This window comes from Streptomyces sp. NPDC004788 (genome assembly GCF_053601115.1).
The window spans coordinates 1-57,671 of the sequence record NZ_JBSGBF010000028.1 but is presented as its reverse complement, the minus strand read 5'-3'; the positions used below and the strand labels follow the sequence as shown (position 1 = coordinate 57,671).

42 protein-coding genes and 2 pseudogenes (1 of these 44 running past the window's edge) are annotated in these 57,671 nt (G+C 72.4%); 28 read left to right on the top strand and 16 right to left on the bottom strand.

Annotation, left to right across the window (positions count from 1 at the left end; translation table 11 throughout):
• A protein-coding gene (gene exaC, locus ACWEJX_RS15275) for an acetaldehyde dehydrogenase ExaC (RefSeq protein WP_451607912.1) crosses the window boundary here: on the top strand, positions 1 to 606 show its 3' portion. 918 nt of this gene lie to the left of the window's left edge; 606 of the gene's 1,524 nt are visible here — the last part of the coding sequence; the start codon falls outside the window, past its left edge; its stop codon occupies positions 604 to 606.
• Between the two features lie 223 nt (positions 607 to 829).
• Here the strand turns inward: exaC and ACWEJX_RS15270 are convergent, their stop codons facing one another.
• From ACWEJX_RS15270 to ACWEJX_RS15250, 5 genes are read right to left on the bottom strand one after another with little or no spacing between them, the layout of a single operon-like run.
• Positions 830 to 1,987 carry a Kelch repeat-containing protein gene (locus tag ACWEJX_RS15270; RefSeq protein ID WP_451607911.1) on the bottom strand — a complete coding sequence of 386 codons (1,158 nt, stop codon included), beginning with the start codon at positions 1,985 to 1,987 and terminating at the stop codon, positions 830 to 832.
• On the bottom strand, positions 1,984 to 3,171 hold the full coding sequence (locus ACWEJX_RS15265; protein ID WP_451607910.1) for a Kelch repeat-containing protein: 1,188 nt from the start codon (positions 3,169 to 3,171) through the stop codon (positions 1,984 to 1,986). Before ACWEJX_RS15265 ends, ACWEJX_RS15270 begins: the two co-directional genes overlap by 4 nt.
• A gap of 25 nt (positions 3,172 to 3,196) precedes the next feature.
• On the bottom strand, positions 3,197 to 4,558 hold the full coding sequence (locus ACWEJX_RS15260) for a Kelch repeat-containing protein (protein WP_451607909.1): 1,362 nt from the start codon (positions 4,556 to 4,558) through the stop codon (positions 3,197 to 3,199).
• Positions 4,555 to 13,785 carry a Tc toxin subunit A-related protein gene (locus ACWEJX_RS15255; protein ID WP_451607908.1) on the bottom strand — a complete coding sequence of 3,077 codons (9,231 nt, stop codon included), beginning with the start codon at positions 13,783 to 13,785 and terminating at the stop codon, positions 4,555 to 4,557. The genes ACWEJX_RS15260 and ACWEJX_RS15255 overlap by 4 nt, the downstream gene beginning before the upstream one ends.
• 4 nt (positions 13,786 to 13,789) lie before the next feature.
• Positions 13,790 to 20,668 carry a SpvB/TcaC N-terminal domain-containing protein gene (locus ACWEJX_RS15250; protein WP_451607907.1) on the bottom strand — a complete coding sequence of 2,293 codons (6,879 nt, stop codon included), beginning with the start codon at positions 20,666 to 20,668 and terminating at the stop codon, positions 13,790 to 13,792.
• Between the two features lie 781 nt (positions 20,669 to 21,449).
• On the opposite strand from ACWEJX_RS15250, the gene ACWEJX_RS15245 reads away from it, so the two are divergent.
• On the top strand, positions 21,450 to 22,292 hold the full coding sequence (locus tag ACWEJX_RS15245; RefSeq protein WP_451607906.1) for a PP2C family protein-serine/threonine phosphatase: 843 nt from the start codon (positions 21,450 to 21,452) through the stop codon (positions 22,290 to 22,292).
• Between the two features lie 162 nt (positions 22,293 to 22,454).
• Positions 22,455 to 23,489, top strand: coding sequence for an MASE1 domain-containing protein (locus ACWEJX_RS15240; RefSeq protein WP_451607905.1), 1,035 nt, complete (start codon positions 22,455 to 22,457; stop codon positions 23,487 to 23,489).
• A gap of 57 nt (positions 23,490 to 23,546) precedes the next feature.
• On the opposite strand, the gene ACWEJX_RS15235 is transcribed toward ACWEJX_RS15240, so the two are convergent.
• Genes ACWEJX_RS15235 through ACWEJX_RS15220 form a run of 4 tightly spaced genes read right to left on the bottom strand, consistent with a single transcriptional unit; the run spans position 23,547 to position 29,304 of the window.
• The gene (locus tag ACWEJX_RS15235; protein ID WP_451607904.1) at positions 23,547 to 25,520 is read right to left on the bottom strand and encodes an acetoacetate--CoA ligase; all 1,974 of its coding nucleotides are present in this window, start codon (positions 25,518 to 25,520) and stop codon (positions 23,547 to 23,549) included.
• The gene (mhpA, locus tag ACWEJX_RS15230) at positions 25,517 to 27,136 is read right to left on the bottom strand and encodes a bifunctional 3-(3-hydroxy-phenyl)propionate/3-hydroxycinnamic acid hydroxylase MhpA (RefSeq protein ID WP_451607903.1); all 1,620 of its coding nucleotides are present in this window, start codon (positions 27,134 to 27,136) and stop codon (positions 25,517 to 25,519) included. Before mhpA ends, ACWEJX_RS15235 begins: the two co-directional genes overlap by 4 nt.
• The gene (locus ACWEJX_RS15225; protein ID WP_451607902.1) at positions 27,133 to 28,122 is read right to left on the bottom strand and encodes a fumarylacetoacetate hydrolase family protein; all 990 of its coding nucleotides are present in this window, start codon (positions 28,120 to 28,122) and stop codon (positions 27,133 to 27,135) included. The genes mhpA and ACWEJX_RS15225 overlap by 4 nt, the downstream gene beginning before the upstream one ends.
• A 27-nt stretch (positions 28,123 to 28,149) precedes the next feature.
• Positions 28,150 to 29,304, bottom strand: coding sequence for a VOC family protein (locus ACWEJX_RS15220; protein WP_451607901.1), 1,155 nt, complete (start codon positions 29,302 to 29,304; stop codon positions 28,150 to 28,152).
• Positions 29,305 to 29,438: 134 nt separating this feature from the next.
• Between ACWEJX_RS15220 and ACWEJX_RS15215 the strand changes: the two genes are divergently transcribed.
• From ACWEJX_RS15215 to ACWEJX_RS15200, 4 genes are all read left to right on the top strand, one after another.
• Positions 29,439 to 30,074, top strand: a complete 636-nt coding sequence (locus ACWEJX_RS15215; RefSeq protein ID WP_451607900.1) for a TetR/AcrR family transcriptional regulator — start codon at positions 29,439 to 29,441, stop codon at positions 30,072 to 30,074.
• 266 nt (positions 30,075 to 30,340) lie between these two features.
• Positions 30,341 to 30,874, top strand: coding sequence for a 2Fe-2S iron-sulfur cluster-binding protein (locus ACWEJX_RS15210; RefSeq protein ID WP_451607899.1), 534 nt, complete (start codon positions 30,341 to 30,343; stop codon positions 30,872 to 30,874).
• Positions 30,871 to 31,872, top strand: coding sequence for an FAD binding domain-containing protein (locus tag ACWEJX_RS15205; protein WP_451607898.1), 1,002 nt, complete (start codon positions 30,871 to 30,873; stop codon positions 31,870 to 31,872). The genes ACWEJX_RS15210 and ACWEJX_RS15205 overlap by 4 nt, the downstream gene beginning before the upstream one ends.
• 157 nt (positions 31,873 to 32,029) lie before the next feature.
• The gene (locus ACWEJX_RS15200) at positions 32,030 to 34,162 is read left to right on the top strand and encodes a xanthine dehydrogenase family protein molybdopterin-binding subunit (RefSeq protein ID WP_451607897.1); all 2,133 of its coding nucleotides are present in this window, start codon (positions 32,030 to 32,032) and stop codon (positions 34,160 to 34,162) included.
• 292 nt (positions 34,163 to 34,454) lie between these two features.
• On the opposite strand, the gene ACWEJX_RS15195 is transcribed toward ACWEJX_RS15200, so the two are convergent.
• Positions 34,455 to 34,622, bottom strand: a complete 168-nt coding sequence (locus ACWEJX_RS15195; protein ID WP_451607896.1) for a CsbD family protein — start codon at positions 34,620 to 34,622, stop codon at positions 34,455 to 34,457.
• Between the two features lie 80 nt (positions 34,623 to 34,702).
• Entirely contained in the window at positions 34,703 to 34,969 is a 267-nt protein-coding gene (locus ACWEJX_RS15190) for a GlsB/YeaQ/YmgE family stress response membrane protein (RefSeq protein WP_451607934.1), read from the bottom strand.
• A 308-nt stretch (positions 34,970 to 35,277) separates the two neighbouring features.
• Between ACWEJX_RS15190 and ACWEJX_RS15185 the strand changes: the two genes are divergently transcribed.
• The 10 genes and pseudogenes from ACWEJX_RS15185 to ACWEJX_RS15140 all read left to right on the top strand — a co-directional run bounded on the left by ACWEJX_RS15185 (position 35,278) and on the right by ACWEJX_RS15140 (position 41,188).
• Complete coding sequence (locus ACWEJX_RS15185) at positions 35,278 to 35,691, top strand: gas vesicle protein GvpO (RefSeq protein ID WP_451607933.1); 414 nt, start codon at positions 35,278 to 35,280, stop codon at positions 35,689 to 35,691.
• 36 nt (positions 35,692 to 35,727) lie between these two features.
• Positions 35,728 to 36,189, top strand: a complete 462-nt coding sequence (gvpJ, locus tag ACWEJX_RS15180) for a gas vesicle protein GvpJ (RefSeq protein ID WP_451607895.1) — start codon at positions 35,728 to 35,730, stop codon at positions 36,187 to 36,189.
• Positions 36,189 to 36,902, top strand: coding sequence for a GvpL/GvpF family gas vesicle protein (locus ACWEJX_RS15175; protein WP_451607894.1), 714 nt, complete (start codon positions 36,189 to 36,191; stop codon positions 36,900 to 36,902). Before gvpJ ends, ACWEJX_RS15175 begins: the two co-directional genes overlap by 1 nt.
• Before the next feature lie 34 nt (positions 36,903 to 36,936).
• Complete coding sequence (locus ACWEJX_RS15170) at positions 36,937 to 37,191, top strand: gas vesicle protein GvpG (protein WP_451607893.1); 255 nt, start codon at positions 36,937 to 36,939, stop codon at positions 37,189 to 37,191.
• A gap of 71 nt (positions 37,192 to 37,262) precedes the next feature.
• Positions 37,263 to 37,889 (top strand): ABC transporter substrate-binding protein, encoded by a 627-nt coding sequence (locus ACWEJX_RS15165; RefSeq protein WP_451607892.1) that lies wholly within the window; start codon positions 37,263 to 37,265, stop codon positions 37,887 to 37,889.
• A complete protein-coding gene (locus ACWEJX_RS15160; protein ID WP_451607891.1) occupies positions 37,882 to 39,114 on the top strand; it encodes an SRPBCC family protein in 1,233 nt (410 codons plus the stop codon). Before ACWEJX_RS15165 ends, ACWEJX_RS15160 begins: the two co-directional genes overlap by 8 nt.
• Positions 39,115 to 39,141: 27 nt before the next feature.
• The gene (locus ACWEJX_RS15155) at positions 39,142 to 39,666 is read left to right on the top strand and encodes a gas vesicle protein (protein WP_451607890.1); all 525 of its coding nucleotides are present in this window, start codon (positions 39,142 to 39,144) and stop codon (positions 39,664 to 39,666) included.
• 4 nt (positions 39,667 to 39,670) lie between these two features.
• Positions 39,671 to 40,477 carry a GvpL/GvpF family gas vesicle protein gene (locus tag ACWEJX_RS15150; protein WP_451607889.1) on the top strand — a complete coding sequence of 269 codons (807 nt, stop codon included), beginning with the start codon at positions 39,671 to 39,673 and terminating at the stop codon, positions 40,475 to 40,477.
• Positions 40,474 to 40,635: pseudogene (locus tag ACWEJX_RS15145) on the top strand (gas vesicle protein); the annotation flags it as partial. The gene ACWEJX_RS15150 and the pseudogene ACWEJX_RS15145, both read left to right, overlap by 4 nt.
• A 142-nt stretch (positions 40,636 to 40,777) precedes the next feature.
• Positions 40,778 to 41,188, top strand: coding sequence for a gas vesicle protein K (locus tag ACWEJX_RS15140; protein ID WP_451607888.1), 411 nt, complete (start codon positions 40,778 to 40,780; stop codon positions 41,186 to 41,188).
• A gap of 128 nt (positions 41,189 to 41,316) precedes the next feature.
• Here ACWEJX_RS15140 and ACWEJX_RS15135 read toward each other — a convergent pair whose 3' ends face one another.
• Positions 41,317 to 41,952, bottom strand: coding sequence for a DUF2165 domain-containing protein (locus ACWEJX_RS15135; RefSeq protein ID WP_451607887.1), 636 nt, complete (start codon positions 41,950 to 41,952; stop codon positions 41,317 to 41,319).
• Between the two features lie 204 nt (positions 41,953 to 42,156).
• Between ACWEJX_RS15135 and ACWEJX_RS15130 the strand changes: the two genes are divergently transcribed.
• The 5 genes from ACWEJX_RS15130 to ACWEJX_RS15110 all read left to right on the top strand — a co-directional run bounded on the left by ACWEJX_RS15130 (position 42,157) and on the right by ACWEJX_RS15110 (position 45,915).
• Positions 42,157 to 43,020 (top strand): SDR family NAD(P)-dependent oxidoreductase, encoded by an 864-nt coding sequence (locus ACWEJX_RS15130; RefSeq protein ID WP_451607886.1) that lies wholly within the window; start codon positions 42,157 to 42,159, stop codon positions 43,018 to 43,020.
• Between the two features lie 122 nt (positions 43,021 to 43,142).
• Complete coding sequence (locus tag ACWEJX_RS15125; protein WP_451607885.1) at positions 43,143 to 44,072, top strand: hypothetical protein; 930 nt, start codon at positions 43,143 to 43,145, stop codon at positions 44,070 to 44,072.
• A 145-nt stretch (positions 44,073 to 44,217) separates the two neighbouring features.
• Complete coding sequence (locus ACWEJX_RS15120) at positions 44,218 to 44,574, top strand: PRC-barrel domain-containing protein (RefSeq protein ID WP_451607884.1); 357 nt, start codon at positions 44,218 to 44,220, stop codon at positions 44,572 to 44,574.
• 19 nt (positions 44,575 to 44,593) lie between these two features.
• Positions 44,594 to 44,761 carry a hypothetical protein gene (locus tag ACWEJX_RS15115; protein ID WP_451607883.1) on the top strand — a complete coding sequence of 56 codons (168 nt, stop codon included), beginning with the start codon at positions 44,594 to 44,596 and terminating at the stop codon, positions 44,759 to 44,761.
• Between the two features lie 62 nt (positions 44,762 to 44,823).
• Positions 44,824 to 45,915, top strand: coding sequence for a PP2C family protein-serine/threonine phosphatase (locus tag ACWEJX_RS15110; protein WP_451607882.1), 1,092 nt, complete (start codon positions 44,824 to 44,826; stop codon positions 45,913 to 45,915).
• Between the two features lie 95 nt (positions 45,916 to 46,010).
• Here ACWEJX_RS15110 and ACWEJX_RS15105 read toward each other — a convergent pair whose 3' ends face one another.
• Positions 46,011 to 48,425, bottom strand: a complete 2,415-nt coding sequence (locus ACWEJX_RS15105; RefSeq protein WP_451607881.1) for a SpoIIE family protein phosphatase — start codon at positions 48,423 to 48,425, stop codon at positions 46,011 to 46,013.
• Between the two features lie 149 nt (positions 48,426 to 48,574).
• Here ACWEJX_RS15105 and ACWEJX_RS15100 point away from each other — a divergent pair, with 149 nt between their 5' ends.
• The 3 genes from ACWEJX_RS15100 (at position 48,575) to ACWEJX_RS15090 (ending at position 51,677) form a co-directional block, all read left to right on the top strand.
• Complete coding sequence (locus ACWEJX_RS15100) at positions 48,575 to 49,717, top strand: mechanosensitive ion channel family protein (RefSeq protein ID WP_451607880.1); 1,143 nt, start codon at positions 48,575 to 48,577, stop codon at positions 49,715 to 49,717.
• A gap of 230 nt (positions 49,718 to 49,947) precedes the next feature.
• Entirely contained in the window at positions 49,948 to 50,601 is a 654-nt protein-coding gene (locus tag ACWEJX_RS15095; RefSeq protein WP_451607879.1) for an HD domain-containing protein, read from the top strand.
• Positions 50,589 to 51,677, top strand: coding sequence for a GlxA family transcriptional regulator (locus ACWEJX_RS15090; protein ID WP_451607878.1), 1,089 nt, complete (start codon positions 50,589 to 50,591; stop codon positions 51,675 to 51,677). The genes ACWEJX_RS15095 and ACWEJX_RS15090 overlap by 13 nt, the downstream gene beginning before the upstream one ends.
• On the opposite strand, the gene ACWEJX_RS15085 is transcribed toward ACWEJX_RS15090, so the two are convergent.
• Entirely contained in the window at positions 51,634 to 52,218 is a 585-nt protein-coding gene (locus tag ACWEJX_RS15085) for a helix-turn-helix domain-containing protein (protein WP_451607877.1), read from the bottom strand. The genes ACWEJX_RS15090 and ACWEJX_RS15085 overlap by 44 nt on opposite strands.
• 110 nt (positions 52,219 to 52,328) lie before the next feature.
• On the opposite strand from ACWEJX_RS15085, the pseudogene ACWEJX_RS15080 reads away from it, so the two are divergent.
• The 3 genes and pseudogenes from ACWEJX_RS15080 to ACWEJX_RS15070 form a co-directional block, all read left to right on the top strand.
• Positions 52,329 to 52,457: pseudogene (locus ACWEJX_RS15080) on the top strand (EamA family transporter); the annotation flags it as partial.
• A 44-nt stretch (positions 52,458 to 52,501) separates the two neighbouring features.
• A complete protein-coding gene (locus ACWEJX_RS15075; RefSeq protein ID WP_451607876.1) occupies positions 52,502 to 53,209 on the top strand; it encodes a B3/B4 domain-containing protein in 708 nt (235 codons plus the stop codon).
• 55 nt (positions 53,210 to 53,264) lie between these two features.
• Complete coding sequence (locus ACWEJX_RS15070) at positions 53,265 to 54,287, top strand: DNA topoisomerase IB (RefSeq protein WP_451607875.1); 1,023 nt, start codon at positions 53,265 to 53,267, stop codon at positions 54,285 to 54,287.
• Positions 54,288 to 54,317: 30 nt separating this feature from the next.
• Here the strand turns inward: ACWEJX_RS15070 and ACWEJX_RS15065 are convergent, their stop codons facing one another.
• Together ACWEJX_RS15065 and ACWEJX_RS15060 are read right to left on the bottom strand one after the other, a co-directional pair.
• Positions 54,318 to 55,979, bottom strand: coding sequence for a PP2C family protein-serine/threonine phosphatase (locus ACWEJX_RS15065; RefSeq protein WP_451607874.1), 1,662 nt, complete (start codon positions 55,977 to 55,979; stop codon positions 54,318 to 54,320).
• Positions 55,980 to 56,072: 93 nt separating this feature from the next.
• Positions 56,073 to 57,671 (bottom strand): GMC family oxidoreductase (locus tag ACWEJX_RS15060; protein WP_451607873.1); only part of this gene is annotated, 1,599 nt, incomplete at its 5' end.

Genomic DNA, 57,671 nt, shown 5'->3' with positions numbered 1-57,671 from the left:
CGCGCGCTGATCCAGCGCGGCCACTACCACGAGTTCCTGGAGGCGGCGATCGCCCGTACGGAACGCATCGTCCCGGGGCACCCCCTCGACACCGCCACGATGATCGGCGCCCAGGCGTCCGACGACCAGCTGAAGAAGATCCTCGCCTACCTGGAGATCGGCCAGCAGGAGGGCGCCAAGATCCTGACGGGCGGTCAGCGTATCGAGCACGGCGGCGAGTTGGCTGGAGGCTTCTACGTCCAGCCCACCGTCTTCGAGGGCGACAACCGCATGCGGATCTTCCAGGAGGAGATCTTCGGACCGGTCGTCGCCGTCACCTCCTTCGCCGACTTCGACGACGCCGTCCGCACCGCCAACGACACCCTCTACGGCCTCGGCGCCGGCGTCTGGACCCGCGACACCACCACCGCCTACCGCGCGGGCCGCGCGATCCAGGCGGGCCGCGTCTGGACGAACTGCTACCACGCGTATCCGGCGCACGCGGCCTTCGGCGGTTACAAGCAGTCGGGGGTCGGACGGGAGACCCACAAGATGATGCTGGAGCACTACCAGCAGACGAAAAACCTGCTGGTGAGCTACTCGCCGAAGAAACTCGGTTTCTTCTAGAAGCCTGAAAAGAGGCACCTGACCGGGGCTTACACCCGGACAGGCGCCCCTGGCTCGCCCCACCTAGCGAGGGATCGCTTTTGCGCCGGAGCTCCCGATTCATCCCACCGGTGCCCCACCCCTGACCAGCTCTTCCGGACCAGTCACGGACCAACCCCTACGTCTTCCCGCAGAGGGCCGGGCCCATGACAACCAGCGATCGTCGAAGGGCCGTTGGCAAGGTTCAAGAGGCCGGGGTGTACAGCTCGCTCGTGCGCGTGAGCCGATGATGGCCGCCCGTCGGCGTGGACGGGCCCGTGCGGACCGCGCCGCCCGCCACCAGGATCCGCCCGTCGGCCAGTGGCACCGCCGCGAACTCGGTGCGGCCCACCGCCATCCCGGCCGCCGGCGACCAGCTCCGGGTCAGCGGGTCGTACAGCACGGCGCTGCTCAGGCCCGCGTCGTGCAGGGGCTCCGTGCTGCCGCCCACCACCAGGACCTGGCCCGAGGGCAGCGGGAGGGCCCGGTGCAGGGAACGGCCGCAGGGCATGTCCGGCTCGCGGGTCCAGGCGCCGGGGCCGGGGCGGTAGCGCTCGGCGGTGGCCAGGCTGTACGGGTCGACGCGTCCGTCGGGTCCGATGTCCCCGCTCGTGCCGCCCCCGGTGGCCAGCACGGAACCGTCGGGCAGCGGCGTCAGTTGGTGGGCGGTACGGGGCGCGGCGAGGCCGGAGGTGCGGGTCCAGGTGCCGGTGCCCGGGTCGTAGCGCTCGCAGTACGCTAGGGCGGCCCCTCCCGACCCGTCCCGGCGGGTCGCGGTCCAGCCGCCGGCCACCAGGACGCTGCCGTCGGCCAGGGCCACGGCGGGATGGTACGCCCGGGCGTCGGTGAGGTCGCCGGTCGCGGTCCACCGTCCGCCGACCTCGGGGTCGAACACCTCGGCCGAGGTCAGTGAATGCTCGGAGTCCCCCGAGCGGCGGTCGCTGCCGCCCGCCACCAAGACCCGGCCGTCGGCGAGCAGTGTCGCGGAGTGCCCGCAACGGGCCTGCCCCATGGGCGCGGTGTCCGTCCAGCGGCCGGTCTCGGGGTCGTACACCTCGGCCGTGCCGAGTGGGCGCACGGGGAAGGAGAGCGGGCCGGTGTAGCCGCCGGTCACGAGGACCCGGCCGTCGGCGAGGACGGTGGTGGTGTGCATCCGCCGGGCGGTGCGCAGGGGCGCCGTCTCCGACCAGGTGCCCGTGGCCGGGGCGAACAGGGCCGCCTCGGCGGTGGCGCCGAGCAGCGCGTCCGCCCCGCCCGCGAGGAGGACCCGGCCGTCGGGGAGCCGGACCGCGCCGCTCGCCGCGCCGAACAGGTCCCGCTCCCAGGGAAGTGCGCCGACCGGTGCCCAGTGACCGGTGCTCATGGCGTGAACACCTCGGCCTCCCTCGCGGAGGCATCCGCGGCGAAGATCGGGGCGGCGGCCCCGGCGCGGGAGACCCCGCCCGCCGCGAGCACCCGGCCGTCGGCGAGCGAGGTCGCGCCGAACGCCCAGCGTCCGGTCCGCAGTGGCCCGGCAGGGGACCAGCGACGGGCGGCCGGGTCGAAGCGCAGCGCGCTCGGGAAGCCCACGTCCAGGGCGGCGTCGTCCGCGCCGCCGAACACCAGGACCTCGCCCGAGGGCAGGGGCAGCGCCCGGGGGTAGTTGCGGGTCCACGGCAGCGGCTGTTCGTCGTACCAGGTTCCGGTCACCGGGTCGTAGCGTTCCACCCTCGTCGTCCCGTACGGGTCGAAGCGGGCGTCGTCGGAGCGCGACCGTCCACCGCCCATGGCAAGGACCGTGCCGTCGGGCAGCGGGACGGCCTGGTGGCCGTACCGGGCGTCGCGCAGCGCCCCCGTCGCCGCCCAGCTGTCGGTGCGCGGGTCGTAGACCTCGCAGAGGGCGAGCGCGGTCGGCACGACCTGCCCGGTGGCGGCCAGGCCGGCGACCGCGAGGAGGCGTCCGCCCGGCAGCGGGGCCATGATGTGGTGCCAGCGGGCGTCGGCCATCTCGGCGGCGGGCGACCAGGTGCCGGTGTCCGGGTCGAAGAGCTCGGCGGTCGTCAGGGTGACGACGGTCCGTGCGTCGCGGAGCCGGTTGCCGCCCGCCACGAGGACCCGGCCGTCCGTCAGCAGGGTGGCCGAGTGCCCGTACCGGGCACCGGCCATGGGCGCCACGGGCGTCCAGGTCCCGGTCCCGGGGTCGTAGAGCTCGCTACTGGCGACGGTGCTCGGCGGGAAGGCCTGCGAGCCGGTGATGCCGCCCGCGGCAAGGACCCGGCCGTCGCGAAGCACCATCAGCGAGTGGATGCGGCGTGCCTCGTGCAGCCTGCCCGTCGCGGTCCAGGTGCCCGAGGCCGGGTCGAGCACCGCTGTGTCGGCGAGGGCTTCGAGAAGTCGTCCGGCGCCGCCGGCGGCGAGCACCCGGCCGTCGAGGAGGGTGACGGGACCCTCGTACTGACCGTGCCAGTAGACCATCGGGATGGGGAGCGTCCCGGCCGGTGTCCAGTGTCCGGTGACGGTTCCGGCGGGCTGCGGCCGGTCACCGCCGTCCGTCACGAGCGTGCGCATCCTCGTCCTCCTTCCGCTCGCTGCGTCACCGCGTGCTCGCGGGCGTGTAGATCTCGCTGGTGGCGGTGACCTCGTCCTCGCCGAGGACGGGGGCCGCGGGCCCGGACCGGGTCAGTCCGCCGACGGCGAGGACCCGGCCGTCCCGGAGGGCGACCGCGGCCGGTGCCCAACGGCCCTCCACCATGCCGAACTCCGTGGACCACGCGCGCGCGACCGGGTCGTAGAGCATCGCGTTCTGGTAGCCGACGGCGAGCGAGATGTCGTCGGTACCGCCGATGACGAGCACCTGGCCCGAGGCGAGCGGGACCGCCCGGTGGTGGCTACGGCCCCACGGCATGTCGGTGTCGGTGCTCCAGGTGCCGGAGCCGGGGTCGAAGCGCTCCGTCACCCATTGGCTGTACGGGTCGAACGCCCAGTCGTCGGAGCGGAAGCCGCGCATGTCGCCGCCCGTCACCAGCACGCTGCCGTCGGGCAGGAGGGTCGCCTGATGGCCCTTGCGGGCGCCGGCCAGCGTGCCGGTGGGCGCCCAGAGCCCGGTGGCCGGGTCGTACGTCTCGCAGTAGCCGAGCGCCCCGTAGCGACCCCTCCCGACCGCGAGGACCCCGCCGACGAGCAGCACCCGGCCGTCGCCGAGGAGCACGGCCGGGTGGCCGAAGCGCGCGTCGGTCATGGGCCGGGCCGGGGTCCACTGGCCGGTGACGGGGTCGTAGAGCTCGGCGGTCCGCAGGGTGTAAGGAGTGGGGCCGGGGCGTGCGGTGGCGCCGCCCGCCACCAGGACCCGGCCGTCCGGGAGCCGGGTCGCCGAATGGGAGAAGCGGGCCTGGCGCAGCGCGCCGGTGGGTGTCCAGCGCCCGGTGGCGGGGTCGTGGACCTCGGCGGTGGCGAGCCCTTCGGCGGGGCCGTCGGGGGCGTGGCCGATGCCGCCGACGGCCAGCACCCGGCCGTCGGCGAGCGGGGTCACGGTGTGCAGCCTGCGCGGGGTCCACATCGGGGCGGCGGCCGTCCAGGTGCCCGCGCCCGGGTCGTAGAGCGTGGTGGCGTCGGTGGGCGTGCGCCGGCCGTCCTCGCCGCCGGCCAGGAGCACCCGGCCGTCGCCGAGGAGCACGGCGGCGTCGGCGGGCTGGCCCCAGAACCCGGCGAAGGGCAGAGGTCCCGTGGCGGTCCAGGCGCCGGGCGCGGCGTCGACCGTGGCCGCGTTCCGGTGAGCGGTGGCCTGCGCCCGCCGGGCGGGCAGCCCCGGGCCCGCCGCCCCGCCGACGGTCCCCGGTCGGCCGAAGGCGCCCCCTCCGCCCGAAACCCCCGGACCGCCCCGTCCGCCCGAACTCCCCGGACCGCCCGAACTCGCCGGACCGCCCGGACCGCCCGGACCGCCGCTCGGGAGCTTCACCGCTCCACCTTCGCCACGGTGTACCGGACCACGAGCAGCAGGTCGAGCACGGCCTCCGGGTCGAGTCCCGAGCCGTCCCGCAGATCGGCGGCAAGCGCGGCGATCCGATCGGCCGGCACGGTCAGTTCCCACTCCTCCCCCGCCTCCGTGACCAGGCCGCCCGCCCCGTCGACGGCCCCCTTCGGCTGGCCGCCGAGCGAGGGATCGGCGGCCAGGCTGATCTCCGCGGAGTGGCCGCGCCGGGCGACGAGGGTGCCGGCCAACGGCTCCCCGTCGCCGTAGCAGTCCACGTACCGCCGTCGGCCGTCGGGTCGCGGCTCTCCGGACAGGACGAGGACGAGTTCGGGCTGCGACACCGTGATCCGCTCGTCCCGGAAGACGTACGGGAAGCGGTCCTTGGCCACCGTGAAGCGGAGCGTCGCCGCCTCGCCCGGCTGCGGGGAGAGGAAACGGCTCCAGCGGTCGCCGAACTCCCGCCGGGCGCTGAACACCCGGAAGAGGGAGGAGGCGCCGTCCCCGTGCGCCCATTGGGTGAGCGCCGTGCGCAGTTCGGTCACGGCCCGCTCGGCGAGCGCGCTGCCGCCGTCGCGTGCGGTGTAGCGCAGGTGGAGGACGACGTCGCTGATCGACTCGTAGTCGAACTGCCGGAACTCCTCGGGCAGCGACAGCCGCCACTGGCTCACCGCCCCCGCGCCCTCGAACGGCAGGAACCGCTCGTCGCGCAGGCTGGTCTCGAAGAGGCCCGAGTCGTCCTGGCCGGTGCTGGTCACAATGGACTGGCCGGCTCCGGTGCTGTCGCGGAACCGGGTGTCGGAGCGTTGCCGGGCGTACTTCCCGTCGGTCAGCCGCGGGTCGACCCGTACGGTGCTGTCGAGCAGGGTCGCCGTCAGGTTGACGGAGGTGTATGGGCCCGCCACGCACGGCACGGTCACGGCCAGGTTCTTGATCCGGCGCAGGTAGTGCCCGGGGGTGTCCAGGTCGAACAGGGCCTCCGGGAGGGAGACGTACGTGCTGCCGGTCTCCTTCAGCCGGAGCAGGGCGACGGGGTCGATCTGGGCCAGCGAGATCCGCTTGGTCAGCTCGAACTCCCGGGCGTTGGCCTCGTGGTACGCGGCGTCGAGCCGGCCGAGGTCGACGCTCAGCCGCTCGCCGGAGAACAGCCCCTTGTACAGGGTGTCCCAGTAGCCGAACCGGATGTAGTCGGAGTCCTCGACGCCCAGTTCGTGGCGGAAGGACCGCTCGGCGCGCTTGGCCAGGTCGTACGCGAGCTGGTACGCCTGGAAGTAGCTGGTGGCGAGCCGTCCCGCCATCCAGTCGTACAGCTCCTCGCTCGTGTACTTCTCGTACAGGAAGGCGTCCGCCTCGCGGGCGTTGGCCAGCTGGAGGTCGTGGTTCTCCAGCTCCTTCTGGGCCGTCTGGAGGCGGATCTCCGCTGCGGTGATCTGCCGGTCGAGCTGCTGCTGCTCGATACGGCCCTGGGCGGCCTGGAAGTCCCAGTCGTCCCGGCGCCGGTCGTAGCCGGCCATGGTGGCGGCCAGCGCCCCGGCGCCGTTGAGGCTGTTGGCCACCTTCTCGAGAGAACCGGAGAGCCCGTGCAGGGCCTGGCTCAGGTTCTGGCCGCCGAAGGTGAGGCCCATGGTGGTGGGCGTGCCGGTCTTGACGTCGGGAATCAGCCCCATGGCGCTGGCGGTCATGTCCACGCCCGCGGCGACGGCCTGGTGCACGAGGGCCGCGGCCGAGAGCACGGTGTGCGCGATCTCGCCGGTGTTCATGTAGGACCGGGTGGAGTAGTACTCGACCTTGCCGTCGGCGGCATCCCGCTGCTTCCGCGCGGCCTGGAGGGCCGCGTCGGCCTCCAGGACCTGCTGCTCGCGCACCGCCCGCGCCGCCTTGAGCACCTCCGTCTCGTGGCGCGAGCGGAGCCGGGCCAGTGCCTCCGCGTCGCGCTTCTCCAAGGCATTGAGCAGGGCCGCTCCGAACACCTTGACCTCGCCGGTGAGTTCCTTCGCTTTCGTGAGCATGGTGGCGAAGCGGTACGGGGGCAGGGGCGCGCTGATGTCGTCCAGGACGCTCTCGATGCTGATCCCCGCGGCCGCGGCCCGGGCCAGGAGCGCCGGATCGATGGCCGTGCCGAACAGGGCGGCGCGCCGCTGGACGCCGGAGATGTTCTGTCCGGCGCGGATCTTGGACAGCCGGTCGGCCACGGTGTCCCAGTAGCGCAGGAGTTTGTCGTTGCGCGGGATGACGAAGTAGTCGAGCCAGTTCGTGCCCAACCCGGGCGCGATCCGCGGTGCGGCGTGCTCGGTGGTGGTCCGTGCGGGTCCGGCCGGCACCAGGTGCTCGGCCTGGACGACGGCGGCGACGAGCCCGGGCGAGCCCTCGACGACCTGCCGGTAGTTCTTCGGCTCCGGCACGGTCCGGCCGGTCACCTCGTCGGGGCGTCGGCCGAGCAGCTGCGAGGCGAGGATGTAGAGCTGGGTGGCCTGGTTGACGGCCTCCATGGTGTCCTGCCGGAACAGCTGGTCGCCCCACGCGATCAGGTTGTCGAGGTACTTCATCACCACCGCCTTCTGGTAGGCGGTGGTGCGCAGACGTGCCACCACGTCCGGCTGGAAGGGGTGCGTCAGCCACTGGTAGATCTCGGGGGTGTCGCGCCAGCCGCCCTCGGCGAGGCGGCGCAGGATCACCTCGATGCGTTCCTTGGTGTAGTCGTCGGTGAGGTAGAAGGGCTGGGTGCGCCAGAACCGCTGCGGTTCCGGCAGATCGGCGCGGTCGGTCGGGTCGAAGATCCGGTGCAGCCACTGCTGCGCCTCGGCGAACCGCTGGTTGGTGGAGAGACGGTTGGAGCCGAGGAGCGGGGCGTGGAAGAACAGCTCCCAGTTGTAGTCGGCGTAGGCGCCGGCCCGGTCGAAGTCGAGGGTCTCCTTGGGGAGGTCCCCGAGGATGACGTCCGTGTTGGGGCCGTACCAGTCCGTGAAGTCGAACGGCACGCCGAACTTCTCGGGGTCGAGCTGGATGTCGCGGTCGTAGAGCCCGTCCATGCCGTCCTGGGCCAGACGGGAGGCGAATGTCTGGGTGAACGGGTGATAGATCGGCAGGATCTGTACGTGCGCGGTGCCGTACGGCTGCGGCACCAGCAGGAAGGACCGCATGTCGTCCGTGTACGTCTGGAAGAAGCGGGTGGGCGTGTCGTTGCGGTCGTGCGAGCAGCGCAACCGGGGCACTCCGGCGCTCACGGGGCGCCGCATCAGTTCCACATGCGGACGGGTCCAGGGGTTCTGGACGTCGAACATGAAGCTGGAGGCGAACGTGTCGCTGCGCCCCACGAACTCTCCGTAGTACGGCCGTGTCTGCGGAGGCGCGGGCAAAGTCCCGTAGGGCGAGTAGTAGTCGAAGAACGCTCCGTACGTCGTGGCGTCCAGACGTGGAGTGAGGTAGTAGTTGCCGCCGATGTACGTCTCGCCGGCAGCGCCCTGTCTGTTGCCGAAGAGGAAATCCACCATGAGGTCGTGGGAGAATCTCTCTCCGTCCGGACTGGCTGTGGCGAGCGCGTAGAGCTCCGGCTGGAGGACCCCCTCGGCTCCGAACATCACGGCCGGCCGCGCGTACAGGATGTCCTTGGCGACGGTCTTGTGCTGCCACTTGCCGGAGACGTACTGGCTCCAGTTCAGCTTGAACTCGAGGTGCTTCGGGGGTTCCTCCAGGGGGTCGCCGGCCTGCGGCATCTTCAGCTGCTGCTGCTCCGACACCAGCTCGTGCGTCGTCCAGAAGAGGAACAGGCGGTCGTTCCACAGCGCGGGGATCACCGGGTCGCCGTCGACGTCGAGTTCGATCCGCTCCCACGGGGTCCAGTAGCGGCCGTCGACCCTCCGTCGGTAGTAGTGCTCGCGGGGCGTGGCCGCGCTGCGGCCCACCAGATGGAGGTCGCCGTCGCCCTCCTTGTTCTCGTGGCACAGACCGGCGGGCTGCAGCCGGGCGACCTTGTCCAGGCTCTCCAGGTAGCCCTTGACCGCGTCCTCGACGGCGGTGGAGGTCACCTCGCGCTGCATGAGGGCGTTCTCGAAGTCGGTGAAGAACGGCGTCCTGTCCGCGCGCAGTTCGGGCTCGAAGTAGTTCTCGGGGTAGAGGAAGACCTTCTGGTTGGCCTCCCAGAGCCGGTACTGCTTCATCCACTCCCACTGGGCCCACAGGCCGTCGCCGTGCCAGGTGTAGGCGTGCTCCAGGTTGAGCTGGAGGCGCTGGACGAACAGCTGCACCGAGTAGACGGCCTGGGCGAGCCGGGTGGTGAGCTGGGTGGGCCCCATCTCCACGTCGAGCAGGAAGTGGTCGTGCAGGTCGTCGGCGTCCTTCCACCGGGGGCGGCCGTCTCCGTCGAGCAGCGGATGGGCGACCAGGTACGACACGAGCGCGGCCCGCTGCCGTTCCCGCAGGGCGTCCCGCAGCGGGGTGGCGGCGGCCGTCCAGTCGCGGGGCGCGTGCCGGGACTTGGCTGTCAGCCAGGCGGCCTCAGCGGCCTCGGCGGTGAGCTCGGGGCGCTGCCAGGGCCGGGCCCGCTCGGCGGCGACGCCGAGGCGGCGCAGCAGTGCGATGCTGGCGAGGACGGCGCTCAGCGCGGCGACGCCGCCGTACTGGGCGGCCGTGGTGATGCCGTGGTCGTGGGCGACGGCCGTGATGTCGGCGGCGTTCCAGTCGGTGCGGCGGGCGAGTTCGGCGGCGGCCTCGCGTTCCTGGGCGCCCGGGGTGCGGGCCACGTCGAAGACGGCGCGGAGGGTGGGGACGCCGCCGCGGACGGCGGAGCGCAGCCGGGCGAGGTGGAGCAGGGTGCGCAGGGGGGCGATGGGGGCAGCCGGCACGGGGGCCAGGGGCAGTGTGTTCGGGTCGAGCCAGCCGCCCTGGGCCGCGTACCCGAAGACGTACGGGATCTCCTCGGCGGTCACCTGCAGTCGGCCGAGCAGCAGCGTCACCCGGTACAGGAAGGCGAGCATGCGGAACTGCCGGTCGAAGGCGGTCCGGGTCACCGAGACCCCGGGGTCGCTGTCGGTGAACTCCGGTGCCAGGAAGTCCTGGAGGGCGGGGGGCCGGCCCGCGGGGCGCAGCCAGGTGCGCAGCAGGGTGTCGGCGCTCGCGGAGTCCAGGCCGGCGGCCTGGCCGAGCTGCTGGACGACGGCTGTCTCGCTCAGGGTGCGCCGCAGGTAGGGGGCGAGGCGTTCCAGGACGATGTGGAAGCGGTCCGCGGGGGTGATGTCCGCGCCGTCGAAGAGGGTGCCGGCGGCCTGGGCGTCGAGGAAGGCGTTGCCGTCCTCGGGCGGGGCCTGCTGGGCGGTCATGAGGCCGGCGACCGCCCGCAGGATCTCGGCGGGGGTGCCGTCGAGCGTGAGGAGGGCGTGCTCCGCCTCGGTCAGGTAGCCGCGGGAGCGCAGGGCACGCAGGCTGGGGTCGTGGAAGACCTTGGCCGTCAGGGTCGGCGGGATGCGGTATCCGGCGGGCAGGGCGTCCAGGGGGGCCGCGAAGACGGGGATGCGGAGGAGTCTCATGCGGTCGCGGACGAAGGCGCGGGGCGCGTCGTGCAGGGCGTTCACCGCGGTCCGGAAGGGGGTGTCGGTGCTGAGCGCGAGGATACGGTCCAGCTGCGCCCGGGTCATCGGCCCGCCGAAGGTGAGCAGGCCGTCCTCGGGGCGTTCGGCGGGCTCGTGGCGCAGCGGCAGGTCGGGGGGCAGGACGAGTCCCGCGGGCAGCGCGGGCAGGGGGGTGGTGTAGGTGACGGTGCCGAGCAGGGTGGCGACGGCCTGCTGGACGAGGGCGGTGTCCCAGCCGAGCAGGGCCAGGTTCTTGCGGGTGAGTTCGCCCTTGTCGTCGGTGGTGCGGGCGGTCTGCTGGTGGACGGTCTGGACGGCGGCGCGCAGGCTGGTGAGGGTGGCGGCCAGTGACTCGTCGCGGGGCACCGGGCTCTGGTCGCCGGGGCCGGGCGGCACGGCGAGGAGGAGTGCGTCGAGGTCGCCGACGGTGAGTCCGGTCTCGGCGAGGAGTTCGGCGAGGTCCAGGAACTCCTCGGTGTGTGCGATGCCCCGGTCGACGGGCTGCGCGGGCGCGTCGGCCGCGGCCGGGCCGCGGTCGTCGAAGGTCAGGGGGGCGCCGCCGCCGAGTTCGGTCTCGCCGGGGGTGTACGGGGGTCGGGCGGGCAGTCGCACGGGGGCGCCGCCGGCCAGTTCCGTCTCGCCGTCCGCGTCCCGGTCCCGTACGGCCACCGGGGTGGTGATCCAGAGGAAAGGCTGGCAGTAGCGGGCGAGCCGGAGGGTGTCGGGCACGCTCAGGGAGGCGCCCCGGGCGAGGGCGACCCAGGCGACGAGCTTGGTGAGGGCGAGCAGGTCGAGCCGGTCGCCGATGACGGCGTCGGGTCCGGTGGTGAGGGCGGCGAGTTCGTCGTCGGTGACGCGCAGCACGGCCAGCAGGGCGGCCGTGACGGCGGGCCAGCCGGTGAGCGGCCCGACCTCCTGGAGTTCCGTACGGTCCGGGGTGAGCCGGAAAGGGTGGGCCTCGCCGGGCGGGACGGTGACGACGGCCGGATCGAGGAACAGCCGGTCGTACAGCGGCGGCCGGTCGGCGCCGGGGTACGGGTGGGTGTCGAGCGGCTGGGAGAAGGCGAGGACCTGGTCGGTGTCGAAACCCAGCCGGGCGGCGAGGCCCTGGGCGGCGGCGATGGAGCGCAGGGCGGCGACGTCGAGGCGTCCGCCGGAGCCGCTTCCGGCGATGAGCCGGTCGGTCTCCTCGTCCGAGAGGCCGAGCGCACGGCGCAGCCGGACGAAGCGGTGGAACCGTTCGAGAAAGGCAGCATCGACACCGGTCAGGGTCATCCTGGTGGTGTCGTAGGGCAGTTCGGGATCGGTCTGGATGGTGACGGTTCCGCCCGGGTTGACGAACCGGGTGCGCAGGGCGAGGTCGAGCTCCGCGTAGCGCAGGTGGCCGGTGTCCAGGAGGGTGCGCACGCTGGTCATCTCGGTGACCAGCTCGGCGGGTGTGAGGTCGGCGGGCCGCCCGTAGAACTCGGCGAGGGACCGGGCGGGGGTGAGCGGTTCGGCGGCGATGGTCCGGTGCTGGGCCCGGCTGAGGCCGAGCCGTTCGGCGGTGCGGGTGGCGCTGGCCTCCTCGGGGCTCGCACCGGACACGCCGAGGGTGGCGAGGAGCGTGTTCCGGTCGATGCCGAGGTGGTCGAGGCAGGCGCCGGTCTGTACGTGCCAGAGGTCGAAGGGCTGGTCCCAGGGGTAGACGGCGGTGCGCAGCCTGTCGTACGCGCCGGGGTTGACGTGCTGGGGGCGGACCCGGAGTTCGGCGGCGTCGCCGGTGGTCTGGCGCCGCTCGGCGGGGACGGCGGTCTCGGGGGCGACGGCCGATTCGAGGAGTTCGTTGACCAGGTCGACGTAGGGCAGGGCGAGTTCGGTGTTGTCCTTGCCGAGGTGGATCTGCCACAGGTCGGGGCGGCGGGCGAAGAGGACGTCGGCGACGGGCCCGTCTCCGGAGGTGGTGGGCGGCGGGGTGCCGAAGTTCTCCCCGAGGCGGCGCAGGTAGTACAGGAGGTCGACGAGATAGGCGGGCTGGCCGTGGACGGTCTGCCAGTCCTCGACCGACGGGTAGTCGGCCGGGCCGAACAGCTCCTCCCAGTCAGGGATGCGCGGGTCCGCCTGGGCTACGGCGGGCAGCCACGGGACGTCGAAGTGCCCGGCGGTCCGCAGGTCGGCGACGAGGTTGACCGCGCTCGCGTGGATCCGGGTGGCTCGCTCGTGGAGGGCGTGCGCCTCCTCCTCGTCGACCTGGCCCGCCATCCGGCGGGCGAAGCCCGCGCGGTCGATACGGGCGATGGCCTGTGCGGAGTCGAAGCCGTCGGCGCGCAGCGCCTGCAGGGTCTCGAAGCGGGGTGCGATCTTGAACACGCGTTGCACGGGGGCGAGTTCGCGGCGGGCTTCGGCATCCGGCACGGTCGCGCTGTTGACCGGGGTGCCGGCGATGTCGAAGTCGGGGTTCTCTGCCAGGAAGCGGGCGGCGGGGGCGTCGCGGTGTTCGGGCAGGGCCGCGAGCTTGTGCGCCACGTAGGCGGTGGGGTGGGCGGCGGCGACGGCGGCGCGGACCGATTCGGCGTACTCGGGCGCCTCGCGCCCTGGCGGCGGTCCGCCGGCCCGGTCCACCAGATCGGGCCACTCCTCGTCGAGGGTCACCAGGTCTCGAGGTCGGGTGAGTTCGCCCGAGTCGAAGCGGTCGAGGAGGACGGCGACGAGCTCGGGATGGTCGGCTGTGGTCGCGGCCAGGTCCAGGGCGAGGCGCAGCCGGTCGGTGTGCGAGGTGGCCTCGGGTCCGGCGACGGCTTCGGCGTGCCAGCTGCCGTCGTCCGCGCAGTCGAGGTAGGCGTCGTAGAGGCGTGCGCGGGCCGAGGGGTCGGGGACGGCGAGGGTGAAGATCCGGGCCAGCGGGGTCGCGGAGTCCGGCCCACCCGCGAACCGGGCTTCAGCAGTGGTGAGTTGAATCTCGCGCAGCGCGGTGAGGAAGGCGTCGGTGTGCGCCGAGAGGTCCTGGTGGGGCACGGTCCGCCGGGCGGGCTCGGGCCGCACGGCGCGGTCGGGTCGTCCGTCGGTGGGAGGGGCGGGTGGGCCGAGGACGCGCCGTACGTCCTCCGCCCGCAACTGCGCCAGGGCGCCGAGGTCGTCCGGGTGTCCGTGGCGCAGCAGGGCGTAGAAGACCTCGGTGGGCTGGCCGGTGGTCCGGGCGTGCCGGGCGGCGGCGGCCAGGCGGGCGACCCGGTCCCGCTCCTGCCCGGAGGCGCGGGCGAGGAAGTCGACGTCCTCGGCGGTGAGTTCGGCCGGGTCGGTGCCGTCGAGGAGCGGGGCGAGCCCGGCGAGCAGCCGCTCGTAGGCGCTGCGCCGGTCCGCCGGCAGGGTGAGGTCCAGCGGGGTGTCGGGCCGTCCGTCGAGTGCCCGTGCCACCCGGGCCGACGTGCCGTCGAGGCTCGCCTCGACCAGCAGGTCCACGGGCCCGGCTGGTCGCGTGAACTCCACGAGGAAGCAGCCCTCGCCGTCGGTGCGGGTGACGCCCAGCTGTTCACTCGTGCGCAGCTTCCGGGTGCTGACGTGGACGGTCGCTCCGGCGCCGGGTGCGCCGTCGGCGCGCAGGACGCGCCCGCGAAGTCGGCGGAGAGCGTCAGGCTCGCCGGGGGCGGGGACGCTCGGGAGTTCGCTGGTCATTGCCTCACCATCCGAAGAACTTGTTGACGGCGATCACGTGGTTGCGGAAGCCCTCGGACTTCGCCAGGAGCGGGATGCCCACGTGGTCGACGAGCTTGTCGACCGCGAGGTCGACGACGGAGACGACGGTGCCGACGCCTGGTGCGGCGCTGATCAGGTTGACGGCGGCATGCATGTATTCGCCCTTCTTGAGGTCAGCGCCCGCGCCGACGAGGGCGATACCGGCGCCGATGAGCGGGGCGATCTTCACGGCACCCTTGACGTTCTTGGCCAGGGAGGCGGCCTCCGGCGCGGCCTTCGCGGCGCCGGACGCGGCTGTGGCGGCCTGGGTCAGGGCGGCCTCTCCGGTCTTCGCGGCTCCCTTGAACCAGGAGGCAGCGGCCGCGCGGAAGCCCCTGGCGGCCTCGGCCGCCCGGGCCGCGGGCTGTCCCCGTACGCCCAGTTTGATCGTGCCGCGCCCGGCGCCGTAGAGACCGTCCTTGCCAGCGGCCCGGGCGGCCGCGTCCACGGGGTTGGCGACGCCTTGGGCGGCCAGTTCCTCGGCCGTGTGCAGGATCCCGTGCGTCGCGCTGGATACGGCCGCCTTGCCCCGGGCCAGCGCCAGGTTGGCGACGTCGAGGGCCTTGTCCGGCGCCTTCGCGAGGTGGTCGAACATGTGATGGATCTCGATGCCCCTCTCCATGCCCGTCACGTACCTGAAGCGTTGCCCGACCGCCGAGAAGATCGAGCGGGCGTGGTTGATCGCCGTGCCCTTGGCCTTGTTGGAGCCCGGGCCGCCGCGCATCTCCGTGAGCCACTCCACCTCGTCCCGGAAGCGCTGGAGGTTCGTCTTGAGGTCCTTGCCTCCGTAGCGGGCGGACAGCACGTGCTGGACGGACTCCTCCCAGAGCTGCGCCACCTTCCCGGTGAGCACGCCCTCGTGGGTGGAGGCCGGCAGCGACGACTCCAGGCCGTCGGGGTCGTGCAGGGTGACCGGGTTGCCCCGGGCGTAGGCGTAGAGGTTGGGCCCGTCGGCGCCGGGTCCCGCCGGGTCGGGGCTCGTCCAGCGGCCGAGCCAGGGGGCGTAGTGGCGGGCTCCATGGTGGCTGAAGCCGGTCTCGGCGTCGGTCTCCCGGCCGGTGTAGCGGTAGCGCTTGAGGACGACCCGGGCCGCGCCGGCCGCGGACCGGAAGGAGGTCGTGCCGTACGGGTGGTACTCCTCGTACGAGAGCAGTTCGCCGTCCTGGTCGATCTCGACGGTCGCGCTGCCGAGCAGATCGGTGAGCTGGTGGCGCAGGACCGTGCCGTCCGCGGTGCCGCCGCCGGTGGTGGTCTCGGCGAGGGCGATCCGGCCGTGCTCGTCCTCGGCGCGCACGGTGGTGCGGGTCAGGGTCCCGGCGGGGGTGCCCTGCCTGACGTACCGCTCCCAGGATCCGCAGTACAGCCGGGTCTCGGTCAGCGGGCCGTTCTCGACGGTGGCGCGGACCCGTTGGCCGTGTTCGTCGTACTGGTAGTGGGCGGTGCCCCCGCCGCCCAGCTCGGCGCGGGCGAGCCGGTCGTCGGCGTCCCAGCGGAGTGCCGGCAGGTGGGGCATGGAGGTGAGGCAGCCCTCCTCGTCGTAGGTGTAGCGGGCCGAGTGGGTGCCCTCGGGGTCGCCGGGGAGGCTGGAGCCGAGCAGCCGGTCGGAGTCGGCGGCGATCTCGTGGCGCCGGGTCCAGCTGCCGTCGGGGCCCGCGCTGTGGACGAGGGCGAGCAGGTTGCCGCCCGGGTCGTAGGTGTAGCGCTCGGTGTAGCGGCGCATCGCCGAGGCGTCGTTGACGTGGGGCAGCGGGTACGGCGGGGGCCCGTCGGGCTGCGGCATGCCGGGGGCTGTCTGGCCGATGTGCTCGCGGCCGGTGGCGGCGGTCAGCCGGTACGCCGGGTCGTAGGCGTAGTCGCGGGAGGCGGGGACCACGGCGTTGGCGAAGAACAGGGTGTCCTGGGACCGGTCGGCGGTGGCCGTGACGTTCCCCACTGGGTCGTAGGTGTACTCCAGGAGCTGGAGCGGTGTGCCGTCGGCGGCGCGGGTGGTCACGGTGGCCAGGCGGAAGGTGTCCGGCTCGTAGGTGGTCAGGGTGGTGGTTCCGCAGCCGCGTTCGAGCAGGGTGCGGCGGCCGTGTTCGTCGTAGTCGATGTCGCGGACGAGGAAGCGGCGTGCCTCGCCGGGGCGTTCCAGTTCCAGGGTCTCGGGCAGGCCGGCCTCGTTGTACGCGGTGATCAGCCGGCTGCCGTCGGGGTGGGTGACCCGGGTGGGCCGGTTCAGGGCGTCGTACGCGGTGCGGGTGGTGTGCTCCTCGTCCTCCAGGAGCGCGGCGGCGACCCGCAGGGCCTGTTCCGGGTCGGTGTGGTCGGCCAGGGCCGACCAGTCGGGTTCGCCGCGCGGATCGCGGGCGAAGCGGCGCACGGTCTGGAGGATGTTGCCCTTGAAGTCGGCCCCGGTGGTGCGGGTGGCGCCGGCGCCGTCGAGGACCAGGCAGGCCCGGCCGCGCAGATTGACCTCCTCGGGCCGGGGCAGGGACTCGCCGTAGAACCAGCGGGTGCGCAGCCGCTCGGTGCCGCCGGGTGCGGTGGCGTAGGCGTGGGTGGGGCGGCCGGGACCGTCGTGGCGGTGCCGGAAGGCGGTGCCCCGGGCGTCCCAGGCGTACGCCGGGCGGCCGGCCGCGTCGAGCAGGGTGCGGCGTTCGCCCGCGCCCGCGGTGCGGACGTGGGCGGGCCGGCCGAGCATGTCGAAGCGCTGTTCGCGGACGCGGATGCCGCGGGCGTCGAAGGTCGCCGTCTCGTTGCCCTGGGCGTCGAGTTCGACGGTGGTGACGAGGGTCTGCCCGCCGCCGAGGTCGACAACGGTGACGCGGGGACGGCCGAGGGCGTCGAGCCGGACGCGGGTGGGGGTGTCCGCGTGGGCGTCGGCGAGGACGGCGGCCCGGTGCCGGGGGTGGATCTCGGGCAGGGCGAGGCGTTCGCGCTGCCAGCGGCTGCCGCGCACGGCGTCGTTGCGGTCCCAGTCGGTGCGCTCCCAGGTCCCAATCACCGTCCGTTCCTCGGTGCCGTCGGGGTACTCGGTCCGCTCCGGCCTGCCCAGGGGGTCGTAGTGGACGACGGGGGTCACTCCGCGTTCGACCAGCTCCGGCTCGGTGTCGTAGCCGGGGTCGGGGGCGAAGTACGGCTCGTACTTCTTGACCGGGTTGCCGCGGGAGTCGTACACGGTGCGGCCGGTGCCGACCCAGCGGGGTTGCCCGGAGACGGCCTCGGCCCGCGCCTTGACCAGGGCGACGCGGCCGGTGCCGTCGGCGTAGGTCCAGGACTCCCGGTAGGGGGTGCCGGGGTCGCCGTGGCGTTCCCTGGCACGTTCGCGGAAGCGGGCGGGGACGGTGTCCAGGGCGTAGTCGAGCCGGGTGGTGGGGTCGTCCCCGGGGGCGAGTTCCGCCCGGGTCAGGTCGAGGTGGTCGCCTTCCGTCCCGTCGGGCTTGCCGAGGACCGCGGTGGCTACGACGAAGCCGAGGGGGTCGAAGCGGACCCCGAAGCGGTTGCCGTTGGCGTCGGTGAGCAGCCAGGGGCGGCACAGCCGGTAGTTGAGGTCGGCGCGGGTGCGGTTGCCGGCGGGGTCGGTGAGTTCGGTGGCGTGCAGCAGGTGGGGGTCGTAGCCGATGGTCCAGCGAGCCCCGAAGGGGTCGATCTGGGCGACGGGCAGGTAGTTGCGGTCCGGATCGAAGATCTGCCGCGGGGCGGGCGCCCACCAGAGTCCTTCGTCTCGTACGTAGCCGGCTTCGGCGAGGGTGGTGTCGGTGACGCGGTCCCCGTACAGCGCCTGAACCTGCCCGTCGGCGTACGCCTGCCGGTAGACGCCCCAGGGCAGGGCGCGCAGTCCGGTCGAGGGGGCCGGCAGCTCCTCGGTCAGGTCGTCGGAGCAGTAGGTGTACCGGGTGCGGGCGATCAGCCGGCGCTGCGGGTGTGCCCCGGACAGGGGCTGGTGGTACGGGACCTCGTCGCGGGCGGCCTCCTTGAGGAGGTCCGCGAGGGCCTCGGCGGTGAACGGGCCGGTCGGCGTGCCCGGTTCGCCGAGGCCGATCTCGTAGCTGCGGTCCTCGACGGGGGTTCCGATCCGCCAGGGGCCGTCGGCCGTGGTGTCGTGGGCGGGCAGGTGCTCGTCGACGGTCAGCCACAGCCGGGCCTGCTCGGGACCCTCGGGGACGGCCCGGGGGTAGGCGATCCGGGCCGAGCGCCGCACGGTGCCCCAGTCGTCGAAGTCCAGGGTCACCTCGTGGGTGGTCCGCGGGTCGTCGGCCCGGCGTTCGGTGTGCACGGTGAGGGTTTCGCCGGGTACGGCCAGGACCACGCAGTGGGGTCCTTCCCCCTGCGGCTGGAGCAGCCGCAGCCGGTGGTTGGTCTCGGTGACGGCGTACGGCACGCCGAGGGAGCCGTCGCGGTCCTCGGCGAAGATCTCCTCGCGCAGCGGGTGGCCGCGCAGGGCGCGGGCGGCCTGGCGGGCCTCTTCGGGGGTGAGCCCGGGCGGCAGGACGGTGTCGGGGAGGAGTGGGCCGGTGTCGGACGGCTGGGGGCCGGGGTGCCAGTACTCGTGGGCGAAGCGGGTGGAGAGGCGGGGGTCGGTCCAGCCGGTGTGCTGCCAGCGGCGGGTGACGGCGGGCGGTTCGTACGCGCGGTCGTCGCCGTCCGGGTAGGACAGGGCGTCGCGGTGCTCGACGTATCCGAAGCCGCGGAACTCGCGTTCGGTGCCGTCGTAGTGGCCGTGCCGGTAGCGGTAGGTGGAGACCTGGACGGTGCCCGCGACCCGGTCCTCGGTGCGGACCTCGGTGACGACCTGGACGGGGAAGGGGAGCCGGGTGAGCCAGGGGCGTCCGGCGGCCTCGTCGGCGAGCCGCTGGGCGGTGGAGGACGCGTAGCTCAGTGCGGTCTGCAGGCCCATGCCGTTGGCGACGGTGCGCAGCAGATGGGGTTTGCCGTCGGCCATGAGGTCGACGTAGCGGACCTGGGGTTCGGTGTCGGGGCGGGGTTCGGTGAGGACGAGGCAGGCGGTGCCGTGGCCGAGCAGGTCGGTGACGGCGACCGACGTGGCGGCGGGCGTCGCGAGGTGCAGGGTCTCCGGCTGACTCCAGGAGTTGCCGGCCTGGTTGAACCAGACCCGGACACGGTCCGGGCCCGCGTAGACGAGGTCGGCGGGGGCGGAGCCGTCCACGTCGGCGAGGTGGACGCGGCGCGGGTCGAAGCGGTCGGGGTGGTCGAAGCGGGGGGCGCCGGCCATGGTCACCTTGGGGCCGAAGCGGCCGTGGCCGAGGCTGGGCCAGTAGGCGATCTCGCCATTGCGGACACGGACGAGGTCGGTGAGGCCGTCGCCGGTCATGTCGGCGAGGTGGACGGTCTGTTCGGGGTCGGTGAGGAGGAGGCGGGGGCCGCGTTCCTCGGTGCGGGCGGCCGGGGCGGTGAGTCCGTCGCCGAAGCCGTCCGTGCCGAGGGAGGGGTGCCAGGTGAAGCCCTCGTCTCCGTCGAGCAGGACGTCGGCGAGCCCGTCGCCGGTCAGGTCGACCAGGTGGACTCCGGGGGCGTTCCAGTCCAGGGCGGGGAGCCGGGAGAAGGGCGCGAAGGGGGCCCAGCCCCGGTCGTCGGTGCGGCGGTGGTGGCCGGGGGCGGGGCCGGCGAGTTCGGCGAGCGAGAGCCGGCCGTCCCCGGCCAGGTCGAGCAGCCGGCGGCCGCGGGCCAGTCCCCCGCCGGAGGGCAGCGGGTCGACCGGGACCGGGGCTGCGAGCAGCCCGTCGCCCCGGTTGGCACGGTAGTGCCAGGCGCCGTCCGTCTCGGTGAGGAGCCCGGCGATGCCGTCGCCGTCGAGGTCCGTCCATCGGGCGCCGGGCCCCATGGCCGGGGGCGGATCGCCGGGGGCCGCGCGCAGCGGACGCGTCTCGGAGGTGACGGCGCGTTCGGTGTACGTGAAGGTCAGCGGGGGCAGTTCGGCGGTGTCCGGCCCGTCGGAGGCGGGGGCGTGCCCGCGGTGGGTGACCGAGGTCAGTGTGGTGACGGCGGGGTCCTCGTGGTGGGCGAGCCGGGTGGAGCTGACGAGGACGGGGTCCGGGCCGAGTTCGGGAATGTGGTGGAAGAGCAGCACACGGCGGCAGAGGCGGGCGGTGCGCACTTCGAAGCCGGGCCTGCGGGTGGAGAAGGGGTCGGCCCGGTCGGCCCAGGGCCGGACCTCCTCGGGGGTGGGGTCGGTGTCGTCGTGCTCGCCGTAGTCGAAAACCACCTCGAAGCAGAAGCGGTCGTCCGATCCGGGGGTGTTGCCGTACTGGATCCGCTTGAGCAGCCGCTCAGCGGTGACGGGCCCGTCCTCGGCCTTGTAGGTGTACCGGACCAGGTTGCCGCGGTCGTCGGCGGTCTCCTCCAGGAGCCAGCGGAACACACGGGAGGGAGCGGCCGGGTCGGCGACGCGGGCGGCCGGGTCCTGACCGAAGACGCTGGTGACGTTGTCCCGTGAGGTGGTACGCCAGTGGGCGTCGCCGGTACGCCGTTCCCGCCACCGCTCGATCCGCGCGAACAGCCCCTCGGTGCGCGGCCGGTAGCAGGTGATCTCGTACGGCCCGTCCGTGCGGGGCGGCGGAGAGACGGCGGGGACCAGGTCCTCGGCGCCGGACAGCTGAAAGACGTCGCTGTCGTCGAGGTAGCGCGGCAGTCCCTTCTCGGTGGTGCGGGAGACGGAGGCCACGTCGAGCGACCAGCCGAGCCCGAAGGGCCCGTTGCCGGATCCGGAGTCGTACGACAGCGTCAGCTTTGGCTCGATGCCTCCGCGGGCGGCGGTGAGCGCGAGCGGCACCGAGAGCGAGGCCGTGCCGGTCACCGAGGAGGCGCCGAACTTCTCCCCCATGCCGCGAATCGCGCCGCCGGCTTTGGGGAGGGAGAGGGTCGGGGTGGTGGTGGGCGTGGGGGTGGCAGAAGGACCGGGGACACGGGGGTCGGCGGGCACGCTCTCCATCCTGGTGGGCGCGGTGGCCTGGGCATATCCCCTGAACGTGGGAACCGTCCCCCAGTGGACCCGTGCTCCTCGTGCCGGGTCGTGGGAGCGTGGAAGTTCTCCAGCCGGTTGGCCGCCCGCTTGGTGGTCAAGCCGTCGCGCCACTCTCTGTCGTGGCACATCTGATCGAGGAACGCTCCCTGAAGCCCCGTCAGACTTCCCTCGTTCGTGCCCTGGCTCGCCGTGACACGGGCCACTGGTCAGTGGCCCGCTCAGTGCCGACCAAGATCCGGACCGTGCGCGGACCAATTGTCTGCGTCGCCGTCGAACGGTGGCCGTTTCCGCAGGTAAGCGGACATGCGAGGCATACACCACCAGCAGACGAAGAACATCCTTCAGAGTTACTCCCCCAAGAAGCTGGGGTTCTTCTAGCACCCCAGGTCTGCACCAGGTGGCCAGGCGGCCACCCTCACAGGCGTGGTAGCACGATGCAAAAGAGGCGGGGCGCCCGGATCCGGGCCCGGATCTCCTGGCGGCGCCTTCGGGCCGGGGTGCGGGGTCGATGAGATGCGGGCGTCGTGCCCTCCGGGCAGAGTGGGGAAGGACCTGTTCGTACCGAGGTGGTCCCCTGTGGTCCCGTGTGCGGGAGACGGGACAGAGTGATGCGAGGACTGTCGTGACGTCGGAGTGATCGATGTTCCGCAGACGGCCGGCCGACAACAGCGAGGACCTTCTGGTCCGGCTCGCGTCGCTGACCGCCAAGGCTCGGGAGTTGGCCGAGACGCAGCGTTCCCGTGTCGAGCTCGCCGTGGCCCTGCAGCGCGGCATGCTGCCCTCGGACCTGCCCAGTATTCCGGGCGCCCGGCTGGCCGTCCGCTATGAGCCCGCCAACCACGGGCTCAACGTCGGCGGTGACTGGTACGACGCCTTCTCCCTGCCCGGCGGGCGGATCGGCATGTCCATCGGTGACGTGCAGGGGCACAACATCGAGGCCGCCGCCTTCATGGGACAGGTCCGCGTGGCACTGCGCGCGCTGGCCTCCGTCACCGGAGACCCCGGAGAGCTGCTGGGTCGCACCAACGACCTGCTGATCTCTCTGGGCGCCGACCTCTTCGCCACCTGCACCTTCCTGCGGCTCGACCCCGCTGCCGGCACCCTGGAGTGCGCCCGGGCCGGTCACATCCCCCACATCTGGGCCACCACCGACGGCCGCTCCGGCATCGACGACTGCGAGGGCGGGCCTCCGCTCGGTGTGCTCCGCGACGTCGACTACCCGGCCACGCGCCACCGGCTCACGTCCGACGGTGTCTTCGTCCTCCTGACCGACGGGGTGGTGGAGGGGCCCTCGCTCCACGTCGACGAGGGTCTGGACCGGGTGACGCGGCTCGCCGGGATCACCGCCGTCGCCGGGCTGGACGTCGAGGCGCTCGCCACCGCCGTCATGAAGCTGGCGGCCACGGTGGGGCACGAGGACGACGCGGCCGTCCTGGTCGTCGGCCATGACGGCGGTCCGGCCCGGTCGACGGTCGAGGGGTGAAGGGGGCTCGCCCCGGGTCGGCCCGCCCCGGGTCGGGCCAGTCCTCGGGCCGGTCCGGAGTCCACCAGCCGGTCCGTACTCCAGCCGATCGGGACTCGTGCCGTACGGCGGCGCCCGACACGCAGGGGTCTTGCCCGGTCCTGGCGGCCCGGCCGGTGTCTGATGGCTGGCGTGTTGGATATTCGGCAGTTCCGGCCCTTTACCGAGACGGCGCTGATTTCGCTGGCCGTGGCGGTCGGCTACTACGCGGCCGGACGGCTCGGCCTGCTGGGCCGCCTCGTCGTCGAAGGCGTGGTGGCCACCCCCATCTGGCCACCCACCGGCGTCGCCGTAGCCGCCCTGCTGCTGTTCGGCGCGCGGGTCTGGCCCGGGATCGCCCTCGGCTCCTTCCTCGTCATTGCCTCCCTCACCACCCCAGGGCCGACCACGGTGGTCACCGTGGTGAGCAACACCGTCGCGCCGCTCTGCGCCTTCCTGCTGCTCAGACGGGTCGGCTTCCGGCTCGACATGGCGCGGCTGCGGGACGGACTCTCGCTGGTCTTCCTCGGCGGGTTCGGCGCCATGCTGATCAGCGCGACGGCGGGGGTCGGGCTGCAGGTGGTGACAGGCTCCCTGGACGGGAGCGAGTTCTGGACCGTGTGGCTGGCCTGGTGGGCGGGCGACACGATGGGGGTGCTGCTCGTCGCTCCGCTCCTGCTCGTACTCGCGGGGCCGGCCGGACGGTTCCGGGTACGGCGCTGGAAGGAGGCGGCCTTTCTGGGGCTGACGACCCTGGCTCTCGTCCCCCTGGCCGTGCTCAGCCCGATGGGCCTGCTCTTCCTCGTCTTCCCCCTGCTGGTCTGGGCAGCGCTCCGCTTCCAGCTCGCCGGCAGCGTGCTGTGCGCGCTCTTCGCGTCCGTGTTCGCCACCATCGCGGCGACCTCCGACCGCGGCGCGTTCTTCCACCTGTCGGACGTCGAGATCATGGTCAAGCTCCAGACGTTCAACGGTTCCGCCGCCCTGACCGCCCTGCTCCTCGCCTCCGTCATCACCGAGCAGCGTGCGACCCGCCGTTCGGTGCGCCGCGCCTGCGAGGAACTGGCGGAGGTCCTGGAGCACCTCGCGGCGGGCGAGCCCTCGCCGGATCCCCCCGCCGGGCCCCCGCCCGAGCCCCCCGAGAGCCGGGCAGCCCCACCCGGCGGACACCGAGATCCGTGACCCTCCGCGTCCGCGACGGATCCGCTCAACGGACGACGAGGGTGATCTACGCGGCTGTCATGTCGACCGGTCCCGGCGTTCGGCGCCCAGGCGGGCGAAGTAGTCGATGAGGTCGGGGGCGTCCACGGCTGCCGGGTTGACGACCTGCTCGACCGGGGCGCCCTGGAGGAGGCGCTTGACGGGGACTTCGAGTTTCTTGCCGGTGCGGGTGTGCGGGATGCCGGGGACTTCGAGGATCTCGTCGGGGACGTGGCGGGGTGAGGCACCCGTCCGGATCGCCTCCTTGATCTTCTCGCGGAGCGGGTCGTCCAGGGTCGCGTCGGCGGCGAGGACCACGAACAGGGGCATCCAGTAGCCGCCCTCGGGTTCTTCCGCGCCGATGACGAGGGCCTCGGTGATCTCGGGGAGGCGTTCGACGACGTCGTGGATGTCGGCGCTGCCCAGGCGTACGCCGTTGCGGTTCAGGGTGCTGTCGGAGCGGCCGTGGACGATCACGGAGCCGTGTCCGGTGACCGTGATCCAGTCGCCGTGCCGCCAGACGCCGGGGTGGGAGGAGAAGTAGGCGTCGCGGTAGCGGGTGCCGTCGGGGTCGTTCCAGAAGTACAGCGGCATGGACGGCATCGGGCGGGTGACGACCAGCTCCCCGACCTGGTCCACGATCGGGACGCCCTCGGCGTCGTACGCGGCCAGGGCCACGCCCAGGTGGGGCGCCGAGAGCTCTCCCGCCCAGACCGGTGTGTTGGGGGCGCTGCCGGCGAAGCCGGAGACGACGTCCGTGCCGCCGCTGGTGGACGCGAGCAGGACGTGGTCGCCGACGTGGTGGCGGACCCAGGGGTAGGCGGAGGCCGGCAGTGCGGAGCCGGTGCAGCCGACCACGCGGACCGACGACAGGTCGTGCGCCGAGGGGTCGATGCCGTACTTGGCCATGCCCAGCAGGTACTGGGGGCTGGTGCCGAAGACGGTCACCCGGTGGCGCGCGGCCAGCTCCCACAGGACGTCGAGCTTGGCGAAGGGTGCCGGGCTGCCGTCGTAGGTGCACGTGGTGGCGCCGGTGAGCAGCGTGGAGGCGACCAGGTTCCACATCATCCAGTGGGTCGTGGTGTACCACAGGAGGCGGTCGCCGGGCCCGAGGTCGGAGTGCAGGCCGAGGGTCTTCAGGTGCTCCAGCAGGACGCCGCCGTGACCGTGGACGATGCCCTTGGGCAGACCGGTGGTGCCCGAGGAGAACACGACCCACAGGGGGTGGTCGAACGGAACCGGTGTGCAGGTGAGTTCCTCGGTGCGGGTGGAGGCTTCCTCCCACGGCACCACGAGTGACGGGTACGCGTGTGCCGGCCACGGCAGGCCCACGTGGTCCACCAGCAGCGCGGCCTTCAGCGTCGGCAGCTCACCGGCGAGTTCGAGGGTGGCCTCGCGGCGGTCGTGCGTCGTGCCGTTGAAGAGGTAGCCGTCGGCGGAGATCAGGACGGTGGGTTCGAGCTGGGCGAAGCGGTCGGCGGCGGCCTTGGGGGCGTAGTCCTGCCCGCAGACCGACCACACGGCGCCCAGGCTCGCGGCGGCGAGGAAGGCGACGATCGCGTGCGGTGTGTTGGGCAGGTAGCCGACGACCCGATCCCCCGTGCCGACGCCCAGGTCGCGCAGGGTGGCGGCGACGGAGGCGACCTGGGCGCGCAGCCGGTTGCCGGTCACCTCGTGGCTGGAGCCGGTCTCGTCGAGGGCGATGATCGCCACGGTGTCGTCGGTGAGGTTGCGCAGGGCGTGGTGGGTGTAGTTGAGGGTGGCGCCGGGGAACCAGCGGGCGCCCGGCATCCGTTCCTCCGCGAGCACCTGCTCGTACGGGGTGTCCGCGTCGATGTCGAAGTAGTCCCACACCGCGCCCCAGAAGCCTTCCAGGTCGGTGACCGACCAGCGGTGCAGGGTCGCGTAGTCGGTGCCGTCCACGCCGGCGTGGCGGGCGAAGTCCATGATGCGGCTGTCGGCGACGGCCTGCGGATCGGGCGTGGTGAAGGGTTCCGGGCGCGGCCTGGTCATCGTGTGACGCTCCTCAGCAGGCTGTTCTCCACGGTCCGTGGGGAAGGGTCGGGGATGCGCGTGGTGTGCAGGAGAGACGCCCAGGCGGCGGTGTCCGTGAAGTCGTGCCTCCCGGCCGGGACGACGTCCATGACGACGCGGTCGGGGCGCAGCAGGACGGCGTCCGCCCGGCCGGCGCGCAGCCAGGCGGTGAGCGTGCCGTCGTCACGGAGGTCGGTCACGGGGATCGCCCGGACGCCGAGCCCGTGGGCGAGGGCGCACAGCGAGGGCCAGGGTTCGGCGGCGGTCAGGACGGTGAAGCTGTCGCCGAGCAGGTCGTCGAGGCGGCTGCGCCGGCCGTCGAGTCCCACCACCCACGGTTGGGGGCAGTGGGTGCCCACGAGGCTCCTGCGCATACGGCGCCGGACGAGGGGCCCGGCGGTCAGGGGCGGGCTGAAATCGCGGCCCGCCGCCGCGGTGAGGCCGGGTATGCGGCAGGCCGCGGCCAGGACACGACGGCGCAGTGCGGCGGCGGAGTCCTGGCCGCCGGTCATGGCCCAGCCCATGGCGACCGCGAGCCGGATCGCATGCCGTGCGTGCGGCTTGCGCTCGCTCTCGTACGTGTCAAGGAGACGCTCGTCGCCGCCCTGGCCGAGGACGCGGGCCAGCTTCCAGGTGAGGTTGTAGGCATCACGCAGGCCCGAGCACAGTCCCTGCCCGATGAACGGCGGGGTGAGGTGGGCGGCGTCACCGAGGAGGAAGACCCGTCCGCTGCGCCACCGGTCGGCCACCCGCGCCCGGAAGGTGTACTGCGTCTCCCGTACGACGTCGAAGTCCCCGTCGTACGAGGGCGAAAGCCACGGGGTGATCAGTTCGCGAACCGGTTGCCGCCCTTCGTGCAGCCGGAACTCCCAGCGGTAGCGGTCCTCACCGACGCGCATGAACGTCGCCGGCCGGTGCGGGTCGCAGACCTGGTCGACGCCTTCCCAGCAGCGGACGTCGGCCTGCGTGCGGACGTCGATGACGGTCCAGCGTTCCTCGAAGCGCAGGTCCTCCCATGCGGCGCCGATGGCGGCACGGGTGAGGCTGCCCGCGCCGTCGCAGCCGAGGACCGCCTCGGCCCACAGATGATGCTCACCGTCGTCGTCGCGGTAGGTCACGCGCACGGGGCCGGCCGGGTCCGGGCCGACGCCGGTGACCTCGACACCGCCCCGCAGTTCGCACTCCGGGCGCTGGGCGAGGGCGTCGCGCAGCAGTCGCTCCAGCTCGGGCTGGTCGAACATGCTGGTCTGCGGGTAGCCGTGATGGCCGTGCTCGGAGCGCCGGAACTCGGCCATGACCCGGTGCCGGGCGTCCAGCAGCCGAAGTCCGTTCGCGGGGCGGGCGATCTCGGCGAACTCCTCGCCCACGCCCGCGGCCTGGAGGATGCGGCGCACCTCGTCGTCGGTGGCGACGGCGCGCGGGAGCGGGTACACGTCCTGGTGGCGTTCCAGGATGACGGTGCGGATACCGCGCCGGGCGAGGAGGAGGGCGGCGGTCACGCCCACCGGACCGGCGCCGATGATCACGACGGGTGCGGGCTCTGTCGGTGCGGGACCGGGTGCGGTGTCCCGGGGTCCGGCCTTTTCGGCGGTCATGTGCGGCTCACCTCGGGTCCTTCCCCCAAGCTCTTCGAGCAGGGGGTACCCCCGGCGTCCGTGACAGGCGTGCGCTGCTCGCCGAGGTCGATCCGCCCGTCCGCGGTCGAGATCGTCGCCGTGATCACGTCACCCGTGTGCAGGTAGTGCGGGTTACGGGCCTGGCTCTTGAAGAACGCCTTCCACTTCACGGCGGGCGGCAGCAGCGCGCCGATCTTCTCGACCGCCTTGGGCGGGGCCTTGAGGGCCGTGCCGCCGGGGGTCCCGGTGAGCAGCAGGTCGCCGGGGTCGAGGGTCTGGAAGCGGGCCAGCAGGGTCAGCGCCTGTGCCGGGCGGACGATCATGTCGGCGAGGGTGCGGTCCTGGCGCAGCTCGCCGTTGACCGACAGCTTCAGCCGCAGATCGAGGAGATGGGCGAAGTCCTCGGGCTCCAACAGCGCCAGGAAGGGCCCGGTCGGTGTGAAGGTCGGGTACGACTTGCTCTCGTAGAACTGCGTCTTGGTCAGCTGGACGTCGCGTGCGCTGACGTCGTTGGTGACGACGAGCCCGGCGACGTACGACGGCAGGTCACGTTCTTCGACCACGGTGCCGACGGGCAGGGGTGCGCCCATGACGAGCCCGAGCTCGATCTCGTAGTCGAGGAACTTCACGTGCGACGGCCGGACGATCGCCTCGCCCGGGCCGCTCACCGACCCGGACGCCTTGCGGAAGAAGGCGGGCGGGATGTCGCCGGTGAAGCCCGAGTCGCGGGCGTGGCTACGGTAGTTGACCATCTGGGCGACCACTCGGCAGGGAGTGGTGACCGGCGAGAGGACGACCAGGTCGGCGACGGGCGTGCCCGCCTCCCCGGAGAGGGCGGCCTCGCGCACGGCCGCCCGGTCGGCGATCAGTTCGGCGGTGGTGGCGGCCTTGGTGTCGACCGGGACGGCCCGGTCGCCGCGGAGGACCCACCATCCGTCGGCGGTGCGCAGGACATTGGTGCTCATGTCGGTACCTTCGTGAGGGGTCGGGGTTCAGGACGTGGCGGCTTTGAGCAGACCCAGCAGGCGTGCCGGGTCCATCTCGTTGTCGCCTCGCAGGGCTTCGATGACGTCACGGACCCGCCGCGGGGAGGGACTCGCGCCGAGGAAGTCACGGGTGGCTGGAGGTCCCCACTGGGCGAGGCCGGTGGTCGACATGGGTGCCCAGCCGGGCTCCAGGTCGCAGGAGAACAGGTCACCGTCGGCGAAGTGCTCCAGCATGAAGCGGTCGGGGTCGCGCCAGTAGTCGAAGAGCTGGCTGCCCTGGATGTGCCGGCCGATGCCCCAGCTGCGCTGGTAGCCGCGCTCGGCCAGGTACTCGCCGCCTGCGGCGATCGAGTCGAGGTCGGTCACCTGGTAGGCGGAGTGGACGTAGCCGTTGCCCGGGCCCAGGTGCATGGCCAGCGTGTGGTGATCGACGGCCCGGCTGCCCTGGTCACAGCGGATGAACGCCATCGTCGGGCCACGGCCGCGCTGGCCGTCCAGGAACAGGAAGTCGGACACGATCATCCCGAGGGTGTCCAGGTACCAGTCGAGGGCGCGCCCGAACACCCGTGTCTCCAGGACCACATGCCCCAGACGCTGGATGCGGGAGGGTTCACGCGGCGGGCGCTGGGGGACGTTCGTGCGACGGTGGTCGGTGCCGAAGTTGGGCAGAAGCGGCTGCTGCTCGGGCAGCGCCGGCAGTTCCTCCCCGCAGTGCACGACCCGGACCGGGAAGCCGGAGGGGTCGAGCAGGTCGACCACCTTGCCGCCGCCGGGCACGTCCGCGTCCCGTACGGACGTACCCGTGGCGCGGGCCAGCCGGTCCAGGTCGGCCCGCTCGGCGGCGCGGAACGCCGGGCCGATGAAACGGGAGGTCCGGCCGCGCCGGATCACCATGCACGGCGGGCCGGCGAAGGTGCCCCGCAGCCACAGCTCGCCCTCGCTCCGGGCGGCGATACCGAAGCCGAAGTCCCGGGCGAAGACCTCGGCCCGGTCCGGATCGGGCTTCTCGAACTCCAGCCAGGCCAGGTCGGCCACCTTGATCACGGGGTTCCGGGACCGCCCCGGATGTTCGCCGCGCAGGGCGCCCTGCGCGCTGTGGAGATCCTGATGGGCCGTCCTGACGTCCGGGACGCCGACTGTGTTGACGCGGGTTTCGGACATGGTGCCCTCCAAGCAACATCGCCGTAATGAGGAAATCATCAAGTGTGACGGTTCTGTCGTCAAGGTGTCCGCGACAGAAATGATGGATTCATCAGGAATGCGATGATCATCGTCTCCGCGATTAGAATCGGGGCATGGCTACGTCAGCACCGCCCAGCAACCGATTCGAGCGGCGTCGCGCCGAGACCCGCGGCGCTCTCGTCCGAGCGGCCCGCCAGATACTCGCCGAGACCGGGGACACCAGCGTCAGCATCCAGGTGATCGCCGAGCGCGCCGACGTCGGCTTCGGCTCGTTCTACAACCACTTCGAATCGAAGACGGAGCTGTTCGAGGCCGCGGTGCAGGACGCGCTGGAGGAGTTCGGCCAGACCTTCGACGAGCGCCTGGCCGGCATCGACGACCCGGCGGAGCTCGTCGCGACGGGCTTCCGGCTCAGCGCCCGCATGGCCGAGTCGCACCCGGAGCTGATGCAGGTGCTGCGCCGCCGGGGCCTGGGTCACATCCACTCGGACAACGGCCTGTCCCGGCGGGCCCGCCGGGACGTCGAGGTGGGCATGGCCTCCGGCCGCTTCACCGCCGTCGATCCGACAGTGGCCCTGTCCGCGGTGGGTGGAACCCTGCTGTCCCTGGTGGAGCTGAGATTCGCCCGCCCCGATGTGGACGGCGACGACGCCGCGGTGAACCTCGCCGAGATGGTCCTGCGCATGCTGGGCGTCCCGCCGGACGACGCCCACGAGGTCGCCCGGCGCCCCCTCCCCGACCTCGCCTGACCGACCACCACGCCGAGCGCGGCCGATCCGGACACCCGTCAGGGCCGGACGCCTGGCTCGCGGGAGGCGGGGGAGGCGGTCGTCGCATAGCGTCGACGCAGGCGCGTACGGACGGACACGCCGACGGACACGGTCCGCGCCCGCGTGGGGACGGGCCGGCGGGTGTGTCGAGCGGCGACCCGGTCGGTCGGGCCCGCCCACGTACCGCCAGGCGGCGGACGTTCGGGCGCGCGTCGGCGAAGGCCCCGAGGTGAGGAGGAAGACCGGTGGACCAGACCCTGCCGGAGCGCGCGTCCACGGTGGCGCTGCGTGTCAACGGAACGGACCGCTCGCTCACCCTGGACCACCGCACGACCCTCCTTGACGCGCTGCGCGACCACCTCGACCTCACCGGCACCAAGAAGGGCTGCGACCACGGGCAGTGCGGTGCCTGCACCGTCCTCCTCGACGGCCGGCGCGTGAACAGCTGTCTGCTGTTCGCCGTCGCGTGCGCGGGCCGCTCCGTCAGCACCGTCGAGGGGCTCGCGGACGGCGAGCGCCTCCATCCGGTCCAGGAGGCGTTCGTCGCCCGGGACGCCCTGCAGTGCGGCTACTGCACACCGGGCCAGATCTGCTCGGCCGTGGCCCTGCTGGACGAGGCGGCGCGCGGCGAACCGTCGCACGTGACACCGCCGGAACGCCTGCCGGGTGGGCCCGTCGCCCTCACGCCGGACGAGATCCGGGAGCGCATGAGCGGGAACATCTGCCGCTGCGGCGCCTATCCCAACATCGTGGCCGCGATCGAGGAGGCCGCACGGTGAAGCCCTTCGCGTACGTGCGCCCCGAACGCACCGAGGAGGCCGTCGCGCACCTCGCGGCCCACCCCGGCGCCCGCTTCCTGGCGGGCGGCACCAACCTCGTGGACCTGATGAAGCTGGGCGTCACCGACCCGCCGCTGCTCGTCGACCTCGGCGCCCTGCCCCTCGACGGCGTCGCGGAGACCCCCGACGGCGGGCTGCTGATCGGGGCGACCGCGCGCAACAGCGACGTCGCCGCCCACCCCGCCGTACGCGCCCGCTACCCCGTGCTGTCCCAGGCCCTGCTGGCCGGCGCCTCGCCCCAGCTCCGCAACGCGGCCACCACCGGAGGCAACCTCCTCCAGCGCACCCGCTGCCCCTACTTCCAGGACACGTCCACGCCGTGCAACAAGCGTCTGCCCGGTTCCGGCTGTCCCGCCCGGGAGGGTGTCCACCGGGACCTCGCGGTCCTCGGCCACTCCGCCCACTGTGTCGCCACGCACCCGTCGGACATGGCCGTCGCCCTCGCCGCCCTCGACGCGGAGGTCCGGCTGCGCGGGGCGGACGGCGAGCGGACGGTGCCCGTCGCCGCGTTCCACCGGCTGCCCGGCGACCGCCCGGACCTGGACACCGTCATCGCGCCCGGCGAACTCATCACGGGCGTGACGCTCCCCGCGCCGCCGCCCGGCGCGCTCAGCGCCTACCGCAAAGCCCGTGACCGCGCCTCGTACGCCTTCGCGCTCGCCTCCGTAGCCCTCGTCCTGACCGTCGAGGACGGCCAGGTCGGGCACGCCGCCCTCGCTTTCGGCGGTCTCGCCCACAAGCCCTGGCGGGCACGGGCGGCGGAGGAGGTGTTGCGGGGCGCGCCGGCCACCACCGAGACCTTCCGGCGGGCCGCCGACGCCGAACTCGCCGCCGCCGAGCCCCTCCGCGACAACGGCTTCAAGGTGCCGCTGGCCCGCAACCTCGCCGTGAGCCTCCTGGGTGACCTCGCGTCCCGCGCCGCCGCGGCCGCCCCGTGACGACCACGACTCGCCCGCACCCCTGTGCCCCGCCCCCCTGACGTCCTGCCCGGCGTCGCCCCGCTCGCCCGGGATCCGTCTGCCTGGCATCCGTCTGCCCGCCGAACGTCCGACCGCGCACACCCCGCCGTACGCCGACCGGAGGAGGCACCACGCCATGACCCGCCACGAACCCGCGACCGCGCCGCCCCCGGCGGCCGTCCGGCGTGACGCCCGCGAGAAGGTGACGGGCGAGGCCCGCTACGCCGTCGACCGGACGCCGCCCGGCTGCCTCCACGCCTGCGCGGTGCCCGCCGCCGTCGCCCGCGGGCGGGTCACCGCCGTCCACTCCGACGAGATCCTGCAGCGCCCCGGCGTACACGCCGTCCTCACCCACGAGAACGCCCCGCGCCTCGGCGACGCCGACGACCCGACGCTCGCGCTGCTCCAGGAGGACCGGGTCCCCCACCGGGGCTGGCTCGTCGCCGTAGTGGTCGCCGACACGCCCGAGAACGCCCGCGCCGCCGCCGACGTGCTGCGGATCGACTACGCGCCGAGCGAGCACGACGTCCGGCTGAACGCCGACCACCCGCGTCTCTACACGCCCGAGAAGGCCAACGGCGGCCACCCGGCCGTACGCGAGCGGGGCGACTTCGACACCGCCTTCGCCGCGGCCCCGGTCCGCATCGACGCCACCTACACCATGGGCGCCCTGCACAACCACCCGATGGAACCGCACGCCGCCACAGCCTGGTGGGACGAGGACGGCCTGACCGTGTACGACTCCAGCCAGGGCGCGACGACCGTACGGGACGTCCTCGCGCGCCTGTTCCGGCTGCCCCGGCAGAAGGTCACCGTCGTCTCCGCCTACGTGGGCGGCGGCTTCGGCTCCAAGGGCACCCCTCGGCCGCCGGCCGTCCTCGCGGCGATGGCCGCCCGGCACACCGGCCGGCCCGTCCGGCTCGCCCTGCGCCGCCGTGACCTGCCCGCCACCGTGGGGCACCGCGCGCCCACCATCCAGCGCGTCCGCATCGGCGCCGCCGCCGACGGAACGATCGCGGCCCTCGCCCACGACGTGGTCACCCAGACGTCCACGGTCAAGGAGTTCGTCGAACAGGCCGCCGTCCCGGCCCGCACCATGTACACCTCTCCCCACAGCCGCACCACCCACCGGGTGGTGGCCCTGGACGTGCCCACCCCGTCGTGGATGCGCGCCCCCGGCGAGGCGTCCGGGATGTACGCCCTCGAAGCGGCCATGGACGAACTCGCCGAGGCGGTCGGCGTCGACCCGGTGGAGCTCCGGCTGCGCAACGAACCCGACACCGAGCCCGACAGCGGCAAACCGTTCAGCAGCCGGGGCCTCGCCGCCTGCCTGCGGGACGGCGCGCGCCGGTTCCGCTGGGCGGACCGGGACCCGCGCCCCGGCGTCCGGCGGGACGGGGACGTGCTGACCGGTACGGGTGTCGCCGCCGCCACCTACCCCGTACTCCTGAGCCCGTCCCGCGCCTCCGCCCACGCCGCCCCGGACGGCCGCTTCGTCGTCCGCGTCGACGCCACCGACATCGGCACCGGGGCGCGGACCGTCCTCGCCCAGATCGCCGCCGACGCCCTCGGCGCCCCGCTGGACTCCGTAGGCGTCGAACTCGGCAGCAGCCGACTGCCCGACGCCCCCGTCGCCGGCGGCTCCTCCGGGACCGCGTCCTGGGGCTGGGCCGTACACAAGGCCTGCGCCGCACTGCGCGCGACCCTGGCCGCCGACCCCGGTCGTCCGCTGCCGCCCGAGGGCGTCACGGTCGAGGCGGACACGGATGAGGAGGCGGGGCGGACGTCCCCGTACGCCCGCCACGCCTTCGGCGCCCACTTCGCGGAGGTCCGCGTCGACACCGTCACCGGCGAGGTCCGGGTGAGCCGGCTGCTCGGCGTCTATGCCGTGGGCCGGGTCCTCAACGCGCGCACCGCCCGCTCCCAGTTCATCGGCGGCATGACGATGGGGCTCGGGATGGCTCTCACCGAACACAGCACCATGGACCTCGTCTTCGGCGACTTCCGCGAACACGACCTGGCCTCCTACCACGTCCCTGTCTGCGCCGACGTGCCGGACATCGAGGCCCACTGGGTGGACGAGCACGACCCCCACCTCAACCCGATGGGCAGCAAGGGCCTCGGGGAGATCGGCATCGTCGGCACGGCGGCTGCGATCGCCAACGCCGTCCACCACGCATGCGGCGTCCGTCTCCGAGCCCTCCCGCTGACCCCCGACCACCTCCTCCCGCTGCTCACCGCCCGGGCGCCCCTCCCCCAGGTGTATTGACCCGCAGCGTCGTTGACGCGGCTGATGGGGGGTGTCCGCCCAGTGTGGTGTGCCAGCGGTGGTGGTCGCAGGTGGCGCGGACCGGTCTCAGTCCGGCGCACCGCGTCGTGGACGCGCTCACGCCGCCACCTCCCGGTCCCCGGCCGTGGAGGCAGCACCGACCGAGGTCGCCGTTGGGAGAGGGGAGCAGGGCCGGTCAGAGCTCGGCCGCGTCGGAACGGCAGAGCGATCACATGAGCGACCCGGACGCCCCTCACTCCCGTCCGGGCCGGTCTCCATCATGAAGTCGCCGTCACGTTCGGCGACGCAGCTTGCCCTTCGCCTCTTCGATCGTCCCCTTCACGTTCCTCTCGGTCTCACCGACGACCTGCTTCGTCTTGCCTGCCACCCGGTCCCCGGTGCCCTTCGCTTTGCCCTTCGTTTCCTGGGCCTTGCCACGAATCCTCTTGCCCCCAGCCACGCGGATCAGCTCCTCGACCGATTTGCTTCCGAGCCCCTTGAAGGGGTTGCACGGCGGTTACCCACCCATTGTCGACGCAATCACGTCCTTCTTGCTCGGGCCCTGTCCACCAAAGCGATGCCGATCGCGGCCAGTCCGATCTGGATGAGCCATTCGATCCAGTCGACTCCGCTCGTGTCGTCGACTCCGGCCGCATGGGCAATGGCAGAACCGCCCAGCGCCGCAGCGATACCGATGAGGATCATGAGCCAGATCGGAATGTGCTGCCGACCAGGAAGGGCCAATCGGCCGAGCAGGCCGATGACGGTCCCGATCACGAGAGCGCTGAAGATTCCGGAAACTTCCATGGATGCGCCTCCCTCGTACACCTCGTACACCTTGTTCACCCTGCAACTTCCCGAACTTTCCACACACATGCGAGGTAAGCAGCAAGGAGGGATATTGACCATTACCAATCATGGCGGGCGCCAAATAACGCGGATATGGTGGAATTTGGATTGGATACCAAGGATGCAAATGCCAACTTTGGCGGTGAACTGTCACGAGTACCGTCGGAAAGCGCAAGAAGCATGATCCCGACGAGCCCGAGCCCGAGCCGGAGCAGGAGCCCGAGCCGGAGCCGGAGCCGGAGCCGGAGAGCGATCCTGAAGGCGGTATCGACTCAGAGCCGGCCGGTGAAGCAGACGCGGCAACGGAGGACGGGACGGATTCCGAGACGGATGAGCCTGAGCCCGACGAGACCGAGTCCGACGAGACCGAGTCCGAACCTGCCACGAGAGAGTCGGCGGCGAAGTCCGAGCAGGATCGAGTGCCGCCCGCAGACGCCTTGCGGTATGCCGTCGAGCAGCTCACGGAACTTCTGGGGCGGACTCCCGAGTCCGTGTCGTCTCTGAAGCCGACGGATCAGGGGTGGGCGGCAGAGATCGAAGTCGTGGAGCTTGAGCGAATTCCCGAGACGACCAGCATCCTCGCAAGTTATGAGGTTGCGCTGGGGCCGGACGGGCAGTTGCTGGGTTACGAACGCGGCAAACGATACACACGTGCTCAGGTCGACAAGGAAAAGAGCTGAGCGTGATGCCGCCCCTCAGGCCTTAGGGAGGTCGACGTGTCTGTCGTGCAACAGGGTGGCGGGGTGCCCGGACAGGGCGGAGGCACTGGAAATCTCTATGACGTGGTCGAGCTGATCCTGGACCGCGGCCTGGTGATCGATGCCTTCGTCCGCGTGTCTCTCGTCGGAATCGAGATCGCGAAGGTCGACGCCCGCGTGGTCGTGGCCAGCGTCGACACATATCTCCGCTTTGCCGAGGCGTGCAACCGCCTCGACCTGGAGAGCGGCCGCAACGCCCCGGCTCAGTTGACGGACGTCGTGGAGAAGACGACCGAGTCGGGATCCAAGGGCAAGACCAAGGGCGCGCTCACCGGAGCTGTCGAGGCCTTCACGGATTCCCTCACCGGTAATCGCGACGAAGAGCGCGAGAAGGAACCTCGCCACAGCGGGAAACGCGCCGGTGACGGAGGCCACGAGCGCCGCACGGCACGGCGCTCCTCCGAGGACGGCGAACAGTGATGGCTCTCTACGTCTACGCGATTACCAAGTCGTCACATCCGCTCCGCCTCGACGGCCTCAGGGCCGTGGGTGGCGAAGGGACCACCGTGCGCACCGTATGCCAGGGGGACCTGTGCGCTGTCGTCAGTGAGACTCCTGAGGAGATCAGCGCGAATCGCCCGGACGTCGAGGCGCACTACGACGTACAGACGCGCCTGTGGAGCGACGGCGTCACACTGCCTCTGGGCTTCGGCTTCGTCGCAGAGGACGACGACGCTGTTCGCGCGGTACTCGACGAAGGCGCCGAACGGTTCACCCAGCGCCTCGAAGAACTCACCGACCGCGTGGAGTTCAACGTGAAGGGAGTCGAGGAGGAGGAAGCCGCCATACGGCGGATCGCCGAGGAGTCCCAGCGGGTTCGTGAGTTGAACGACGCGACGCGCGACGGCGGCGGTACTTACGAGGAGCGGCTCGAACTGGGCAAGCTCTTGAGCGACGAGATGCTGGCCCGGCAGGGGACTCTCGCTGAATCGGTGCTTGAGGCGCTGAGGCCGCTCGCCACGGCCGAGCGGCTGTCCGAGCCGTCCCAGCAGTACTTCCTCAGTGCGTCGTTCCTCGTCGACCGGGAACGAGCCGAAGAATTCACGAAAGCCAGCGAAGAGGTGCTGGAGGGACTGCCGGAGGGAGTCGAGATCCGGATCCGTGGGCCGCTGCCCCCGTACAGCTTCGCCTGACAGATGCCATGCAGAGGGAGGCACCGTGGGATTGGTGACCGAGATCCTCGCACTGCCCGCCGCCCCCTTCCGAGGGGTCGGATGGGTTCTGGACAAGGTCGTGCAGGCCGCCGAGCAGGAGTACTACGACCCGGGCCCCGTTCAAGAGCAGCTCGCTGAGCTCGAACGAGAGCGAGAGGCCGGTCGCGTGAGCGAGGAGGAGTTCAAGGATCGAGAGGAGTCGCTCCTGCAGCGACTGGAGGAGATCAGGGCGTACCAGCTCCGAAAGGCCGGGGCCGCCGGTACGTAGCGCTGCTGGGGCCTTGCTTCCCCAAAAGCGCGCCAGGGGCCCGGGCCGCGGGCGAGGAGAGAAGCATCGTCATGAACAACGCCAAGATCGGCACTGCCTTGATCGGCGGCTATGTGCTGGGCCGGACGAAGAAGGCCAAACTCGCGCTCGGGCTGGCCATGGCGCTGGCCGGATCGCGTATCAAGCCGGGACAGCTGAAAAAGTCGATCGCGACATCGCCCTTCCTGAGCAACGTGAACCAGCAGGTTCGCGGCGAGCTCATGTCCGTGGGGAAGACGGCGGCCACCACCGTGCTCAACGCCAAGGCCGAGCACTTGGCCGACGCCCTGCACAGGCGAACCGAGGGGCTGCGAGGAGAAGAACACGAGGACGAGGGGGACGGCCGAGAGGCTGACGAGGTCGACGAGGTCGACGAGCACGAGCCTCCCGACGACGGCGCCGGTCACGACGAGCAGCCCGAGGAGGACGCCACCGAGCGAGCGGGGCGAGACGAGGAGACGCGAGACGAGGAGGGCGGGCCGTCCGACGCGGACGAGGAACCCGAGCCCCGTCCGCGGCGTACGACCGCCTCTCGGCGTACGGCCTCGGCGGGCAGGACCGGCAGGACCGCGGAAACGGCGAAGCAACCGGCCCAGAAGGCGTCCGGCGCGTCGAAGGGCACCCGTACACGGAGTACCAGGAGGCGGGACGATGCCTGACGCAAGGGCTTCGGAGCAGGGGACGAAGGGCTCCGCGGGAACCTCCGGCGCGCAGAAGACGCTGAGCCGCTCTCCCGGCGCGAACCGGCTGGCAGAAGAGTTCGAGACCTACATCGAGGCACGCCTGGAGAAGGTGCTGGCCGGCGTGGGCCATCGCATAGGCGACGCGGCAGGCAAGCTGGGCGAGGCGCACATCGGCCCGCGTGCCCTGGCGCGTGGGGCGGGTAAGGGCGGCAGAAGACTGGTCGAGCACGCGCCGGGCAAGGCGGCACTCACTTCTGCGGCCGCGCGGGTCGCGGACACGACCTCCCATGCGAAGGACACCGCGGCTCATACGAAGGACGTCCTCGCGGAGAAGGTGGAGAAGGTGAAGAGCGCCAGGACGCACGAGCCCCGCTCCTCGGCCTCCGACGCGGGACACAAGAGCATGACGGTCATCGAGGACATCGACATCGGCGTCCCCGTGCGCGAGGCGTACAACCAGTGGACCCAGTTCCAGGAGTTCGCGAGCTTCGCCAAGGGCGTCGTGTCCGTCGAGCAGCAGGACGAGACGACGAGCCAGTGGCAGGTGAAGGTCGGAAAGGCGACCCGGGCGTGGAAGGGGACCATCACGGAACAGATTCCCGACGAACGCATCGCGTGGACCTCGGAGGGCGCGAAGGGCACCACGAGAGGCGTGGTCACCTTCCACCCGCTCGGCGAGAACCTGACCAAGGTCCTGCTGGTCATGGAGTACTTCCCCAAGGGCATGGTCGAGAAGGCGGGCAGCCTCGTCCGGGCACAGGGCCGGCGCGCTCGGCTCGACCTCAAGGCCTTCCGCAGGTTCGTCATGATCAAGGGCGAGGCCACGGGCGGCTGGCGCGGCGAGATCCGCGACGGCAAGGTCGTCTCCGGCCCCGACGAGGACGAAGAAGACAGCGAAGCGCGGGACGACGCCTCTGAAGAGGGCCAGGGCTACGCGGACGAAGCCGGGGGCGAGGGCGGCGACGAAGCGGACGAGGGCGAGTACGAGGACGAGGCCCCGGAGGAGGACGAGGACGAGGAGGAGCGCGAGGAAGGACCGGAGGACGAGTACCAGGACGAGTACGAAGACGAAGACGAGTACGAGGACGAAGACGAGGACGAGGACGAGGAGGACGGCGAAGAAGAGGTCGAGGGCGCAGATGAGGCCGGAGGCGAAGACGTGGACGAACGCCCCAGCAGTCGTCGAAGCCGGAAGAGCTGACGCCCAGGGAGCGAGGTCGAATCCATCGTGGACGCATCGGACTCCGAAGGCCCCTCGGTCGCGCGCTCCCTGTCCCCTTACGGTCAGCAGCAGAGTGCGAACCTCGCCGACATCCTGGAACGCGTGCTGGACAAGGGCATCGTCATCGTCGGCGACATCAGGATCAACCTGCTCGACATCGAGCTGCTGACCATCAGGCTTCGGCTCCTGGTCGCCTCGGTCGACAAGGCCAGGGAGATCGGCATCGACTGGTGGGAGCACGATCCGGCACTGTCCTCGCGAGCCGGCCACGGGAAGGAGCTGGAAGAGGAGAACAAGCGCCTTCGTGCCGAGGTCAAGGCGCTTCGCGCCCGCCCCGAACCCCGGTCGGAGCTGCCGGAAGGATCCCGGGGCCGCCGGCGCCGTACGTCCGAGGGTGCGGGTGCTTCTGAGGCGGACGAGCCACGAGGCGCTCCCGAACACAGGACGAGACGACGGGAGTCGACCGGCAAGAAGGCCCGGCCTCGCGACGATTCCGAGAACCCGGCCGAGAACGAGGAGCGGCGGGACTGACGTCATGGACGGGCAGCTGAGCTACGCATACGCCGTCGTGCGCCCGACGGCAGCCCTGGAAGCGGAGGTGCTGCGGGGCGTCGAAGGCGTCGCGTCGGGGACGGTGAGGATCGTCCGGGCGGGCGATGCGGCGGCCGCGGTCAGTTCCGTACCGGAGAGCGACTTCTCCGAAGCGGCGCTCAAGGTCCACCTGGAGGATCTCGCCTGGCTCGAACGCGTGGCGCGGGCTCACCACGGCGTCGTGGAGGTCCTCGCGGCCTGCACCACCGTCCTCCCTTTGCGACTGGCGACGGTCTACCTGGACGACGAGCGGGTGCGCGACGTTCTGCGCCGGGGAGAGACGATCTTCGACCGCATGCTGGACCGATTCGCCGGCCACGTGGAATGGGGGGTCAAGGTCTATGCCGAGGTCCCCCAGGGGGCCGCCCCGCAGGACGACGGGACCGAGGACGTCCCCGACCCCGGGCGGGCTTACCTGCGTCGCCGCAGGCAGCAGCGCGAGGAGAAGGGAGCCGCCTGGACCGCCGCGGCCGAGGCGGTGCGCAGGATCGAGGCCGAGGTGCGCGACGTGGCCGTGGAACGCGCGCGCCACCGGAATCAGCAAGGCCGGCTCGCCATCGGAACAGGGGAGAACGTGGCCAACGATTCCTATCTGGTGCCGCGCACGCGCTCCGGCGAGTTCCGTGAACTCGTCCTGCGCTCAGCACGAGACCTGAAGGGGGTCAGGGTCGAGATCACCGGGCCGTGGGCTCCCTACTCGTTCGCGGTGCTCACGGACCCGGAGGCGCCGGAGGAGGTGCGCCGGCCGTGAGGACACGTGACGAGGAGGCGCTCGCAGAGCGGCAGGTGGCGCTCATCGACCTCCTCGACCGGCTGCTGAGCGGCGGCGTGGTGCTGACCGGCGACCTGGTCCTGTCGATCGCGGACATCGACCTGGTCAAGATCTCCCTGCGTGCGGTCATCGTCGCAGCCCAGGGAGACGATCAGTGGGCCCTGACGTCACTCATGCCGGGCGTGCAGGAGACTCCGCCGGGTGTGCAGGACACTCCGCCGGGCCTGCAGGAGACTCCGCCGCGAGAAGCCGCGGTGCAAGAACTGGAGACACCGCGTCATGACCGGCCCCTCTGAGCGCACCGGCCCTGGTGAGGCCGACCGCCGTCACGAGGTCGCCGCGGCCGCACAGCGTGCCTTTTCCCTGCTGCCGGCGCGCACGGACGATCTGTCGGCGGTGGGAAGAGGGGCGCGGCACGCTGCTCGCCGTGTCCACAGCGACCCCGACACCGTGGAGCGTGACCTCATCAAACTCGTTCTGACCATCGTCGAACTGCTGCGGCAGTTGATGGAGCGTCAGGCTCTGCATCGCGTGGATCAGGGCGACCTGACCGACGAACAGGAAGAAAGGCTCGGCCTCACCCTGATGCTCCTCCACGACCGGATGATCGACCTCTGTGACCGCTACGACCTCACCCTCGAAGACCTGAACCTCGATCTCGGCCCCCTCGGCACGCTCCTGCCGCCCTGACGGCTGTCATACCGAGGGGGGGACGGACGGGGCGCTTGTCCTGGGCGAGGCGACCTGTCCGAGGTGTGCCATCGGGAAACGGACGACTGGTCCGCGAGTCCGCCTTCGGCAGGCCGCCGGCAACGGGGTCAGCCGAAGTTTCCGGCGCCGGGACGCCCGCTCCGCGCCCGAGTACGTTCGGCACCTGGCCGGCGAAAGCCGGGCAGGTGCACCACGAGGAGCGTGAAGGCGGCCAGCGCGACGTTGCGGGCAGCGGCGTCCAGACCGTTCCAGTCGGACGACTGCCACATGGCGAACCACTCGCCGCCGATCGCGAGGAAGCCCATCCCGAAGAGCAGCAGCACCATCACCAGCCCCACCGTGCTTGCCGCACGGGCGCGGTCGTACGCGTCGCGGCGCAGTCCCGTGATCCAGAGCCAGGTGGCGGCGAGGAGGACCGCCGCGGCCAGTGCCTCCCAGACGATGACGGCGACGTAGGCGGCGTTCTGCAGGGCGGGGGATTCGACCGCACGCCACGTCAGGTCAGGGTCCCGGAACGTGGTGTCCATGCTCAGGACGTGCTGGACGAACTGCTGGTTGGTCCCGAAGTCCGTGATGTTCCCGAAGGCGACCAGGGTCATGTGGAGCGCGACGGTCGCCGTCAGCGCGGTCGCCGCGACGGGCGGAGCGCCCAGCCGGAGGAGCCGGCTGCGCCGGGTGGTCGGGGCCGTTCCCGGGGAACGGGCGCCGGAGTCGGTGTCGGTCGGCCGGTCTGCCTGTGCCATGGATGTGTCCTTCCTCGTCGTCCCGCGGACGCGTGGACCGTGGGTCGTACCGTCCCTACCCCTCCCACCGGTACGGCCTTCCAGCCGCCCGCCGCGGCTTCACCCGGCGGTCATGTGGCGCAGGCCTACCGGGCCGCCTTCCGCTCCCCCCTAAGATCACCGGGACGGCGAGACGGCGGGCGGGACGCGGGAGAGGCGTGAGACATGGCGGACGAGCGCGTGTACCTGGTGACCGGGGGCGGAACGGGGATCGGGGCCGCGACCGCGCGGGCCTTGGCCCGGGCGGGACACAAGGTGGCGGTGTCCGGGCGCCGACCCGAGCCGCTGCGGCTGGTCGCGGAGGAGACCGGCGCCCTGCCCGTACCGTCGGACGTCCGGGACCCCGCCGCGGTGGCCTCGCTCGTCGAGACGGTGGTCGGCAGGTACGGACGGCTCGACGGTCTGGTGCTCAACGCCGGCATCGGGCGGGGCGGCGGGGTCGGCGAGGTGACCCTGGAGGACTGGGACGAGGTCATGCGGACCAACCTCACCGGTCCGTTCCTGCTGCTGCGCGCCGCGCTCCCGCACCTGCTCCACGCCCGCGGCGCGGTGGTCGCGGTGGCCTCGGTGTCCGCCTTGCGCAACGGTGTCGGGAACGCCGCCTACGCCACCTCCAAGGCGGCGCTGCTCCAGCTGTGCCGCTCGCTCGCGGTCGACTACGGGGGCGCGGGGCTGCGCGCCAACACCGTGTGCCCGAGTTGGGTGCGCACCGACATGGCGGACCGCCGAATGAACCGGTTCGCCGACGAGGCCGGCCTGGGCGGGAACGGTCTGGACGGGAACGGTCTGGACGGGAACGGTCTGCGCGGGAACGGTCTGGAGGCGGCGTACGACGAGGTGACCCGAGTCCTGCCGGCCGGGCGGCCCGGTGAACCGCAAGAGGTCGCGGAGGCCGTCGCCTGGCTGCTGTCACCCGCCGCCTCGTTCGTGAACGGCGCGGTGCTCACCGTCGACGGCGGCGCGACCGCACTGGACCCGGGCACCCTCGGCTTCGAGTTCCGCCTGGAGCCGCGCGTCCCGCGCGCCTGACCGACGGTCACGGCCGAGGAGGTCGGGATCGGAGGCCGGAGGCAACGCGGGAGCCCGATACGACGTCTGCCTAGCGGAGAACGAACCGGGCGGACCGACCCCCGTGTGAAGGGAGCCTGCTGGTGCTCATAGGACTGCTGACCGCCGTCGCCGCCTCGATCTGCTACGGCACCGGATCGGTACTGCAGGCGCTCGGCTCCCGCAAGTCCGCCCGGCGCGAGGCGGCCGCGGCGGGGCAGCTCACCCAGCACGGCGGGCCGAGTCTGTCGTCGACCGCGAAAGCCGCGATGACCTGGGAGTTCGTCGGAGGCTCGATTCTGGACTTCGTCGGCTTCGGCCTCGGCGCGCTCGCCGCCCGTATGCTCCCGCTCTTCCTCTCGCAGACGGTGATCAGCGCCAACCTGGTCATCACGGCCGTCCTCGGCGTGAGGTTGCTCGGCATTCGGCTGACCCGAGCGGAGTGGACCTCGATCGGAGCGGTCTGCTCGGCCCTGGTGCTGCTGGCGAGCGCGGCGGGCCCGGAAGGCAGCGGGCGCACCCCGATCTCGACCCACTGGTGGCTGCTCGCCGTCTCGCTGCTGCTGATGGCCGGCGGCACGGCCCTGGTACGGGTGCTCGGCGCCCGGGCGGCGATCCTCGCAGGCCTTCTGTCGGGTCTCGGCTTCGGCGCGCTCGGGGTCGGGGTGCGGATCCTGAACGGCATCGCCCCCTTCGCGCCGGGCACCGTGCTGACGGACCCGGCGCTGTACGCGATCGTGGTGGCCGGCGTCGGCGGCATGTACCTGCACACGGTCGCGCTGCAAGTCGGCTCGGTGAACGGGGCGACGGCGGCTCTCGTGGTCGGCGAGACCGTGCTGCCGGGGATGATCGGCGTGTGGTGGCTGGGAGACGCCTCGCGCCCGGGCTTCACCTGGTTGGCCGTCCTCGGCTTCGTCCTGGCGGTCACGGGCGCGGTCGCGGTGGCCTGGTTCGGAGCCCCGGAGAGCCACGCGCCGGAGCCGGGGAGCCTGCCGGAGCCCGTGCGCGTTCCCGAGTCCGTACGCGTTCCGTAGTCCCTGGCGCACAGGGCGGGAGACACGAGGTCCGGTGTCGCGGTGTCGTCCGGAGCGATCCACGGGCGAACTGCGGAGCCATCCACGGGCGAAATGTCGTAGTCAGCCACATGATGGAGTCCGGGCAGCGAAGGGAGGCCGACAGATGATCCAGGTCGCCGATATCCGGGAGTGGCGCGAGCACGACGTCGTCGACGCGGACGGGAAGAAGATCGGCACGCTCGAGTCGGTCTACGTGGACACCGCGACCGACGAACCGTCGTTCGCGACAGTGACCGTCGGTCTTCCCACGCGGCACCGGCTGGTGTTCGTGCCCCTCGACGAAGCCACGGTCGGGCCCGGCTACCTGAAGGTCCCCTTCGGCAAGTCCCTGGTGAAGGACGCACCGGCCATCGACACGGACGGCGTGCTGCCGGCCGAGCGGGAACCGGACGTCTTCGCGCACTACAAACTGGCGTACCAGCCCGGCGCCGGCGGCGAGCGACGTCTGGCCCGGCGCTGATCAGCAGGGAGAAGCCGTGATGGTCTGGGTACTGCTGCTCATCGTGGCCGCGATCGTCCTCGGCATCGTAGGTGCGGTCGCCCACGGACTTTTCTACCTCCTGGTGATCAGCGTGCTGGTGTTCGTCGGCGCGCTGGCCCTGGGGGCCCTCCGGTTCCGACGTACCGGGCGTCGCCCCATGCGATAGCTCGGCTTCCGGGCCCGCTCGTCACGTCGCTGAGCGGGCCCCTCACGGATACGCTGGGATTCATGATCGAGTCCGGACGGCCGCGGCTCCGTCGGAGCTTCGGCCACGGCAGGCTGGTGCGGCTGTCGCCGGTGATTCTGACCGTCGTGATCGCCGGTCTGGCCTACGCCACCCCGCCGGAGATGGCGTTCAGCCGCCTGCTGCCCGCGGCGCCGGCTCTGGCCGCCGCCATGTGGCCGGTCCTCCCGACCGTCCTGCTCGGGACCGTCTGCCTCTTTCTGATGATCGGCCTCAGCCTCGTCTTCCCCGATCTGGGGACGTGGTGGACGGCCGGGGGGATCGTCGCGGTCACCGTGGCCGCCGCGTACGGAAGCCATGTCCGGCTCCAGCGGGAGCGCACCCTCTTTCAGGTGCGGCTCGTCGCCGACGCGGCGCAGCAGGTGGTGCTGCGGCCCCTGCCGCACCGTTTCCGGAACGTCGAGATCGAGTCGCTGTACCTCGCGGCCGCCGCGGAAGCCCGCATCGGCGGGGACTTCTACGAGGTGGTCGACACCCCGTACGGGGTACGGCTGCTCATCGGAGACGTACGGGGCAAGGGCCTGCCGGCAGTGGGGGCGGCCGCGGCGATCGTCAACGCCTTCCGGGAGGCGGCCCACGGCGAGGCCTCCATGGCCGACATCGCCCGCAGGCTCGACGCCAGCTGCGCCCGGCACAACGCCGCCCATCCGCCCGAGGCACCGATGGAACGCTTCGCCACCGCGCTGCTCGTCGAGATCCCGCACCAAGGCAGCCGCATCACCATCGTCAACTGCGGACACCCCCCACCGTTGGTCCACAGCCGGGAGAACGTGCGCGTCCTGGAGCCGTCCGCCCCGTCGCCGCTGCTCAGCCTCGCGGAGTTGATCGGTGACCACTACCGTGCGGACGCCTTCGATTTCGCTCCCGGCGAGCTACTCCTCCTCTATACGGACGGGATCGCCGAAACCCGCGCCCGGGACGGCGAGTTCTTCCCGCTGACGGAATGGATGCGCCGACAGCTCCCCACACCTCCGCGTGATCTGCTCACGGCCCTGCACCACGACCTCCTCCGTCACAGCAGGGGCAGCCTCGACGACGACATCGCCGCCTTGGCCGTACGTCTGCACACGCCGTGAGCCATGCGTACGGAGGGGCCGCACGGCTCACCCCGGCCGGGCCCGGGCGGCCGTGAGCACGCGGTCACCCCGCCCGGGCTCGGCGCGCGCGGCCGTCAGGCCACGGGCAAGGCCTGTTCCGCCCAGATCGTCTTCCCCGCCGGCATGTAGCGCGTCCCCCAGTGCTCGGTGAGCTGGGCGACCATGAACAGTCCGCGTCCCCCCTCCTCCTCGCTGCCGGCGTAACGGGCATGCGGTGACGTGTGCTGCGAGTCGGAGACCTCGCAGATGAGGGAACGGTCCCGGATCAACCGCAGGCCGATCGGGCCGGAGGCGTGGCGGATCGCGTTGGTGACCAGTTCGCTGACCACCAGTTCCGTGGTGAAGACCAGATCGTCCAGTCCCCACCGCCCGAGCTGTTCGGCGGCCATCGAACGTGCGCGTGCGACGAGCGCGGGGTCCGCGGGCAGCTCCCAGCTCGCCACCTGACGTGCCCCCAGCGCGCAGGTGCGCACGACGAGGAGCGTCGCGTCGTCCTGCACCTGGTCCGAAGCCAGCTCCGCGACGATCCGGGCGCACAGTCCGTCGGGCGACGATCCCCGCTGCCCGCCGAGTACGGCCGCCAACCGGTCCAACCCCGCGTCGAGGCCGTCCCCGCGGGCCTCCACGAGACCGTCGGAGAACAGGACGACCAGGCTCCCCTCGGCCAGTTCCACTTCCGCGCCCTCGTACGGCAGCCGTCCCACACCCAGAGGAGCCCCCGGCGGCAGACGGAGGAAGTCGACGGGGCCGTGCGGCTGCACCACGGCCGGCGGCAGGTGTCCCGCCGCCGCCCAGGTGCTCGTCCGGGAAGCCGGATCGTAGATCCCGTAGACGCACGTCGCTCCGAGGGCGCCGCTGCCGTCCGCCTCACCCTTCCCGTCCTGGTCCGACGCGTCCTTGCCGACCTGATCGTTCAGCCGGGCGAGCAGTTCGTCGGGCGCGAGGTCCAGCTCGGCCAGGGTGCGCACCATCGCGCGCAGGCGTCCCATCGTGGCGGCGGCTCCGAGTCCGTGGCCGACGACGTCCCCCAGGACGAGACCGACCCGTGCCCCGGAAAGCGGAATGACGTCGTACCAGTCGCCGCCGGCGCCGAGGTGGCTGTCGGCCGGCAGGTAGCGACTCGCCGCCTCGACCGCGCTCAGCTCGGGCAGCGACCGTGGCAGCAGGCTGCGCTGGAGCATGAACGCGGCCGTGTGCTCCCGGCGGTACTGCCGGGCGTTGTCGATGCATACGGCGGTCCGCGACGCCAGCTCCTCGGCCACCGCTCGATCGCCGTCGTCGAAGGGTTCCGAGTCGTCGCCCCGCACGAAGGTGACGAGGCCCAACGGCGTCCCGCGCACGATCAGCGGGACGTACAGCCGTGTCGGCGCGACCACGGCGTCCGTGGTCGGCCGGCCTCTGGCCAGGCTCTCGGCCTGCGACGATCCGGCGGCGTACGCGACCCGCTCGTACGCGGCCCGCTCGCCCACCCGGGAAGGTTCCCCGTCGGAGTCCGCCACGCGTACGAGGTCCCATGCCGTGACGGGCTTCGGCTCCTCTCCCTCGATCACTTCTGCCGCCACGTCGACGAGCACGGCGTCGGCGTACTGCGGCACGGCGATCGCGGCGAGCTCCGCCGCCGTTCCGGACGGGTCGAGCGTCGCCCCGATCCGGGCCCCCGCCTCGGCGAGGAGCGCGAGGCGCTGCTGCGCACGGTAGTGGTCGGTGACGTCGATGGACTGTTCGCACACGCCCACCGGCTCTCCCCGGCCGTCGAGGAGGCGGAAGTAGGACGAGGACCAGACGTGCTCCCGCCGCGGGTCGGCCGGGGAGCGCCCTCGGAAGTGCACGTCGATGACCGGCTCACCGGTCTCCAGGATCTGTTGGACGAAGTCCTCCGGCGGCGCCGGATGCTGGGTGCTGAGGACGTCACCGGGAAAGAGTTCGGTCATGGAGCGGCCGAGCAATGCCGTGAGGTCGCCGCCGAGCTCCCGGACACTGGAGGCGTTGGCCCACAGGAGGCGTGCGCCGGGACCGTAGATGGTCAGTGTCACCGGTGACTGGGTGACCAGCCCCTGCAGCATCGCCTGCCGGGTCTCCCACCAGCGCAACGCCTCCAGCTCGGCCGCCATGAGGACGCCGGAGGGGGCCCGGTCGGAGGAGGCCCCGTCGGGGGCGGGGGTCAGGGGGTGGAGAGTCACTGCCACCCGTACGGTGTCTCCGCTGCGGTGGCGCACGTCCACGACGGCACTGCGGGTCCCGCCGAGCCGGGGCCGCTGATCGGACCGCGGCTCTTCCGCTCGGTCGCCGCCGGCGTGCGAGGTGGCGATCAGGTCCACCGCCGGGCGTCCGAGCACCTGCGAAGCCGGATACCCCAGGAGTGCCTCGGCCTGAGGACTCCACCCGACGAGCACTCCGTCTGCGGTGATCAGGGCGAAAGCGGCCGGCGGCGGGCTGAGGTGCCCGCCCTCGTCCGCCCCGGCGGGAGGAATGAACGGTAGCCCTTCCATGCTCCCATCATCCTTCCGCGCGGTCGCGACCGCAGTGCGCTCGATCCGGTCCGGGCGGCCCGCCGCGGGGTGGCGGCGGATGTTTTGCGTGCTCGCCGGCGGTGAGGCGTAGGGGGACGAGCCTGTTCGACTCATCGACTGGGGAGCACATGGAGAGCCTTGTCCGGCTGGCGATCTGCGTCGGCGGCTCGGTGCCGGCTGCCTTCGCCGTCTGCCGTGCGGCGGACCTGCTGGCGCGGTTCGCCGACGCGCGGCATCCGGAGACCCCGCTGTGGGGGCTGCTGCGCCGCTGCCGCACGCCGCTGTACGTCGTCGTGCTGGCCGCCCTGCTCAGGTGGACCTACTCGGTGGCGGCGCCGGGTCAGGGGCCGCTCGAAGACCGTGCGGAGGCGGTGAGCCGCGTCCTGCTGTTGTGCCTGATCGGCGGCGGAGCCTGGCTGACCGTACGGTCGGTCGCGGCCGTCGTGGAGTCCTCGTACGCGCGGTACGCCGGACGTTCCCGGGATGCCGCACGGCTCCGCCGCGTCCGTACCCAGGTCACGCTGATCATGCGGGTGGTGTCCGTCGCCGTCGGTGTGCTCGCCGCTGCCGCTGCCCTCGTCACCTTTCCGTCCTTCCGTACGCTCGGCACGTCCCTGCTGGCTTCGGCCGGCATCATCGGCATCGTGGCCGGCGTGGCGGCCCAGTCGACGCTGAGCAACCTCTTCGCCGGCTTCCAGATCGCGTTCGGCGACATGGTCCGCATCGGTGACACCGTGGTGGTGGACGGCGAGTGGGGTGTCGTGGAGGAGGTGACCCTCACCTTCCTCACCGTCCGGACCTGGGACGAGCGTCGCGTCACGCTCCCCGTCTCGTACTTCACCTCGCGGCCGTTCGAGAACTGGTCGCGCGGCGGCGCGGAGATGACGGGGTCCGTGTTCATCCACTGCGACCACTCCACGCCGGTCGCGCTCGTGCGGTCACACCTCCAGGAGTTCCTCACCACGTGCGGCACCTGGGACGGACGGGCCTGGGACCTCGCCGTCACCGACACCTCGCCCACCGGCATCACCGTGCGCGCGATCGTGACCGCCAAGGACGCCGACGACCTGTGGACGACCCGCTGCGCCGTACGGGAGGAACTCGTCGGCTGGCTCGCGCGGGAGCACCCGGGCGCCCTCCCCAAGGTCGTCACCGCTCCCGCGGCCGACGCCTGCGATCGGCCGCGGGACGACGACGGACCGCAGCGGCAGCGACGCCGCCCCCGGCCCGGCCGGAACACGGGCGGGCCGTCGGACGGTCTTCCGGACTGACCGGTTCGCGCGGGTGCGCCACGCCTCGCGCCCGGTCCGGGCGCGGCGGCGGGCCGTCGCGATCCTTGTGAACGGGTCGTCGACCGCAGCCGACAACCCGGTGTCCGTATCTGTGGGTTATCCGGCTCCAGGGACATGGCCGTCCGCGACGTGGCCGAGAAGACTGGGAGCCGCCCGTCCACCGGGGCGGTTTCCAGCGGCGTCCCAGCCGCGATGACAGATGAGGTGCCATGACGATGACGACAGCCGCGAACTCCACGGCCGGGGTGTACGTGCCGGACACCAGGCCGGCCCGTGAGGCGACCGAGTTGGTCCGTGACACCGCCGGTGAACTGATCTACCACCACTCGCGGCGGGTGTACTTCTTCGGGGCCCTGCAGGGCCGCAACCGCGATCTCGGCTTCGATCCCGAACTGCTCTACGTCGCCGCGATGTTCCACGACCTGGGGCTGGGCGAGCGGTTCCGTACGAGCGGCCGCCGCTTCGAGGTCGACGGCGCCGACGAGGCACGCCGTTTCCTGCGGTCGCACGGGATGCCGGACGACAGCGTGCGCCGGGTGTGGACGGCCATCGCCCTGCACACCACGCCGGGGATCCCCGAGTTCATGGAGCCCGAGGTCGCCCTGGTGACCGCCGGCGTCGAGTACGACGTCCTGGGCATCGGTTACGCGGACGTCTCCGCCGCCGAGCGTGAGGAGATCGTGGCCCTGCACCCGCGCCCCGGCTTCAAGAAGCGCATCCTCGACGCGTTCGCCGACGGCGTCCGGCAGAAGCCGGAGACCACCTTCGGCAACGTCAAGGCGGACGTGCTGCAGCACCATGTGCCGGGGTTCGAGCGCGGGGACTTCGTCCGGACGATCCTGGACTCGCCGTGGGCCGAGTAGCCCCTGCGGCGCGGAGCGCGGACCGGGTCGTCGTGATCGTGGCCTTCGACCAGGTCCAGCTCCTGGACGTGAGCGGGCCGCTGGAGGTCTTCACCACGGCCAACCGCTACGGCGCCCGGTACGACGTACGGGTCGTCTCCCCCACCGGTCTCGACGCGCTCACCTCCTGCGGGCTGCGGATCGGGGCGGACGCCCCCGTCGAGCGGCTCCCCCGGCGCGTCGACACGCTGCTGGTGCCGGGCCGCAGGGACTGGCGGGAGGCCGCTGCCGATGACGCCCTGGTCGCGCTCGTCGACGGCCTCGCCGGCCGGGCGCGGCGGGTGACCTCGGTCTGCGCGGGCGCGTTCCTCCTGGCCCGGACGGGAGTGCTCGACGGACGACGGGTCACGACGCACTGGGAGCTGGCGCCCCAGCTCGCCGCCGCCTATCCGGAGGTACGGGTCGATCCGGACCCGGTGTTCGTGCGCGACGGCCGTGTCGTGACCTCCGCCGGGGTCACGGCGGGGATCGACCTGGCCCTCGCCCTGGTCGAGGAGGACTACGGAGCGGATGTGGCCAGGGAGGCGGCCCGCCAGCTCGTCGTCTTCATGGCCCGCCCGGGCGGGCAGTCGCAGTTCAGCATCCGCATGACCCCGCAGCCGTCCCGGCACCCGCTCGTACGCCGCGCCATGGACGAGATCACCATGGATCCGGCCGTCCCGCAGGGCGTCGACGCGCTCGCCGCGGGGCTCGGCGTCAGCACCCGGCACCTGGCCCGCCTCTTCCGTCAGGAGACCGGCATGACGCTGGGGCGGTACGCCGACGCCGTCCGGGTGGAGGCGGCCCAGGTCCTGCTGTCCTCCGGCACCGCCTCCGTCGAGGAGGTGGCGCAGGAGGCCGGGTTCGGGTCGTCGGAGACCATGCGTCGCGTGTTCCAGCAGACCTTCGGTGTCTCCCCCACCGTGTACCGGGCCCGCTTCCGCACCACGTCCGCCCCGGCGACCGCGGTGGCCGCCGCGCCCCTGCCGGCCACCGGCCGACTCGCCGGGCGGGTCAGGCCGCGGGCGCCGGGCCGGGCGGCAGGTGGACCGTCATGATCAGATGACACGCCTCGGTGCCGGCGCCCCGGTAGGTGTGCGCGGCGTCGCCGTCGAAGGTGGCGGTCTGTCCGGCTTCGACGGGGTGCTCGTCGCCGTCGACGACGAGGATCATGCGGCCGGAGGTGACGCTGACGGTCTCCACGACGCCGGCCTGGTGGGGGTGGCTCGGGTACTCCTCGCCCGGCTCCAGCCGCCAGCGCCACACCTCGACCGGGGCCGGGCCCGAGGTCGTCAGCATGAGCCGTGCCTCGCTGCCCCGCTCTCCCTTCCACAGCGGCATCACGGCGTCGGCGGTGACGACGCGGACGCGGGCCTCGCTGGGGCCCTCCATGAGGGCCGAGACGGAGATGCCTAGGGTGTCGGCGAGTCTGACCAGGGTGGCGAAGTTGGGGTTGCCCTGGGCCTTCTCCAGGCCGACCAGGGCGCCCTTGCTGACCTTGGCGCGCTGGCCGAGCTCGTCCAGGGACAGGCCGGCGCGGTTGCGGGCCGCCCGCACGTTGCGCGCGAGTGTGCGCAGGGCTGCCTCTGTCTCGGCCATCCGGTCACCCATCCTCACCAGTGGATCATTCCATTGCACCGTCCGGTCGTTTGGTTGACAAAGGGACGGTCGATCCGTTGTACGGTTTGGTCGTTCCACTGGAATGGTACGTCACCGCTCTGTACCCGGCCGGCACGGTCCTGCTCGCCCGTGGCGTGCTCTCCGAACGCATCCACCGCGGCCGGCTCGTCGGCCTGGGCACGGCGGCCGTGGCCGTCAGCCTCCTCGCCCTCCCCTGACCCGTACAGAACAACGCCCCGTACAGACATACGGAGACCCGCACATGACCGTCTTCCGCCTCGCCCCCGCCGTCACGGAGGCGTTCCCCGACACCCTCGTCGCCCTGGTCACCGCCACCGGCCTGCGCGGTCACGAACCGTGGCCCGCCACCGCCGCCGCCGTGGACGACCTGGAGCGGCGGCTCGCCGACGGCAGCTGGCGGCCCGCCGACGAGACCGACCCGCGCATCGAGGCGTGGCACACCGCCTACCGCTCCTTCGGCACGAACCCCCGTCGCGTCCGCCCGAGCGTCGACGCGCTCGGCCGCCGCTTCGCCAAGAAGGGCACCCTGCCGCGCATCAATTCGGCCGTCGACTCCTACAACTCCGTCTCCGTCCGCCACGGCCTGCCCGCCGGCGCCTTCGACCTCGACCACGTCACCGGTGACGTCGACATCCGCCCCGCCGACGGCAGCGAGGAGTTCACCCCTCTCGGCGAGCCCGGCACGGTCGAGAACCCGCGGCCCGGCGAGATCGTCTACGCCGACGCCCGCATCGTGCTGACCCGCCACTGGAACCACCGCGACGCCCACCAGACCTGCGTCACCGCCGGCTCCACGCGCGTCGCCTTCCTCCTCGAAACCCTCCACGCCACCCGCGACGGCCACCTCCTCAAGACCGCCGCCGTCGAACTGCGGGACCTGCTCGCCCCGCACACCGAGCGGACCGGCATCCACTACCTCAGCTCCGCGCAACCCGAGGCCGCGGCCTGAACGGCCTGCCGGAAGCGCGTCGCGTGGCACGTTCGATCCGGGGAACACGAAAGGCGTGCGACTTCGAACCAGTGATCCCTCCGGACCGGGGTGGCGCCGGCTGCCGCACGGCCGCGGATTTCGCTACCTCGACGCGGAGGGCCTGCCCCTCGGGCCGGCCGACCGGGACCGGGTGCGGGCGCTCGTGATCCCTCCCGCCTGGCGCGACGTCTGGATCTGCCCCTGGCCGAACGGGCACATCCAGGCCGTCGGCACCGATGACGCGGGGCGCAGGCAGTACCTGTACCACAGCGAGTACCGCGCCCGGCAGGAGCGCGCCAAGCACAGCCACGTCCTTGAGGTGGCCGCCGCCCTGCCCGTGCTGCGCGAGGCCGTCCGGCACGACCTCACGCTGCGCGGCCTGTGCCAGGCACGCGTACTGGCCTGCGCGGCCCGTCTGCTCGACCTGGGCTTCTTCCGTGTCGGCGGCGACCGCTACCTGCGCGACAACGAGTCGCACGGCCTGACCACCCTCCTGCGCTCGCAGGTCCACTGCGCGCGCGGCCGGGTCGACTTCGACTACCCCGGCAAGTCGGGCAAGCAGGTGACGGGGAGCCTCGTCGACGACGCGGCCTACCGGGTGGTGCGCTCCCTCCAGCGCCGGGGCGGGGGCGGCCCCCGCCTCTTCGCCTACTGGGAGGGAAGGGCCTGGCACGACGTCCACGCCGACGCCCTCAACGCCTACCTGCGCGACCGCTCGGGCGCCGACATCAGCGCCAAGGACTTCCGCACCTGGCACGCGACCGTCCTCGCGGCCGTCGCCCTCGCGGTGTCCGAGGAAGCCGGGCACGAATCCGCGACGGCACGCCGGAAGGCCGTGCGCCGGGCGGTACGGGAGGTGAGCGAGTACCTGGGCAACACACCGGCGGTCTGCCGGGACTCCTACATCGCGCCCCGTGTCGTGGAGCTCTACGCCGATGGCGTCACGGTCGCGCACGTGCTCGAACGGCTCGGCGAGCACGCCGCGTTCGGCCACCCCGCGACCCAGGGTGCCGTCGAGCGAGCCGTACTCGACCTCCTCGACGAAGGCTCGCGGTGACGGGGACGGGAGGAACCGGGTGCGCGGCTCTCAGAGGCTCATCTGCAGGACGCAGACGTCGTCATGGCGGGTGTCCGGACCGAGGAGGCCGCCCAGGATGTCGTCGAGTGCTCCCGTACCGCCGGCGCACCCCTCCGCGGTGCGGGCCAGCCGGTCCAGGCTGACGTCGATGTCCTCGCCCGGCTTCTCGACCAGTCCGTCGGTGTACAGCAGCAGCTGGTCACCGGGGAGCAGACGCAGCGTGGACGCCTCGAACCGTGCGGACGCCACCGCGCCCAGCAGGACGCCTTCGGGCGCGGGCAGATAGCGGGCGCGGCCCTCGTGCAGGTACAAGGGGGGCGGATGGCCGGCCTGCACCCAGGTGAGCTCGGAGGTGGCGGGGTCGTAGCAGGCCATGATCATGGTGGCCGTGCGGTAGTTCTGCTCCCAGCCGTGCAGGAGGAGGGTGTTCAGCCGGGCGAGGACCTTGGGCAGGGCGGTGCCGGTGATGGCCATGCCTTTGGCCATGAAGCGGAGCTGGGCCATGGTGGCGACCGCCTCCAGCCCGTGCCCGGCGACGTCACCGACGACGAGCAGGGCGCAGCCGTCGGGCAGCTCGATGGCGCTGTACCAGTCGCCGCCGACGTTCAGTCCCGTCTGCAGGGGCTGGTAGGCCACGTTCACGGTGAGGCCGGCCAGATGCAGGGACTGCTCGGGCAGCGGCAGCAGCGCGTGCTGGAGCCGGGCGGCGAGGTCGCGTTCGACGGCCAGCAGGCTGTCCTGGACGAGGGCGGCGCTCCGCTGGTCCAGGAGCTGCTGTTCGGTCCGCTTCGCCGCGGTCAGGTCCTGGAAGAAGCCGTGGACCTGCACGGGGGTGCCCTCGACGTCGGTCTCGGCTTCGGCGATGAACCGCACGTGCCGGAGCTCCCCGCCGGGGGTGATGACGCGGAAGACGAGGTCGACGGGCTTGCCGTCGCCCAGCAGGCGCTTCGTGGCCCGGCTCAGCAGGGGCAGGTCCTCAGGGACGGTGTGGCCGGAGAACTCCTCCAGCCTTATCGGGCCGAGGGACGGTTCCCTGTCGAAGATGGCGTAGACCTCGTCCGACCAGGTGATGACGTTCCTGACCAGGTCCCGGTCCACCCAGCCCATATGGCCGAGCCGCTGCAGCACGGCCAGCCGGTGGCGCTCGCGTTCGCCGCTGTCGAGGCTCGCCCAGGAGACGATCAGCCCCTGCCGGCAGGCCGCCACCCGGACCGCGTACCGGGACAGCCGTGGATGGCCGGAGACGACCTCCTCGTACTCGAACGGCTCCCCCACGTAGCGGCCGCCGGTCTCCAGCACCCGCAGGTACGCCTGCCACAGCTCCGTGCCGGCCACCGACGGGTACGTCTCCAGGATGCTCAGCCCGATGAGTTCCTTGCCCCTGTGCCGCCCGACGTCGTGCGCGTCGGGCGACGCCGCCGCGATCCGGAAGTCCGCCACGGCGCCGTCGGCGTCGAACTCCGGCACGAGGAAGACCGTCGAGCCGGGAAGACCGTCGAGCACCTCCTGAACGGCGGCGACCGGCGGGGGCGAGGTCTGGTCGACCACCGGGCCCGGCCCGTCGCGGCGTGCCGTGAGACGGCTCGCCGAGAAGACGGAAGCACCGGCCTGATCACCGAGGCTGCCGTCCGCCTGCTCGGAGCGCGCCGCACCGTTGCGGTCACCCGTCATAGGACGAGCATGACACAGGGGCCGCCAGGCGGCGGATTTCCGCGATCGCGCGGAGAGGGCCGGCGGCCCGGCCCGCCGCGCGGACGGCGGAGCTCAGGCCCTGGCGGTGAGCGGTCGGCCGGCGCGGGCACCGGCGATCAGCCGGGCGGCGGCCCGGTCGGCGAGCGCCATGATCGTGAGGGCGGGGTTGGCGGCGCCCTGGGTCGGCAGCACGCTGCCGTCGGTCACCAGGAGGTTGGGTACGGCGAAGGTGCGCAGGTCCGCGTCGACAACGCCGTCCTCGGGCCGGGTGGCCATCCGGCAGCCGCCGACCAGATGCGCATAGCGGTCGACGGGGACCAGTTCGCGTGCCCCGGCGGCGGTGAGGATGTCGGCCATGGTTGCGGTGGCGGCCTCCGTCAGGAGCTCGTCGTTGCGGCACTTGCCGTGGGTGAAGCGGGCGACGGGCAGTCCGTGCGCGTCGGTCTGGGTGTCGAGGGTGACCCGGTTGCCGGCTTGCGGCAGGTACTCGCACAGGGCGCCGAGGGTGGCCCAGTACGGGTACGTCCGCATCCGGTCGCGGAGGTCGGCGCCCCAGTGGCCGTGCTCGGCGAGGTGCCGGGCGAAGATGACGGGCAGCGGGGAGACCGTCTGCACCGAGAAGCCGCGCCGGTACGGGCGGGCCGGGTCCGTCTCGTAGAACTGCTCGGTGCTGACCTCGGGCGGCGGCGCCTTGTACATCCGGATCTCGTCGTCGAAGCGGCCGGCGACCTGCGGCGCGCCCTGCACCATCACATAGCGGCCGACCTGGTCGTACTCGTTGCACAGGCCGGAGTTGAGGAGCAGGCGCGGGGTCTCGATCGAGTAGCAGGCGAGGGCCACCGCGCGGGCGCGCTGGAGGCGTTCGCGGCCGCCGTGGACGTAACGCACCCCGGTGGCCCTGCCCCGGTGGGTGACGATCCCGGTGGCCATGCAGTCGGCGCGGATCTCGGCGCCGTGCGCGAGGGCGTCGGGGACGTGGGTGATGAGCGGGCTCGCCTTGGCGCCGACGGTGCAGCCCTGGAGGCAGAAGCCGCGGTACACGCAGTGCGGCCGGGCGCCGAAACGGCCGTTGGGGATGGCGACGGGGCCGACCCGGGCCTCGATGCCGAGGGCGGCGCAGCCCTCCAGCATGACCTCGCCGTTGCCGCCGACCGGGTGCGGCGCGTGCGGGTAGGGGTGCGGTTCGCCCCAGGGCCAGTACTGCCCGGCAACGGGGAGTTCCTGTTCGAGGCGGGTGTAGTACGGGGCGAGGTCGGCGTAGTCGAGTGGCCAGTCGGCGCCGACGCCGTCGAGGGTGCGGGTGCGGAGGTCGGAGGGGTGGAGCCGGGGCGCGTAGCCGGCGAAGTGGACCATGGAACCGCCCACGCCGCGACCGGAGTTGTTGGCGCCGAGCGGGACCGGGTCGGATCCGTCGATCACGCGCGGTTCGGTCCAGTGCAGCCGGCCGGAGCCCTCCTCGTCGCTCACCCAGTCCCGGTGCGGGTCCCAGAACGGGCCGGCCTCCAGACAGACCACCCGCCAGCCGGCGTGGGCGAGGCGCTGGGTCAGGACGGCGCCTCCCGCGCCGCACCCGACGACGACGAGGTCGACCTCGTCGTCGTCGGCGAACCGGCGCCTGACCATGGTGACGGGGAGGAGCACGCCCGCGGGGGAGGCGGGGACACCGGCGTC

Coding starts and splice junctions, on each gene's coding strand:
- ACWEJX_RS15270 (WP_451607911.1), bottom strand. CDS start 1,987: ATGAGCACCGGTCACTGGGCACCGGTCGGCGCACTTCCCTGGGAGCGG.
- ACWEJX_RS15265 (WP_451607910.1), bottom strand. CDS start 3,171: ATGCGCACGCTCGTGACGGACGGCGGTGACCGGCCGCAGCCCGCCGGA.
- ACWEJX_RS15255 (WP_451607908.1), bottom strand. CDS start 13,785: ATGACCAGCGAACTCCCGAGCGTCCCCGCCCCCGGCGAGCCTGACGCT.
- ACWEJX_RS15250 (WP_451607907.1), bottom strand. CDS start 20,668: ATGGGGGAGAAGTTCGGCGCCTCCTCGGTGACCGGCACGGCCTCGCTC.
- ACWEJX_RS15245 (WP_451607906.1), top strand. CDS start 21,450: ATGTTCCGCAGACGGCCGGCCGACAACAGCGAGGACCTTCTGGTCCGG.
- ACWEJX_RS15240 (WP_451607905.1), top strand. CDS start 22,455: ATGGCTGGCGTGTTGGATATTCGGCAGTTCCGGCCCTTTACCGAGACG.
- ACWEJX_RS15235 (WP_451607904.1), bottom strand. CDS start 25,520: ATGACCAGGCCGCGCCCGGAACCCTTCACCACGCCCGATCCGCAGGCC.
- mhpA (WP_451607903.1), bottom strand. CDS start 27,136: ATGACCGCCGAAAAGGCCGGACCCCGGGACACCGCACCCGGTCCCGCA.
- ACWEJX_RS15225 (WP_451607902.1), bottom strand. CDS start 28,122: ATGAGCACCAATGTCCTGCGCACCGCCGACGGATGGTGGGTCCTCCGC.
- ACWEJX_RS15220 (WP_451607901.1), bottom strand. CDS start 29,304: ATGTCCGAAACCCGCGTCAACACAGTCGGCGTCCCGGACGTCAGGACG.
- ACWEJX_RS15215 (WP_451607900.1), top strand. CDS start 29,439: ATGGCTACGTCAGCACCGCCCAGCAACCGATTCGAGCGGCGTCGCGCC.
- ACWEJX_RS15200 (WP_451607897.1), top strand. CDS start 32,030: ATGACCCGCCACGAACCCGCGACCGCGCCGCCCCCGGCGGCCGTCCGG.
- ACWEJX_RS15190 (WP_451607934.1), bottom strand. CDS start 34,969: ATGGAAGTTTCCGGAATCTTCAGCGCTCTCGTGATCGGGACCGTCATC.
- ACWEJX_RS15175 (WP_451607894.1), top strand. CDS start 36,189: ATGGCTCTCTACGTCTACGCGATTACCAAGTCGTCACATCCGCTCCGC.
- ACWEJX_RS15165 (WP_451607892.1), top strand. CDS start 37,263: ATGAACAACGCCAAGATCGGCACTGCCTTGATCGGCGGCTATGTGCTG.
- ACWEJX_RS15160 (WP_451607891.1), top strand. CDS start 37,882: ATGCCTGACGCAAGGGCTTCGGAGCAGGGGACGAAGGGCTCCGCGGGA.
- ACWEJX_RS15150 (WP_451607889.1), top strand. CDS start 39,671: ATGGACGGGCAGCTGAGCTACGCATACGCCGTCGTGCGCCCGACGGCA.
- ACWEJX_RS15140 (WP_451607888.1), top strand. CDS start 40,778: ATGACCGGCCCCTCTGAGCGCACCGGCCCTGGTGAGGCCGACCGCCGT.
- ACWEJX_RS15135 (WP_451607887.1), bottom strand. CDS start 41,952: ATGGCACAGGCAGACCGGCCGACCGACACCGACTCCGGCGCCCGTTCC.
- ACWEJX_RS15130 (WP_451607886.1), top strand. CDS start 42,157: ATGGCGGACGAGCGCGTGTACCTGGTGACCGGGGGCGGAACGGGGATC.
- ACWEJX_RS15120 (WP_451607884.1), top strand. CDS start 44,218: ATGATCCAGGTCGCCGATATCCGGGAGTGGCGCGAGCACGACGTCGTC.
- ACWEJX_RS15115 (WP_451607883.1), top strand. CDS start 44,594: ATGGTCTGGGTACTGCTGCTCATCGTGGCCGCGATCGTCCTCGGCATC.
- ACWEJX_RS15110 (WP_451607882.1), top strand. CDS start 44,824: ATGATCGAGTCCGGACGGCCGCGGCTCCGTCGGAGCTTCGGCCACGGC.
- ACWEJX_RS15105 (WP_451607881.1), bottom strand. CDS start 48,425: ATGGAAGGGCTACCGTTCATTCCTCCCGCCGGGGCGGACGAGGGCGGG.
- ACWEJX_RS15100 (WP_451607880.1), top strand. CDS start 48,575: ATGGAGAGCCTTGTCCGGCTGGCGATCTGCGTCGGCGGCTCGGTGCCG.
- ACWEJX_RS15095 (WP_451607879.1), top strand. CDS start 49,948: ATGACGATGACGACAGCCGCGAACTCCACGGCCGGGGTGTACGTGCCG.
- ACWEJX_RS15085 (WP_451607877.1), bottom strand. CDS start 52,218: ATGGCCGAGACAGAGGCAGCCCTGCGCACACTCGCGCGCAACGTGCGG.
- ACWEJX_RS15075 (WP_451607876.1), top strand. CDS start 52,502: ATGACCGTCTTCCGCCTCGCCCCCGCCGTCACGGAGGCGTTCCCCGAC.
- ACWEJX_RS15065 (WP_451607874.1), bottom strand. CDS start 55,979: ATGACGGGTGACCGCAACGGTGCGGCGCGCTCCGAGCAGGCGGACGGC.